The organism is Bacillus sp. SG20033 (genome assembly GCF_044570195.1).
Lineage (GTDB): Bacteria > Bacillota > Bacilli > Bacillales > Bacillaceae > Bacillus > Bacillus subtilis.
This window is the reverse complement of sequence record NZ_CP172606.1, coordinates 2,192,971-2,250,641: the sequence shown is the minus strand read 5'-3', so window position 1 is coordinate 2,250,641 and position 57,671 is coordinate 2,192,971. Positions and strand designations below refer to the sequence as shown.

At 42.7% G+C, this 57,671-nt stretch carries 39 protein-coding genes, 1 tRNA gene, 3 pseudogenes and 1 riboswitch (2 of these 44 only partly in view); of the genes and pseudogenes, 29 read left to right on the top strand and 14 right to left on the bottom strand.

What is annotated here, in order from left to right:
* Positions 1–95, top strand: partial view of an oxalate decarboxylase gene (gene oxdD / locus ACFVP7_RS11600; RefSeq protein ID WP_338734083.1) — the 3' portion only. 1,084 nt of this gene lie to the left of the window's left edge; only the last 95 of its 1,179 coding nucleotides appear in the window; its start codon lies beyond the left edge, outside the window; the stop codon is at positions 93–95.
* Positions 96–310: 215 nt separating this feature from the next.
* Positions 311–616, top strand: coding sequence for a hypothetical protein (locus ACFVP7_RS11595; RefSeq protein ID WP_232566733.1), 306 nt, complete (start codon positions 311–313; stop codon positions 614–616).
* A 333-nt stretch (positions 617–949) separates the two neighbouring features.
* On the opposite strand, the gene ACFVP7_RS11590 is transcribed toward ACFVP7_RS11595, so the two are convergent.
* Positions 950–1,636, bottom strand: a complete 687-nt coding sequence (locus ACFVP7_RS11590; protein ID WP_338734078.1) for an SOS response-associated peptidase — start codon at positions 1,634–1,636, stop codon at positions 950–952.
* Positions 1,637–1,892: 256 nt separating this feature from the next.
* Positions 1,893–2,930, bottom strand: a complete 1,038-nt coding sequence (locus ACFVP7_RS11585; protein WP_046160462.1) for a polysaccharide lyase family 1 protein — start codon at positions 2,928–2,930, stop codon at positions 1,893–1,895.
* Positions 2,931–3,102: 172 nt separating this feature from the next.
* On the opposite strand from ACFVP7_RS11585, the gene ACFVP7_RS11580 reads away from it, so the two are divergent.
* Complete coding sequence (locus ACFVP7_RS11580; RefSeq protein ID WP_004399503.1) at positions 3,103–3,780, top strand: YoaK family protein; 678 nt, start codon at positions 3,103–3,105, stop codon at positions 3,778–3,780.
* Between the two features lie 269 nt (positions 3,781–4,049).
* Complete coding sequence (exlX, locus tag ACFVP7_RS11575; protein WP_338734073.1) at positions 4,050–4,748, top strand: expansin ExlX; 699 nt, start codon at positions 4,050–4,052, stop codon at positions 4,746–4,748.
* Between the two features lie 36 nt (positions 4,749–4,784).
* Here the strand turns inward: exlX and hpaB are convergent, their stop codons facing one another.
* A complete protein-coding gene (hpaB, locus tag ACFVP7_RS11570) occupies positions 4,785–6,236 on the bottom strand; it encodes a 4-hydroxyphenylacetate 3-monooxygenase, oxygenase component (protein WP_338734071.1) in 1,452 nt (483 codons plus the stop codon).
* Positions 6,237–6,562: 326 nt separating this feature from the next.
* On the opposite strand from hpaB, the gene ACFVP7_RS11565 reads away from it, so the two are divergent.
* Complete coding sequence (locus tag ACFVP7_RS11565) at positions 6,563–8,248, top strand: methyl-accepting chemotaxis protein (RefSeq protein ID WP_283934402.1); 1,686 nt, start codon at positions 6,563–6,565, stop codon at positions 8,246–8,248.
* 115 nt (positions 8,249–8,363) lie between these two features.
* Here ACFVP7_RS11565 and ACFVP7_RS11560 read toward each other — a convergent pair whose 3' ends face one another.
* Together ACFVP7_RS11560 and ACFVP7_RS11555 are read right to left on the bottom strand one after the other, a co-directional pair.
* On the bottom strand, positions 8,364–8,657 hold the full coding sequence (locus ACFVP7_RS11560) for a YozQ family protein (RefSeq protein ID WP_014477001.1): 294 nt from the start codon (positions 8,655–8,657) through the stop codon (positions 8,364–8,366).
* A gap of 43 nt (positions 8,658–8,700) precedes the next feature.
* Entirely contained in the window at positions 8,701–8,823 is a 123-nt protein-coding gene (locus tag ACFVP7_RS11555; RefSeq protein ID WP_014477000.1) for a hypothetical protein, read from the bottom strand.
* Between the two features lie 68 nt (positions 8,824–8,891).
* Here ACFVP7_RS11555 and ACFVP7_RS11550 point away from each other — a divergent pair.
* Together ACFVP7_RS11550 and ACFVP7_RS11545 are read left to right on the top strand one after the other, a co-directional pair.
* Positions 8,892–9,009: pseudogene (locus ACFVP7_RS11550) on the top strand (hypothetical protein); the annotation flags it as partial.
* A gap of 90 nt (positions 9,010–9,099) precedes the next feature.
* Positions 9,100–9,504: a UPF0715 family protein gene (locus ACFVP7_RS11545; RefSeq protein WP_128422265.1), complete on the top strand. Its 405-nt coding sequence runs from the start codon at positions 9,100–9,102 to the stop codon at positions 9,502–9,504.
* A gap of 371 nt (positions 9,505–9,875) precedes the next feature.
* Here ACFVP7_RS11545 and ACFVP7_RS11540 read toward each other — a convergent pair.
* Positions 9,876–10,169, bottom strand: a pseudogene (locus ACFVP7_RS11540) (hypothetical protein).
* Positions 10,170–10,236: 67 nt separating this feature from the next.
* Positions 10,237–12,279 carry a molybdopterin oxidoreductase family protein gene (locus ACFVP7_RS11535; protein WP_338734066.1) on the bottom strand — a complete coding sequence of 681 codons (2,043 nt, stop codon included), beginning with the start codon at positions 12,277–12,279 and terminating at the stop codon, positions 10,237–10,239.
* Positions 12,280–12,426: 147 nt separating this feature from the next.
* A riboswitch (SAM riboswitch) is annotated at positions 12,427–12,518 on the top strand.
* A 95-nt stretch (positions 12,519–12,613) separates the two neighbouring features.
* Between ACFVP7_RS11535 and ACFVP7_RS11530 the strand changes: the two genes are divergently transcribed.
* The 7 genes from ACFVP7_RS11530 to ACFVP7_RS11500 all read left to right on the top strand — a co-directional run bounded on the left by ACFVP7_RS11530 (position 12,614) and on the right by ACFVP7_RS11500 (position 20,097).
* A complete protein-coding gene (locus ACFVP7_RS11530; RefSeq protein WP_338734064.1) occupies positions 12,614–13,636 on the top strand; it encodes a 2-hydroxyacid dehydrogenase in 1,023 nt (340 codons plus the stop codon).
* Positions 13,637–13,653: 17 nt separating this feature from the next.
* Positions 13,654–15,117: an FGGY-family carbohydrate kinase gene (locus ACFVP7_RS11525; protein WP_396582147.1), complete on the top strand. Its 1,464-nt coding sequence runs from the start codon at positions 13,654–13,656 to the stop codon at positions 15,115–15,117.
* A 93-nt stretch (positions 15,118–15,210) separates the two neighbouring features.
* Positions 15,211–16,455, top strand: a complete 1,245-nt coding sequence (locus ACFVP7_RS11520) for an MFS transporter (RefSeq protein WP_396582145.1) — start codon at positions 15,211–15,213, stop codon at positions 16,453–16,455.
* A gap of 394 nt (positions 16,456–16,849) precedes the next feature.
* Positions 16,850–17,401: a MarR family winged helix-turn-helix transcriptional regulator gene (locus ACFVP7_RS11515; RefSeq protein WP_014479988.1), complete on the top strand. Its 552-nt coding sequence runs from the start codon at positions 16,850–16,852 to the stop codon at positions 17,399–17,401.
* A 15-nt stretch (positions 17,402–17,416) separates the two neighbouring features.
* A complete protein-coding gene (locus tag ACFVP7_RS11510; protein WP_076457972.1) occupies positions 17,417–18,355 on the top strand; it encodes an ABC transporter ATP-binding protein in 939 nt (312 codons plus the stop codon).
* A gap of 9 nt (positions 18,356–18,364) precedes the next feature.
* Positions 18,365–19,111, top strand: a complete 747-nt coding sequence (locus ACFVP7_RS11505) for an ABC transporter permease (RefSeq protein WP_076457971.1) — start codon at positions 18,365–18,367, stop codon at positions 19,109–19,111.
* Positions 19,105–20,097 carry an ABC transporter permease gene (locus ACFVP7_RS11500; protein ID WP_076457970.1) on the top strand — a complete coding sequence of 331 codons (993 nt, stop codon included), beginning with the start codon at positions 19,105–19,107 and terminating at the stop codon, positions 20,095–20,097. Before ACFVP7_RS11505 ends, ACFVP7_RS11500 begins: the two co-directional genes overlap by 7 nt.
* A 139-nt stretch (positions 20,098–20,236) precedes the next feature.
* Here the strand turns inward: ACFVP7_RS11500 and ACFVP7_RS11495 are convergent, their stop codons facing one another.
* The 3 genes and pseudogenes from ACFVP7_RS11495 to ACFVP7_RS11485 form a co-directional block, all read right to left on the bottom strand.
* Positions 20,237–20,770 (bottom strand): GNAT family N-acetyltransferase, encoded by a 534-nt coding sequence (locus ACFVP7_RS11495; RefSeq protein ID WP_375060407.1) that lies wholly within the window; start codon positions 20,768–20,770, stop codon positions 20,237–20,239.
* A 41-nt stretch (positions 20,771–20,811) separates the two neighbouring features.
* Positions 20,812–21,581 (bottom strand): annotated as a pseudogene (locus tag ACFVP7_RS11490) (hypothetical protein).
* Between the two features lie 69 nt (positions 21,582–21,650).
* Entirely contained in the window at positions 21,651–21,956 is a 306-nt protein-coding gene (locus ACFVP7_RS11485; protein ID WP_014476987.1) for a DUF948 domain-containing protein, read from the bottom strand.
* Between the two features lie 150 nt (positions 21,957–22,106).
* Between ACFVP7_RS11485 and ACFVP7_RS11480 the strand changes: the two genes are divergently transcribed.
* The 4 genes from ACFVP7_RS11480 (at position 22,107) to proB (ending at position 25,636) form a co-directional block, all read left to right on the top strand.
* Positions 22,107–22,823, top strand: coding sequence for a 3-ketoacyl-ACP reductase (locus ACFVP7_RS11480; protein WP_004399223.1), 717 nt, complete (start codon positions 22,107–22,109; stop codon positions 22,821–22,823).
* Between the two features lie 291 nt (positions 22,824–23,114).
* Positions 23,115–23,483: a replication termination protein gene (gene rtp / locus ACFVP7_RS11475; RefSeq protein WP_003220337.1), complete on the top strand. Its 369-nt coding sequence runs from the start codon at positions 23,115–23,117 to the stop codon at positions 23,481–23,483.
* Between the two features lie 147 nt (positions 23,484–23,630).
* Positions 23,631–24,524, top strand: a complete 894-nt coding sequence (proC, locus tag ACFVP7_RS11470; RefSeq protein ID WP_396582141.1) for a pyrroline-5-carboxylate reductase — start codon at positions 23,631–23,633, stop codon at positions 24,522–24,524.
* Positions 24,521–25,636: a glutamate 5-kinase gene (proB, locus tag ACFVP7_RS11465; RefSeq protein WP_024571767.1), complete on the top strand. Its 1,116-nt coding sequence runs from the start codon at positions 24,521–24,523 to the stop codon at positions 25,634–25,636. The genes proC and proB overlap by 4 nt, the downstream gene beginning before the upstream one ends.
* Before the next feature lie 50 nt (positions 25,637–25,686).
* Here the strand turns inward: proB and gltC are convergent, their stop codons facing one another.
* A complete protein-coding gene (gene gltC / locus ACFVP7_RS11460) occupies positions 25,687–26,589 on the bottom strand; it encodes a glutamate biosynthesis transcriptional regulator GltC (protein WP_004399246.1) in 903 nt (300 codons plus the stop codon).
* Between the two features lie 146 nt (positions 26,590–26,735).
* Between gltC and gltB the strand changes: the two genes are divergently transcribed.
* Together gltB and gltD are read left to right on the top strand one after the other, a co-directional pair.
* On the top strand, positions 26,736–31,298 hold the full coding sequence (gene gltB / locus ACFVP7_RS11455) for a glutamate synthase large subunit (protein ID WP_338734052.1): 4,563 nt from the start codon (positions 26,736–26,738) through the stop codon (positions 31,296–31,298).
* A 16-nt stretch (positions 31,299–31,314) separates the two neighbouring features.
* Entirely contained in the window at positions 31,315–32,796 is a 1,482-nt protein-coding gene (gene gltD, locus ACFVP7_RS11450; protein ID WP_014479972.1) for a glutamate synthase small subunit, read from the top strand.
* Positions 32,797–32,852: 56 nt separating this feature from the next.
* On the opposite strand, the gene ACFVP7_RS11445 is transcribed toward gltD, so the two are convergent.
* Positions 32,853–33,842, bottom strand: coding sequence for a zinc-binding dehydrogenase (locus ACFVP7_RS11445; protein WP_338734049.1), 990 nt, complete (start codon positions 33,840–33,842; stop codon positions 32,853–32,855).
* Positions 33,843–33,969: 127 nt separating this feature from the next.
* Here ACFVP7_RS11445 and yofA point away from each other — a divergent pair, with 127 nt between their 5' ends.
* Positions 33,970–34,827 carry a LysR family transcriptional regulator YofA gene (gene yofA / locus ACFVP7_RS11440; RefSeq protein ID WP_125121264.1) on the top strand — a complete coding sequence of 286 codons (858 nt, stop codon included), beginning with the start codon at positions 33,970–33,972 and terminating at the stop codon, positions 34,825–34,827.
* A 161-nt stretch (positions 34,828–34,988) separates the two neighbouring features.
* On the opposite strand, the gene ggt is transcribed toward yofA, so the two are convergent.
* A complete protein-coding gene (gene ggt, locus ACFVP7_RS11435; RefSeq protein WP_338734046.1) occupies positions 34,989–36,752 on the bottom strand; it encodes a gamma-glutamyltransferase in 1,764 nt (587 codons plus the stop codon).
* Between the two features lie 184 nt (positions 36,753–36,936).
* Here ggt and ACFVP7_RS11430 point away from each other — a divergent pair, with 184 nt between their 5' ends.
* The 3 genes from ACFVP7_RS11430 (at position 36,937) to ACFVP7_RS11420 (ending at position 38,153) form a co-directional block, all read left to right on the top strand.
* Complete coding sequence (locus tag ACFVP7_RS11430) at positions 36,937–37,167, top strand: excisionase family DNA-binding protein (RefSeq protein WP_029727237.1); 231 nt, start codon at positions 36,937–36,939, stop codon at positions 37,165–37,167.
* A gap of 315 nt (positions 37,168–37,482) precedes the next feature.
* Positions 37,483–38,028, top strand: a complete 546-nt coding sequence (locus ACFVP7_RS11425; RefSeq protein WP_003231473.1) for a site-specific integrase — start codon at positions 37,483–37,485, stop codon at positions 38,026–38,028.
* A gap of 52 nt (positions 38,029–38,080) precedes the next feature.
* Positions 38,081–38,153: transfer RNA gene (locus ACFVP7_RS11420), tRNA-Arg, on the top strand.
* A 94-nt stretch (positions 38,154–38,247) separates the two neighbouring features.
* Here the strand turns inward: ACFVP7_RS11420 and iseA are convergent.
* Complete coding sequence (iseA, locus tag ACFVP7_RS11415; RefSeq protein ID WP_004399558.1) at positions 38,248–38,793, bottom strand: DL-endopeptidase inhibitor IseA; 546 nt, start codon at positions 38,791–38,793, stop codon at positions 38,248–38,250.
* Positions 38,794–39,078: 285 nt separating this feature from the next.
* On the opposite strand from iseA, the gene ACFVP7_RS11410 reads away from it, so the two are divergent.
* From ACFVP7_RS11410 to ppsB, 5 genes are all read left to right on the top strand, one after another.
* Positions 39,079–40,470, top strand: a complete 1,392-nt coding sequence (locus tag ACFVP7_RS11410; protein ID WP_004399508.1) for an MATE family efflux transporter — start codon at positions 39,079–39,081, stop codon at positions 40,468–40,470.
* A gap of 133 nt (positions 40,471–40,603) precedes the next feature.
* Positions 40,604–41,581, top strand: a complete 978-nt coding sequence (gene galM, locus ACFVP7_RS11405) for an aldose 1-epimerase (RefSeq protein ID WP_338734040.1) — start codon at positions 40,604–40,606, stop codon at positions 41,579–41,581.
* Positions 41,582–41,614: 33 nt separating this feature from the next.
* Entirely contained in the window at positions 41,615–43,090 is a 1,476-nt protein-coding gene (gene dacB / locus ACFVP7_RS11400; protein ID WP_338734038.1) for a D-alanyl-D-alanine carboxypeptidase/D-alanyl-D-alanine-endopeptidase, read from the top strand.
* Between the two features lie 381 nt (positions 43,091–43,471).
* Positions 43,472–51,157 carry a plipastatin non-ribosomal peptide synthetase PpsA gene (ppsA, locus tag ACFVP7_RS11395; RefSeq protein WP_338734036.1) on the top strand — a complete coding sequence of 2,562 codons (7,686 nt, stop codon included), beginning with the start codon at positions 43,472–43,474 and terminating at the stop codon, positions 51,155–51,157.
* Positions 51,158–51,181: 24 nt separating this feature from the next.
* Positions 51,182–57,671, top strand: partial view of a plipastatin non-ribosomal peptide synthetase PpsB gene (ppsB, locus tag ACFVP7_RS11390; protein WP_396582135.1) — the 5' portion only. It continues 1,193 nt past the right edge of the window; 6,490 of the gene's 7,683 nt are visible here — the first part of the coding sequence; the start codon lies at positions 51,182–51,184; its stop codon lies beyond the right edge, outside the window.

The following is a 57,671-nucleotide window of genomic DNA, read 5'->3' as shown; positions in this document are numbered from 1 at the left end:
AAGAATTAGTGCAAAGCAACTTGAATGCTGGATCAGTCATGCTTGATTCTCTGCGTAAGAAGAAAGTGCCTGTTGTGAAATATCCCGGTACGTAAAGACTGAACCGATCACACAGTGGTCTTAAAGTAACTAGAGCTGGGTGTTGGCCTGTGTTTTATCAAATCCCTATATATACGTTATGTAGGGTTTTTCTGCTTGAATCGTATTGTAATGAGCTTTAAAATGTTAATGTGGAAATGATAACCATTCGATAATGGGAATTTAATGGCCGATTTCTACCAGTTTGATTGGCTTTAAAGGAGGACAAGAAATGAAAGCACTCATATTTTTATCCAGTTTGACTGCCATTGGGAGCTCTATATTGGGGCGATGGTTAGGGATGCTGGATGATTCTTATGCTGTTGGCGATGCTTGGTTTATAGGTGTTTTAGCTGGATTGATTTCACTTCTAATATTGATTGATAGTCAAACGATGACAAAGAGTTACATAGTAAGTATAAGTACGATACTAGGCATTCTTGGAGTGGGATTTATTTATTTTCCAGCTGCATTCATCAACATATTATTAAGTATTACACTGGATAAACAAAAGAAAGAAGACCTTCATGTAAGATGAAAGAAATTTCATTTAATTCTTAGGAGGGAAAGTGTATGGATTTACCTCTATGGGCTTATATCATATTTGCAATCACAGGTGCAGCAGGTTTCATAAGTTTAATGTGGTTCAGTTTTTTTGCTGACAAAATAGAAAAGTGAAGCGATTTTATAAAAATGTAAACTATTTTATATGAAAGGGATAACATTGCTTATTTAAGTTTACATAAGAAAATTATTTCAAACTGATGCTAAAAATAACTAATTGATTTATGTACTAAATATTCATAATTACTAGAGGGAATGGCACCTAAGGAACAAAGCTATTTGACAAGTTCTTGCTAGAGAATTTCAATCACAACATATGATTTTCTGCATCAAGAAGCTCAGCTGAATTATTTTTAGGTGAATTTACTAATGATGAAACCTGGTATGCTTCCATGTCATCAGCATCATAAGGCAGCAGCAAGCTTTGCAGATAATCAGGGCTTGTATAATGGGGGTTAAGCCACGCCTTTTCATGATCATGGGCCAATATAACCGGCATTCGGTCGTGTATATCTTTCATGAACTCATTAGGCTCAGTTGTTATGATGGTGCAGGTATAAAGAGGATCTCCTTGATGTGTGCTCCACTTTTCATATAAGCCAGCAAACGCAAAAAGAGCAGATGATTTCAATTTGATCCGCATTGGGATTTTGGTTTTGGAATCAAGCCGTTTCCATTCATAAAAACTGTCTGCTGGTATGATGCAGCGTTTGCTGACAAGCGGTCTTCGAAAGGCCGGTTTCTCGGTAATGGTTTCGGCTCGAGCATTGATCATTTTATAACCGATCTTTTCATCTTTTGCCCAAGGTGGAATAAGTCCCCATCTAAGCTTGCCTAAGCGATTATTTGATCCATCATTGATGATTGCAAGGATGTTTTGTGATGGTGCGACATTATAGCTTGGCTGGTATTCACCTCTAGGAAAAAATTGATCGATGTCAAACTGGTCAATAATATCATCAAATGCAGAGTACAAAGTAAACCTGCCGCACATATCTATCATCCTTTTTAGGGGTTTTTGAATAGTTTGTGGGACGAACGGTCATTTAATACAGGTCCAGAACAATGATTTCTTTTCACTTGCGATAAACTGGTATAATAAGAAAGCCAGTTAAGAAGTTATTGTGGAAAAGAACATATGCTTTTTAGTTTGACCGACGCTGGATCTTGATGGAATTACAAGGATCGCTTAAAAATAGCCTATAGTATAAAAAGAGGCACAGCGTTTTTAACGCAGGGCCTCTTTTATATCAGTAGCCAAATACCAGAGTTGTACTTTGTGATCCGGCATATTTCGTGACAAATTCTTTTGTATATTCCGGCGTTTGGACACGATAGCTATAGTTTGACCCGGGATTCCAAGAAGTCAGCGGAGAGGTTTGCTTGTTGAGTGATGGATAGCTGCCTATGTCTTTGAAATAACCAGTGCCCTTGTCGTCAAGGATGCCGCCTTTTTCACTGCCTTTCCCAAAGTAATTATATTCGGAATATATTTTTGCTTTTGTAGCAATTGTAATCGCCTGGTTAAAATTATTGCTGTAATTGTTTTTAACATGAAAGTAACCGTATCTCATCAGACCTGGGCCTCTAACATACAAATTCTCAAAATAATTATTGGCGATTGTCATGTGGGGGTAGCCGTCATATTGATGCTGAGAATCATCCGGGTATCCTAAAATCAAACCGTATTTATGATTCGCAAATTTTGAGTTGCTGATCGTGATATAATCTGCGGATTTTCCGATATACACGAGTTTGTCCAAATCGCTTCCGCTTGCATTATAGCTATGACCTGAGAATGTGACGTGATCAATCCAATAGTTCATACCGGAATCTAAATAAAGCTGGATATCATTATTTCCGTTAATCTGCGGACTGTGTTCAAACGTTAAATTTTGAAAAATGACATTTCCAGAAGCTGATGAAGTTGTTAAATAAATATTTTTCAGCGTTTTTTTCGCGTAAGAGCCCACGAGTGTTTTATTTGAGCCAATGGTAACTGTTGTTTTCGCAGATGCGGAAAGATCATTTTGAAGCACTAAAATTTTCGGAGTGGATCCTCCTAGATGGGTTTTTAAATCATTTACGCTTTGAATGTAAACAATCTGCCCGTTTTTTCCACCCGTTGTGCCCGTTTTAGCGATGCCTTTTTCATTTTTGGCATTTCCGGCAAAACCTAAAAGGCCATTTGTTGAGGTATTCGGAAAATCGACTGCACCTAATGCTTTTCCAGGCAAGAGAACCAAAAACAAGCTAAAGACGGTGAACCATAAACAAAGTCGTTTCATCACAATATGCTTCCTTTCAAATTTAATAATTTCCTTGCGGGGATTATTATTACAGTTAATGGAAAGGAATGATAGGTTCTATCTTCCTAAATAATGTTGGGTTACTTAAAAAATAGAGATTGCGCCAAAAGACATACTAACAATTGAAATAGAAGAAAGGATTGATACACCGTTGACTGCAGCAGCTTATCGAAACACCTTGCTATCACTTTTATGTTTAACAGCTGGAATCGTGGATGTAATCGGGTATTTAAGCCTGGGACATGTGTTCACAGCTAATATGACTGGAAACATTGTATTATTGGGGTTAGCTATCGGCAAATCCATTCAGGTCACTGTTTTTAATTCCTTGACTGCGCTAATCGGATTTATATGCGGCGTGATCATTGCTACATTGATGGTCGGAAAGGCGGAAAATACCCTTTGGCCTTCTGCTGTGACAAAAGCCCTCGCACTTGAAGCATTCATTTTGTTTGTCTTTGCTTGTCTTTCTTTTTACCGGGCATTTGTTCCTGTGCACATTCTGATTATACTCATGAGCATTTCTATGGGGATTCAAACTACAGCAGCAAAAAAACTGGGGATCGCAGGTATTTCTTCAACTGTGTTGACCGGCACTTTGGCTTCTCTTTTAGAGGATATATCCGGCCGTTTGTTTTTTAAGAAGCAAAAGAAGACTTTCTTAAGAGATACTGTGTTAAGAGCACTAGCTATTATTTTGTATTGTGTGGGGGCTATTATTGTTGCTCTGGCTGAGCCTGATTTTTATCACTTCATTATTTGGGTTCCGATTGTGCTGATCTTTGGCATCATGATGACAGCTAAGTTGAAACTGAGCGGGGAAAAATAGCTTTTCCTGTATAGCTGTTATCAGGCCAACAGCCTGTTTCATTTCGTTATTGAAGTGCGAATTTTGAGAGGGAAAAATAAGACATTCGGCTGAAGTGCACATTCGTTCATTTGTATTGGCTTTTTCATAAGTACCTACATTTGATATATGAATGATAGTGAATTTGCCTTAAAATCATCTATGAATCTATTTCCTCTTTCAAACCAGATGGATTGAGTCTTATAATGATAATGATTCTCATTTGAAGTCTGGTTTGAGGAGGACCAAATATGAAAAAGATCATGAGTGCATTTGTTGGTATGGTTTTGTTGACGATCTTCTGTTTTTCCCCGCAAGCTTCGGCAGCATATGACGACCTGCATGAAGGTTATGCAACGTATACAGGGTCAGGTTATTCAGGAGGAGCTTTCCTGCTGGATCCCATTCCTTCCGATATGGAGATTACTGCAATAAATCCGGCGGATCTCAATTACAGAGGAGTAAAAGCAGCACTTGCCGGCTCTTATTTAGAAGTTGAAGGGCCAAAAGGGAAAACAACCGTATATGTTACTGATCTTTATCCCGAAGGCGCTCGGGGAGCTCTTGATCTGTCACCTAATGCCTTCCGTAAAATCGGCAATATGAAAGACGGAAAAATCAATATTAAATGGCGTGTTGTCAAAGCCCCAATCACCGGCAATTTCACGTACCGGATCAAAGAAGGCAGCAGCAGGTGGTGGGCAGCAATCCAAGTCAGAAATCACAAGTATCCTGTTATGAAAATGGAATATGAAAAGGATGGTAAGTGGATCAACATGGAGAAAATGGACTATAACCATTTTGTGAGTACGAATTTAGGGACAGGCTCTCTCAAAGTCAGAATGACTGACATCCGCGGAAAAGTTGTGAAAGACACCATTCCAAAGCTGCCTGAAAGCGGAACGTCCAAAGCCTATACTGTACCGGGCCATGTTCAGTTTCCTGAATAAAAAATACGAAACAGCGGATCTTTTCCCGCTGTTTTTTCATTGTTCTGCATCTGCATGTAAAAATGTTTTAATCATGTTCAACTGCCCCTGCTTTGGATAACTGGTATACAGCCTGCTTGAAATCCGAATAGGATCTCCGAAAAAATATCTTTCGTAGTGAGTTTGTCTAGTTCCGAATGAACTCATTGTTAAATCCCATGCCAAACGGAAAATTTTCACACGTTCTTCAGCATTTGTATTGGTTGCTTGAAGATATTGGTCAAGATCTTCCCGTATCTCTGAGTCAAATGCATTTTCGGTAGGCAGTGTCACCATTCCGCTAGCTCCAATTAATTGTATGATTTCAGTAAATCGAGGATATAGCTTAGGAATGATCGTACTGATGACTTGAAGAGGAATTAAACAGGGGCGCATATAGCCGAATTCATCTAACTGAGCATCATTTTCCGATTTGTCAATGAGGGCTTTGATTGTTTCCAATCCCACAATGATTTCTGAGAGCTTTTCTTGGATGTGCTGATATTCGGAAACATTAATGGTGTCGACAAGAAGCTGTGCAACACCTAATAGAAATTCAATTTTTATCATTTGCCTAATGACAACCTGGTGAAAGGTAAAGGCATGAAAAGAGCTTTTTGTCATAAAATCTTTAGCTGCTTCCACATTATCGTAAAAAAACACACGATTCCACGGCACTAACACATGATCAAAAACCACAATTGAATCCATTTCTTCATACCTGGAGCTTAAGGGATGATTAAAGGAAGAGTCGCTTAATACAAATGATTCTCTTGTGATGAATTTTACGCCTTTTGTATTAGAAGGGATTGAAAAAGCATAAGCTTCATCTGTTTCAAAGAAAAATTTAGGCGCTGAAAAAACCAAGATTTCATCGGTCAACCCGCCTTGTGTTGCAAGCAGTCGTGCGCCATGGATCATTAAACCTTTTTCGGTTCTATCAATGACTTTAGCAGATATCGGTTTTTCACTTAGCCCAAAATAGGACTGTGACCGGTTCACTTGCGGAGTAATGAATGTATGGGTAAAAGAAAGGTCATGCTTAGCAGCTTGTTCATACATATCTAGTATATGTTCAGGAAAGCAATTCTCTTTATCTTTTAGAAGCTCCGCTGACGAAGCAAAGCTCATCATAACCGTATTCATGTAATCCGGACTTCTCCCCATCATTCCGTGAGTATGTCTAGCCCAATGTTCAATCATGGTCCTTCTTTTTTTCAAATCATTTTTGGTTTTAGGCTGGAGATAGGAAAGGCCGATTCGATCATGATCTCCAGGAAGGCAATAAGTCATTTCATGTATTAACTCATCCTTTGTTTGCAATTCATAAAGTGAGCTTTTTGTTTTGATTATTCCTTTAAATGCAGGATGCTCAGAAATGTTACCCTTTATTTTTTCGCCATCATACCATATTTCGTTTTCTAGTTTATTCAATCGGTCAATGAATTCTTTACCATTGATGATTCCCATTTTAGTGTATCGCTCCTTAAATGTATGCTGCGTATTGTCATTATATTTTCGAGAAAACAGCCGGTTCAGCCAATTTGAGGTGGGAAAAGCCTTTTTTAGAAAAACGAATAAGAGTGACTTACATACCGCAAAAGACTGCAAATTTCACTTAAGGTTTTTCTGCAAGTTCAGAGATGTAAAGACATTTGCTTATTCATATGAATAGCACTATAAAACTTGATAACACGTGTCGATATTATGGACATGAGCGTAAGCGAATTGGATTCAAACGCGCTTGAACATATTTTATTTCATCCATTACATTGTGCGGAAAGGGAAAACGACACATGAAAGTGAAAACAAAATTGCTGGGGATTATATCAATATTAGTTGTTTCAATTATTGGAATTGGAGGCTCCTCAGTATTTATGATTTCTTCTACTGTGAAAAAGAATGAAGAACTTAAAGACAAAATGGAATTCCAAAAAGAGATAAAACACATCCAATATGAATTGACCGGGTTATCAAATGATGAAAGAGGCTTCTTGATTACCGGAGACAAAGAATACGACGAGGGTATGAAGGAAAAAGCAGACGATGTCTTAAAGAGCCTTGACCGGGTTAATGACTTGATTGATGAAGAGAAGTATCAATCCAATATTGAAGACATTAAGACAAGTTTTACTCAGTATAGAGCTTTGAATCAGCAGGTAGTAACAGCCTACTCTTCAAATCCTAAAAAAGCAGAAACCATCCATTTTGGAGAAGAAAGAACATTAAGAAAAGAAGTCGTAGATCCGGCTGTCAATAAGCTGTCTGATCGCCTGGATCAAGAGGTAGAGGATCTAAAGGATGAAATACAGGGCAATGGGAAAATGAGTCAATCGCTCATTATCATTGTCACAGGGATATCAGTAATATTAGGCATTGTTCTAAGCATAATGCTGTTAAAGTCCATTATGGTGCCACTAAGAAGCATAAATAAGCAGCTAGAGGAAATTGCTCATGGCGAGGCTGATTTAACCAAAAAAGTCATAGTGAAAAATAAAGATGAATTTGGCCAGCTTGCCAAATCTTTTAATTCTTTTACTCATTCATTATCTCAAATTGTGAAGCAAATCAGCAGTTCATCTGAACAAGTCGCCGCTTCCTCCGAAGAATTATCGGCAAGCGCGGAAGAATCGAAATCAACATCTGAACATATTTCACGAGCCATGCAGATGGCTGCCGACAGCAATGTGAAGCAAAGCTCGATGACAGAAAAGAGCGCAGAATCCATCACTGAATTATTAGACAGTATATCATCTGTGGCTTCAAATACAGGGAACATAGCGGATCTTTCTTCTTCGATGAGAGATAAGGCTGAAATAGGCTCTAAGTCCGTTAACAAGATGTTAGATCAGATGAAATTTATTGATACATCCGTAGATTCAGCCGGGAATGGATTACAGGCATTGGTAGCGAGCACAGCAGAAATCAGCGATATCTCTTCGCTTATCACGACAATTTCCGAGCAGACCAATTTGCTGGCCCTAAACGCAGCGATCGAGGCGGCCAGAGCCGGAGAGCAAGGAAAAGGATTTGCCGTGGTGGCTGAAGAAGTTCGGAAATTAGCGGATGAAACAAATAAATCAGCAAACCACATCCAATCGGTGGTAGCGACCATCCAAAACGAATCGATAGAAACGGTAAATAATATTAAGGTTGTTCAAGAAAATGTGAGCTCAGGTATTGTTCTTTCTCAAGAGGCAACAGAAAATTTCAATGAAATATTGAACCTGGTAGAACAGGTCACTTCTCAAATACAAGAAGTCGCAGCGGCAACTCAACAGCTTACATCAGGCGTTGAAGTGATTCAGCACACAGTTCATATATTGGCCGCTGGAACAAAAGAAACGTCTGCAAATACAGAAGCGGTTGCAAAATCATCAGAGGAACAGCTACATTCAATGGAGGAAATCTCCTATGCCGCAGAATCTCTATCTCAGTTGGCAGAAGAGCTTCAAACCGTCATTAATCGTTTTAAATATTAAACAGGCTACTTACGTGCAACCCCCATCTTATTCGGTGGGGGTTGGCTACTTTTACTGTGGTTGTTTCTACAAACGGAGCTAACTGACTTCTTTTAAGTTAGCTCCGTTTGTATGGCTAGTCCAAATTTTGATCGATCGTTCCTTCAAAATAGTCATCGCTCACCTGTTCATGAGTTTCAGCCAATCCTTTTTCCAATTGCGTGCTTCCTTTATAATCTGAGGGCTCAAAGTATTTCCCGGCTACATCTGTTGTGTCATTTTTGTTTTCTTTGTTATGAGTTTGTGTTTCAGTGTTTACACTTTCTGTCTCAGTATTGCTGCTTATAGATTGCTGAAAATCATATTCCTTGTCTAATGAAGAAAATCTTTTATAATCATCAGGTCTGTCTGCACCGTTTTTTTGAGTCACTTTACTTCCTCCAGATTATTGATATTTTAGTGGGGGTAAGAACTTATTTCGTTCTTTTAGGATCAGAACCATGTTTTTTAGGATCATCTGCTTTAAAAGCTGTTTCAGTCTCATGGTCATTTCTCATTTGTTCAATACTTGAATTTTGAATTCCCTTTTTACTCATTGGTTTCACTCCTTTACGAAAAGTGTTGAATATCAACTCTTCTTATTTTGTCTGTTGATCAGGTATTCATTCACTTTTTTCATTCGCGCTTTCGCCAATCAGGAGATGCGTTTTCATGCCAGCGTATTATCTAATAAAAGAACGTCATTTTTGAAACCTTTTATTAGCGCATTGCGTATAGCACGTTGGGGAAGACATCTCGATAAAAGAAATACAAAGGTTGTGAATTTATACTAACAGCACTGTGAATAAATCAAACAAGGGGGGGGTGAAAAAATGAAAAAAATCGCATCATATTATTTAATGACATTAGGGCTATCCAGCCTTACATTTGGTTTGTTTTTAGGGTTTTATTCTTTCGTTATGTATGGCGATATGATAATTGCATTGTTTACGGCAGCAATTGCTTTATTATACGGTTTTGTGGTGTATGGCCTTTTTGCTGTTCCGCTCCAAATGAAGTTGCAGAAAAAAGCGAGAACATTCAATGTCATGTACCTCTTGATTTACAGTGTGGTTGCTTTTATCGCAGCTTTCCTGTTTTTTGTTACCAATGAACCTGCGTCAATAGCATGGACATTGCAATCGTACTTTTATTATATGTTAAGTATTGCGGCTGCAGTAATTTACTGGTTATGGGATTCTCTGATCCTTTATAAACGTACAGCTTCCGGTGTATAGGCTAATTTTTACCAATCGGAGAAATATGGAGGTTCAATAAAAATTCAGGATCTAAAAGCTTTAGGTTTCATATTTTTTTAAAAAAATCCTCTGCGGATAAAGGCGCAGTATGGGGGCATAATGAGAGCACACATTCGAACCGAATAGATTTTCTAAGTGTTTTACGATACATACGTTCATCAAGATCATCACGTCATCGGAATATAAAAACTATTGTTGTGGAATGGGCATCTTGAGTTGTTTGAGGAAAGAACATAGATGGTGGTTTATCGTTTTATCAGCGCTTATGGAACAAAGTTTTGGTGGCGGTCAATCCATACAGCTAAACAGAGGAGAGCGTGACAATGAATCTCGCTCTCCTCAGATTTGTTTTATTCACCCTGATATTTTTCAACTAATGTGAATGTCCAATCTTTTAACATATGTTTCTGGACATATTTTTTTCCGTTTATTTCAATGTAAGGCAGGTCTGCCGTATCTTCGGCTAACTGTTTTGCTTCAGTCGTTGTTATTCCTAAAAAAAGTCCGATGTAAAAGTAAATATCCCGTTCTTTAATAAGCAAGATATCATTTTATTCACTACCTTTTGTATGGTTCATCTGCTTTAAGCCTTCACCGATAAAATATCCTGCCAAAGCAATACCAATCCCTAAAAAAACGTCCATGTGTATGCCTCCATTATGTCGATGTTATGTTATACGGGCTTGGCATACTAGCGGTTTCATTATTTTTTCAAACCTTTTCAATCTGTACACGGCCTGAAAAAAAGGTGGCGCCGCCGCCCATATCGGACAATCGGTCTGGGGTTAGCGCGTTTACAAGCTGTTTTTTTCCTTGTTCATCCGCCCATAATCCTTGGCTGACAACGACACCTGGCAGCACTTGTTCTCCAACTGCAGCGGTCAGCTCGCATTCTCCCCGGCTGTTCCAAATTCGTACAGGTGCCCCATCAACGATTCCGTGTTCTTCAGCATCTTTTGTGTTGATAAAGAGCTTTGGCGTCTTTTCAAGCTTGATGTGTTTTTCATTATTGGAAAATGTTGAGTTTAAGAAATTATGGTTTGGCCCCGGAACATACATAAACGGATGTTCATTATCGGTTACAAGAGGTGTATATGTCGGTAAAGCAGGGAAGCCGTCTTGTTTCATTTGTTCTGAATATAATTCTATTTTTCCGCTTGGCGTTGGAAGTTCGCCCGGAAACAGCGGCTTTTCGCGTTTCGCTTTCATAAATGAATGCTTAGCAAGTGCATCGTAATCAATCTCTGCCAAATGCGGATTATCTGGATGGTCAAGCGCCTGGCGGATTAATACTTCATCTGAATCTTTAAGCCCCTGGTCTGTGAATCCCATGGCTTCAGCCAGTAATCGGAAAACCTCAGTGTTAGACTTGCTTTCCCCATATCTCTCAATCACCGGCTGCTGAAGCTGAATGTAATGGTGCCAGTAGGAAGTGTAAAAATCAGTATTTTCAAAAGCGGATGTTGCAGGCAGTACAATGTCCGCATATGCAGCCGTTTCCGTTAAAAACAAATCATGAACCACAGTAAACAAGTCTTCCCGCAGCAAGCCCTGTCTGACTTTGTTTGCTTCGGGCGCGACGACGGCAGGATTCGTTCCATAAATAAATAGAGAGCGAATCGGCGGGTCTGTTTCCAAAAGCACCCTGCCAAGCTGATTCATATTAAACGACCTCGGGGTGCGCCCTTTCAATAAGTCGGGCCGCTGCAAGGCATTTGTGTTATACTCTAAAATTCCGCTGTTATGCTTAATTGCGCCGCCCCCTGTGTGCAGCCATTGGCCGGTGATCGCCGGAAGACAGGCAATCGTCCTTACAATCATCCCGCCGTTATCGTGATGCTGGGGTCCGTTTCCGATTCTGATAAAAGAAGGGGAGGTTTCCCCGTACATTTTTGCCAGTCGGTAAATATCTTCGGTACTGACACCGGTGATCGTCGATACCTTTTTAGGATCATATTGTTTCACGTGTTCACGGAGGTCTTCATAGCCAACCGTGTACTCGGACAGAAATGCTTCATCATGCATATTTTCTTTAAATAAAATGTGCATGATGCCAAGAGCAAGTGCACTGTCGGTTCCCGGCTTTATTGGAATAAACCAATCTGCGAGACGTCCTGTTTGATTTTTATGCACATCGATCACGACAATTTTGGCACCTTGTTTTCGCGCTTTTTGGGCGATCGTAATTTGGTGCATATTTGTGCTGACCGCGTTGATTCCCCAAAAAATAAATAGTTTTGTATGAATGGTTTCCTCAGGATCGATTCCCGCGCTTATGCCCATTGTATATTTATAGCCTTCAGATCCCGCTTTGCTGCAAATCGTCCGTTCAAGCTGGCTTGACCCCATGCGGTAAAAAAAGCGGCGGTCCATTCCTTCAGCTGTCAATTTCCCCATATTTCCGTAAAAGCTGTAAGGAAGTATGCTTTCAGCTCCCTCTTCATTAATCAGCTGTTTCCAGCGGGAGGTGATCGTATCGATTGCCTCTTCCCAAGAAATCGGTTCAAATATCGCTTGGCCTTTCGCACCTGTTCGTTTGAGCGGTGTTGTCAGCCGCTTTTCATCATAGATGCGCTCCGTCATATTCCGGACTTTGTTGCATATGTTTCCGGCTGTGACAGGATGATCAGGGTCTCCTTGCACTTTTACGATTTTCCCGTCTTTTTTATGTATTAACAATCCGCACTGATCCGGGCAGTCCAGCGAGCAAACGGATTTGAAAATGCCGTTTTGTTGTGTGGCAAAAGATTTCATGGCCCATTTCCTCTCTCTAGTTAGATATTTTGTAAGAATTATAACATTTCGGATCATAACGTCAATTCTGAAAAAAGAGATTGACATCAATCTGAGACTTCTTTATGATAAACGTATTCTTTATTCTGAAAATTACATACTCAACATTTTCTATCCAGAGAGGTGGAGGGACTGGCCCTATGAAACCTCGGCAACATTATTGTGCCAATTCCAGCAAGCGTCAGCTTGAAAGATAGGAAAGCAAGGTTTATACCGGCGTCTGCCTGTAACAGAGCGCGCCTATATATGAATCTCTTTCCATCTTCGGAAAGAGATTTTTTTATGAAAAAATACGATGAAAAGGATGTTTTGCACCATGACGGTTTTGGTTACAGCACCGTACAACGAAGAAGGACGAAAAGAGCTAGAAAACTTGTTTGACTCAGTTGCTTATCAATCTTGGAAGGAACAAGGTAGGGCATATCGGGAGGATGAACTCATTCAGCTGCTAAAAGCAACAAATGCGACAGGCTTGATTACTGAACTTGATCAGGTAACAGACAGCGTATTTGCTTCTGTTCCCGAACTTTCATTTGTCGGTGTTTGCAGGGGAATGCCCTCCAATGTGGATGTGGCAGCTGCCTCAAAAAGAGGCATACCTGTTTTTTATACACCAGGGCGGAATGCACAAGCCGTTGCTGAAATGTTTATTGGAAATGTGATTTCCTTTCTGCGCCATACCAGCGCCTCGAATCAATGGCTGAAGGATGGAAAGTGGAACAGTGATTACCTGCAGGCTTATGTCAAATTTAAAGGAAATGAATTAACAGGAAAAACGGTTGGCATGATTGGGTTCGGGGCGGTTGGTCAAAGGATTGCAAAACTGTTGACTGCGTTTGACTGTAAAATAAAGTATTACGATCCATACATTCAAGACGATCATCCGCTGTATGAAAAAGTATCTCTTAAAACGGTGTTTTCAGACAGTGATATCGTTTCTGTCCATCTGCCTCGTACTGAGGAAACACTTGGACTTATTGATCGGAAGTATTTTGATCTGATGAAACAGAGTGCGGTTTTCGTCAATAATTCAAGAGCAGTTGTTGTAAACCGTGAAGATCTTTTATCTGTATTAAAAGAACATAAAATCAGAGGTGCGATATTAGACGTTTTTTATCATGAACCTCCAGAGGAATCAGATTATGAATTGATTTCATTGCCTAATGTTCTGGCAACACCGCATCTCGCTGGGGCAACCTTTGAAGTAGAGGATCATCACGTGACGATACTGAATAAAGCCCTCAAAAAGTGGAAGGGTGAAAAAACTCTTAATATTCCGACAATGTATAACAAGGACGCACTGAAAACAGGGGGATAAGAAAGGAGGATAACAGAATGAAAAAACAAAAAGGCTATCTCGTTTTTGATATCGGCACAGGCAATGCAAGGGTAGCGGTCGTGAGTGTAACTGGCAGTGTTCTAACAGTGGAACGGGAGGACATTGTGTATTCCACAGAGACGCTTTACCCGGACAGCCGTTATTTTTCTCCTCAGGTGCTGTGGAAGCAGGTGATGAATTTGGCAAAACGTGCGCTATCCCGTTCGCATGATATTGACATCATTGGTTTGACATCAACGAGCCAAAGACAGGGGATTGTTTTGATTGATCAAAACGGCGATCCTTTTCTCGGGCTGCCGAACATTGATAACCGCGGCCGAGAGTGGGAGGCGAGCATTCCCGATCGGGAAGAGATATACAGCCGCACAGGCCGCCTGCCAACCGCACTTTTTTCCGCGCTCAAGCTTTATGGATTAAAACAGCGTCAGCCCTCTTTATGGGAAAAGACTGCAAGCTTTACTAGCATTAGTGATTGGGTGACGTACCAACTGAGCGGAATATTAACATATGAACCATCACAGGCAACAGAAACCCTGCTGTTTGATGTGAAGCAAAACACTTGGTCAGAAGAGATGTGCGACATATTCGGCTTTTCTCCATCTATCCTTCCGCCTCTTGTAAGAGCGGGAACAGCAATTGGAACGATAGCAAATGAATATGCATCCGAATTAGGCCTTTCAATAAATGCTAAGGTTATAGCAGGGGGCGGGGATACACAGCTGGCTGTCAAAAGCACCGGAGCTGGACTTGAGGACATTGTCATTGTATCAGGGACAACAACGCCAATAACCAAAATGACTGCGGATCATGGCGACACAAAACATAAAGCCTGGCTGAACTGTCATACAGATCAAGGGCATTGGCTTGTGGAAACGAATCCGGGAATTACCGGATTGAATTATCAAAAATTAAAACAGATTTTTTATCCGAATGAAACGTACGAAGTAATGGAGGAGGAGATTTCTGCACTTGCAAAAGAAGACCATGCATGTGTAGCGGCTCTCGGCTCTTATTTATCGGCTGAAAAGAATGCATTAACGAGAGGCGGTTTTCTTTTTGATGCCCCGCTGTCAGCACATTTAAAGAGGGCACATTTTGTACGTGCAGCGCTAGAAGAGATCGCATTTTCAATCAAATGGAACTTTGACATTTTAACAGAGGTTACTCCGTTTGAACGTGACTATGTTTGGGTGTGCGGAGGGGGATTCCAAAGCAAAGCGCTCACTCAATATATCGCGGATCTTCTTCAAAAAAAGGTCTATGTCCAAGAGGGATATCATCAGGCATCTGTCGTCGGTGCTGCAGTCATTTGCAATGAAACCTTTCAATTAACGGAGGAGATGTCAGCAAATGTCCGGGTGATCGAACCGAAGGACTGTCAGATAGAATTGGCTTTATATGAGGAATGGAAGCAAACACAGCGCTTTTTTTCAGGATCAGAAAGCAAAGTATTAATTTAAGGCGGCATTTCTGCTGTTTTGAGGAATCATTTAATATTCAACTTTAATAAGGTAATACGGTAATGTATATTAGCATCTAAGGAGGAGACAGATATGTTGGATAAAATAGGAATACCGAAGCGGCTTGCCTGGGGATTTTTAGGGGTTGTTTTGTTTATGATGGGAGATGGCCTTGAACAAGGCTGGCTCAGTCCTTTTTTGATCGAAAACGGGCTCACCGTTCAGCAGTCCGCTTCCATTTTTAGTATATACGGAATTGCGCTTGCCATAGCTTCCTGGTTTTCAGGTGTATGTCTCGAAGCATTTGGCGCAAAACGGACGATGTTTATGGGGCTGTTGTTTTATGTGATCGGTACAGCTGCTTTTATCGTATTTGGATTTGAACAGCTGAACCTGCCAGTGATGTATGTGACTTACTTCGTAAAAGGGTTAGGTTACCCGCTTTTTGCTTATTCTTTCTTGACATGGGTCATTTACAGAACACCGCAAAGCAAACTGAGCACTGCTGTCGGCTGGTTTTGGATAGCATATTGCCTCGGCATGTTTGTGTTCGGCGCTTGGTACTCAAGCTACGCGATCAAAGCGTTCGGTTATTTGAATACGCTTTGGAGCTCTATTTTCTGGGTATGTCTCGGTGCATTTTTTGCATTGTTTATCAATAAAGACCGTTTTGAAAAGAAGAAAAGAAAAAGATCAGAAACAGCCGAGGAGCTTTTAAAAGGGGTTACGATTCTATTTACAAATCCGCGCGTGCTTACAGGCGGAATCATCAGAATCATCAACAGCATTGGTACATATGGTTTTCCAGTCTTTTTGCCGATACACATGGCCCAGCATGGAATTTCAACCAATGTGTGGCTGCAAATTTGGGGAACGATTTTTCTGGGGAACATTGTGTTTAACCTTATCTTTGGTATTGTCGGCGATAAATTCGGCTGGAAAAATACTGTTATTTGGTTCGGCGGAGTCGGCTGCGGCATTTTCACCGTCTTATTATACTACGCACCTGTTTTCTCCGGCGGAAGTTTAGCGGTTGTCAGCGTGATCGGCTTTATTTGGGGCGGTTTGCTGGCAGGCTATGTGCCGATTGGTGCAATTGTGCCGACGGTGGCAGGAAAAGATAAAGGGGCAGCCATGTCTGTATTGAATTTGGCTGCAGGTTTATCAGCGTTTGTCGGTCCCGCGCTTGCTTGGTTGTTCATCGGTCTCGTCGGTGCGCAAGGCGTCGTCTGGATCTTTGCGGTCCTTTACGTTGCGAGTGCAATCATGACGAAATGCATTCATATACCTGAAGAAAAAGCAGTAAAGGAGGATACATCTCCTCAATATGCATCTTAATTAGAAAGCGCCCTGTTTGAGGGGCGCTTTTTATCATTTGTTCAGCAATGTAAGGATTTCCGATACGGAATGACGCAAAAATGATTGATCTGGACGGGATTTCACCATCACACTCAGCTGATAAGAAACAGAATATAAGTCTGAGCCGTTTGTTCCACGTTAATTTCACGTCTTAGCTCGCCCGAATGTTCTCTCAAAACAGATTCATAACGCTTTATTCTTCATTGAATTCTCGATGACGAGCCATCAACATTACTCTTTCTGAATCAATCAGAATATTACTATTCTATTAATTATCGAGGGATTCTAAAGAAAAATAGACAACATATTGACAATATAGCGAGAAATGTTAAGATGAATAGACAATAAGTTGTCTATTCAAGGAGGGAACATCGTGGATTATTCTAAGGAACTGAAAGATTTATTTTTAATGCAACAGTCTTACGCTACACTTTTTTCCACATTAAACAAAATCCAATCACGCGGAGACGATTATTATGAAAGCTTAACGTCGAGGCAATTTATGACGATGGTTGCCATACTGCATTTACCGGAAGAGGAAACGACATTCAACAACATTGCAAAAAAATTAGGCACTTCAAAACAAAACATCAACAGACTTGTCAGCGGTATTGAAAAAAGAGGTTATGTCATCACTGTACCAAGTAAACGCGACAAGCGTGCAGTTAATGTGAAGATTACTGATTCAGGAAAGCGTGTCATGGAGGAATGCGGTGAAAAAGCGGTGTATTTTATGGCCGATCTATTTAAAGGCTTTTCGACGGAAGAGCTGGAAACATTGTGGATTTTATTGAAGAAACTGTACAGTTTTGATGGAGAAGAACAGGATGGTTTTGAAGAAGACGCTGCTGATTTTGACATTGAACAAAATCGAGACAATTTGAAAACAAATTTATTGCAGGAATTCGCAAAACGGAGAAAGTAAAAAGGAGAACCAACTATGAACAACGTAGCAATAGTAGAAAACTTGAAAATGCAGTATAAAAACAAAACGGCAGTAGATGGGATTTCGTTCGAAGTGAGAGGGGGGGAAGTGCTTGGCTTACTAGGTCCAAATGGTGCAGGAAAAAGCACAACCATTCATATTTTATCAGGAGTATTGTCGGCCAGTTCCGGAAACGTTTCGATATTGGGCCATAGTGTGAAAAAAGGGTCAAAGGAAATGAAGAAAGGCATCGGGATTGTGCCTCAAGATATCGCGATTTATGAGGAGATTTCAGCTGAGAAAAATGTTCGTTTTTTTGCCAGTCTTTATTCTCTTAAAGGAGAAGAACTGAAAGCCCGAGTCAAAGAGGCTTTGGAGCTCGTACAGCTATATGAACGGAAAGATGACAAGCCAAAGACGTTTTCAGGCGGGATGAAAAGAAGATTAAACATTGCGTGCGCCATTGCCCATCAGCCGAAACTGATTATCATGGATGAGCCCACGGTAGGAATCGATCCGCAATCCCGGCATCACATTTTGGAATCGATAAAAGAGCTGAAAACAAAAGGCGCAAGCATCATTTACTCTACACATTATATGGAAGAAGTCGAGGCGATTTCAGATCGTATTATGATCATGAATGAAGGAAGAATTATTGCCAATGGAACAAAAGAAGAGCTGTACAGAGAAGCCAATAAAGAAATAACATACGCTTTTCAACTGGCGCATGTTCAGCGATTAAATAAAAACTCGATTAGAGAAATCATAGGAGTGACAGGAGTTGATTTCTCTGACCATCAACTAAATGTTACCGTTCAAAAGAACCAAGATCACCTGAGTGAAATCATATTAGAATTGAGTGCCCAAGGTTGCAGCATCCTAAACATGAACAAAAAAGAGGCATCGTTAGAAACGGTATTTTTAGAGCTGACGGGAAGAAATTTAAGAGATTAGGAGAGCAAAATGAGTTTGTTAAAATTGATAACATTTGATTTTATGAATATTTTAAGGAATCCGGTTCTTGTAATAGCCAATACGGCCTTTCCTTTCGTTCTCATTCTGGTCATGGGCTTTGTTACGAAAAGCAGCTTTGGAGCAGGCGGGGTAAGTTCTTATGATTATTACGGAGTGAATATGATGATTTTCACTGCAGCTCTGATTGCTATGACGAGCTCTAATACGTTTATGGAGGAAAAGGTGAAGAAAGCGAACCTTCGTATTGTGTATGCGCCGGTTTCGACAACTAGTATCTATCTTTCTAAATTACTATCAACCTTTATATTCAGTGTCATTATGTACAGCATGAATGTGTTGATAGCCCAAACGATTTTTCATTTGAACTTTGGAGGACAATATCTTACGTATTTCATGCTTTTATTGTATGTATTTTTATTTTTCGGTTGCTGTTTTGGCACAATGTTCTGCAGTTTGTTCAAGAATGAAGAACAGGCGAATGGGATTATGCAAATTCCGATAGCTTTTTTTGTTTTCTTTGGTGGCGTATTTTTCGGAATTCATAGATTTGGAGATACCGTCAATCAGATATCGATTCTTTCTCCGATTAAATGGGTAACAGAATGTTCATTTCGTCTCATTTATGATCATGATTTCAGTATGCTGCAGCCTGTTATGTCAGGACTAATATTGGCTTCAATCATTTGTATTGCCGTTTCTCATGTTGTATTTAAGCCGGAGGGATATATATGCTGAGTTTATTCCAAAACAGGTGGGAGCGAATCCTGACCAAAAAAGCCATTATTATCATTGCATTAATCATTATCCCTCTGATGATTGGCGTTGCGATTATGTTTTCCGGGAAGCCGGTTTTCAAAGAAACAATCGCTTTTGTTACAGAACTGGACGAAGTTCATCATTTGCCGAGTGATTCTGCATTTAGAGTGGTAACGGTAGATCAGAAGCCGAAGTTTTCTGATCTGATGTTAGGGAAATATGCAGCCATTGTAGAAAAAAATCAACTTGATTACAAAGTAACCACGTTGAAAAGTAAAGCGGATCAAAAAATGATTCAGCAATTTTTTGAGACTGGAGAAATGCCAGGCAGCTACCGGGGAGAGGATGAATTAAGGACTGAACGGGGAACGGGAACGAATATATTAGGCTTTATCATGATGCTTGTATTGATGCAAGGTGTGGCATTAGCTGCGTTATATCCAGAAGACCGGATGCTCAAAACCTTCAAAAGGATTTTAGTGTCTCCCGTGCATGTGGGGAAATATTTGTTGGTTCAGTTTATCTTTACTTTTTTATGTTTATACATACCCACTTACTTGGCCATCCTAATTACAAATGTACTCTTTCATGCTGAAATTGGTTTCCGTTTAAATATTCTTGCTGGGTTACTGGGTGTTCTTACAGTGCTTGCAACAGCATTCGCTATCTTTATGGCTTCTGTGATGGATCGAAACATCAGTTTGATGACGAGTGGTATCAGTGTGATCACGTGTGTATTGTCAGGCTGTTTTATTTCTTTTGCTCCACATCATCCAATATTAAATGCCCTTTGTGCGATACTGCCACAAAAAGCGTATATGACTTTCATTCACGGGGTAGAAATGGGGGATTCAATGTGGGAATACAAAACTCAGGTTATTTATATTTTGATGTGGTCGGCTACGTTTTGTTTCCTTGGGGATTTTATCACAAGAAGAAGAACCAATAAAGGGATTTATGAGTAGGGGAAAAAGTTATTAGCATTGTTTTAAGAGATGAAAATTTTGTAGGGATTGATCAAGAATCAAAACGTCACAGCTGATGCAGGTCATGAATCGGACATTTTAAAGGAAAAGGGATGTGGCACAGACCAAGAGAATACCGTCATTCTCTTGGTTTCACAATAGAGTACACATTTGTATCATTTGGAGTCCCATTTTGATACATGTACTGTCTTAAAACGCCTTCTTTTTGAAACCCCATTTTTAGAAGCAGACGATTTGATGCTTCATTATCGGTAAATACAACTGCGCCAATACGCGATAGTCCAAGGGCAGAAAATCCGTAAGATACGACCTTTGAAATGACTTCTGATGCAAATCCGTTTCGCCAATACTCCGGGATGATTTCATAACCGATTTCCGCGCGCCTATGCTTTTGGGCCAGAGCGTGAAAGCCAATTGTTCCGATCAGTTCTTTAGTGTCCCGTCTTTCAATTCCCCACCGTATACCGCGTTTTTCTTGATAGAGGGCAGCAAACGTTTGAATCATTGAAATGGCCTGTTCTATAGATTCCATGTTTTCAAGCCCATAATAGCGTGTCACTTCATCGTTTGAGAAACAAGCAAAAATGGCTTCCGCATCCTGATCTGTGATTTGCCTAAGTATAAGCCGATCCGTTTCTAATATAGGAAACATTCAACCACTCCCCACGTTTGTTTCTGTTTATCATATCCCTTTTATTTCCTCTTTTCTATAGAAAATTCAAAACTGAGGAAGCAAAAGAATGAATTTGTCTTTCTAGTTGCTCTTTGTTTTTGGCGAATTGTTTTAAACGATGGCCGTTTGCGCCTGATGGGTGGGGAAAGCCGCTAAGGCAAATCAAATTCTGGAGTCTGTACTGTCTGATCAAGGTTTCACATACTGTTTCGGCGGCTTTTCCTAACGGAATAAGAAGAGCTGGCCCCACCACATGATGCTCCGCAGGGAAGTGATCAAAAGCATAGGTGCTTAGGATAGGAGAGCGAGTGATGGCCGGTTTGTATCCGGTATAGTTTTTTTGCTGGATAAAGACAGGATATTTAATAACGGAAGTTGTATGGAGCATATGCCGTAATTCTCCAAAAAGCTTTGCGGCGCTTTGAATGCCGAAAGCTTGCGGCAGCCCGCATAAATCCAGCATGGTGATAAGGTTATGTCTCATCGACCCGGAGAAACCCGCTGCTATTTTTGTATCTACCGCCATTTGCTCAAGAGTGCGGCCTTGCCGCAGACTTTCGACTGCTGTTTCGTACGCTGTTTTCATCTGGGAAAAACCCGGCGTGATCCCGGCAATCACAATCGTAGCAGTCCGATTGATATATTCATTATGAGGTGAATAGTAGATGTCAAGTTCATTTTCTTGATGGAGATGAAATGGAGAAATAAGTAAATCCGACTTTGTAAGTGAAGAGGGAAGAGAATGTAGTTTTTCTGCGAACTCCTTTAAGCAGCTGCGGTTTACAATCATGCGAAAGCCTCCTCAAAAAATGATATCCCATTGTCCATTCTGATCGAAACAACGGGATATCATTCATCATTACCTGCTATTTAAATGGCCAGCCTGCCACACCTCTTTAACGGCTTTAGGAACTTCTTTCACTTCAGCTGCGGTCTGCTGAAACGCGGATTTTTTCATTTGGACATCCTGCTGAATCTTCTTTTGTTTTTGCGTCAGCAGCTCTGTTTCTGTTTTTAATCCTTCGATTTGTTTTTGCATAGCCTGCGTAACAGAGGAAAGCTCCTTTAGTGCAGGGTCCATTTTTTTCTTGTTTTGAATCACAGTAACTCCTAAGAAGATAATAGAAACTGCTAATACTGCAAGACTGATATAAACAATAATCATATGTTCACTCCTTTTCTTATGTCATTACCCTGTATCCGTTTTTTTAATCAGAAGAAATGATATTTACACAGTTCGTTTGATTTGCGTATTGGATGTATTGTACTTATAATGTGATATCGTACATATGTAAACAAAGAAAGGGTGCTTCAATTGCAAAGTTTACAACATAAAACTGCACTAATCACAGGCGGAGGCAGAGGAATTGGCCGCGCTACTGCTCTGGCGCTTGCCAAAGAAGGCGTGAATATCGGGTTAATTGGCCGGACTTCCGCTAATGTAGAAAAAGTGGCTGAAGAAGTCAAAGCGCTTGGTGTAAAAGCTGCATTTGCTGCTGCAGATGTAAAAGATGCCGATCAGGTTAACCAAGCTGTAGCTCAAGTGAAGGAACAGCTCGGTGATATCGATATTCTCATTAATAATGCCGGCATCAGCAAATTTGGCGGTTTCTTAGATCTGTCAGCCGATGAATGGGAAAATATTATACAAGTCAACCTAATGGGTGTGTACCATGTGACTCGTGCGGTGCTTCCGGAAATGATCGAACGCAAAGCCGGAGATATCATTAATATTTCGTCTACAGCGGGCCAAAGAGGAGCTGCTGTAACAAGTGCTTATAGCGCTTCTAAATTTGCCGTTCTAGGGTTAACAGAGTCTCTTATGCAAGAAGTGAGAAAACATAATATCAGAGTCAGCGCGTTAACGCCGAGCACTGTCGCTAGTGATATGTCTATCGAATTGAACTTGACAGACGGTAATCCTGAAAAAGTGATGCAGCCTGAGGATCTTGCTGAATACATGGTGGCACAATTGAAATTAGATCCTCGTATTTTCATCAAAACAGCGGGATTATGGTCAACAAATCCGTAAAAATGAAAACCTGTCTTTCGACAGGTTTTTTTATTTGAATGAAATTCATACCGACATATGCAAATCTGACAATCGTTTTAAATTGAAGCTGGCAGTGAATGTAGGTTATAATAGAACTAAGAAAACTATGTACCAAATGTTCAATATCCTATTCATTTTTCCGCTGCACCTACAGTCAGCAGCCATGAGATAACTGGACGATAAGTCTTTAATATTAAGAAGGAAAACAATAAAAGAAAATTGAATATTTAGTACATAGTGTTGTCAGTGACAGAAGAAGGAGTGCATATGATGAAAGAAGAAAAAAGGAGTTCAACAGGCTTTTTAGTGAAACAGCGTGCATTTTTGAAGCTTTATATGATAACGATGACAGAGCAAGAGAGACTCTATGGGTTAAAGCTGCTTGAAGTACTTCGGTCTGAATTTAAAGAGATTGGTTTTAAACCAAATCATACAGAAGTATACCGGTCTTTGCATGAGCTTCTTGATGACGGGATACTAAAACAAATTAAAGTAAAAAAAGAAGGGGCTAAGCTCCAGGAAGTCGTCCTCTATCAATTTAAAGATTACGAAGCTGCCAAGCTATATAAAAAACAGCTGAAGGTAGAGCTGGATCGCTGTAAAAAACTGATTGAAAAAGCTCTCTCAGATAATTTTTAATAGAAACAAACACCCGGCGCAGCAGTGTGAACCGGGTGTTTTCTGCTTTTCATTATACATATTTGTCGAAAAGAAACAATACAAATCAATAATGACCTTCAAACTTGACATCATTTCCTCACGTGGTAACATTTTAAACGTGTGAAAATGCGAACAAAAAAGCGAACAAAGGAGATGTTACCGATCTTTGATCAAAAGAAAGTAGCCTTTATAGGAGCAGGATCTATGGCGGAAGGAATGATATCAGGTATCGTTCGTGCCAACAAAATCCCGAAACAAAACATCTGCGTTACAAACCGCAGCAATACAGAGCGATTAACTGAACTTGAACTTCAATATGGAATCAAAGGCGCCTTGCCGAACCAACTATGTATTGAAGACATGGATGTGCTCATTTTGGCAATGAAGCCAAAAGACGCCGAAAACGCTCTGTCATCACTAAAATCACGTATTCAACCCCATCAATTAATATTGTCGGTCCTTGCCGGCATAACCACCTCTTTTATTGAACAATCATTGCTTAATGAACAGCCGGTTGTCAGAGTGATGCCCAACACTTCCAGTATGATTGGCGCTTCTGCAACAGCTATTGCCCTTGGCAAATATGTGTCGGAAGACCTGAAGAAGCTGACCGAAGCATTGCTCGGATGCATGGGCGAAGTCTATACAATCCAAGAAAATCAAATGGATATATTCACCGGAATTGCAGGCAGCGGCCCCGCGTATTTTTATTATTTAATGGAATTCATTGAAAAGACAGGCGAGGAAGCGGGCCTCGATAAACAGTTATCTCGAAGCATCGGCGCACAGACACTTTTAGGTGCCGCAAAAATGCTCATGGAAACAGGAGAACATCCTGAAATCTTAAGAGATAATATCACGTCACCGAACGGAACGACAGCAGCGGGGCTGCAAGCCTTGAAAAAAAGCGGCGGGGGAGAAGCGATTTCTCAAGCAATAAAGCATGCGGCTAAGCGTTCAAAGGAAATCAGCGAAGATATCGAAAAAACTGCAGCGCTGCTATCAGGAGTGATAAAGTGACGCCTGATACAAGCATGAAAAGAGTCGTTGTGAAGATTGGAAGCAGTTCATTAACAAGCCTTCATGGAGAAATCAGCATTCGAAAATTAGAAGCGTTGGTCGACCAGGTCGTCAAACTCAAAGACGCCGGTTATGAAGTGATTTTGGTTTCCTCAGGCGCAGTGGCGGCGGGATATCGGAAGCTCGGATTTATCCAAAGGCCCGAGAAGCTTCCAGAAAAACAAGCATCAGCTTCAATCGGCCAGGGATTGCTGATGGAGGCTTATTCAAAGCTGTTTTTGGCACACGGCTATGTCGCATCCCAAATTTTAATTACGAGAAGCGATTTTTCTGATGAATATCGATACAACAATGTCAGGAATACAATGAATGTACTGCTCGAGCGCGGCATCATCCCGATCATAAACGAAAATGACACAGTTACCGTCAATCGGCTCAAGTTTGGCGACAATGATACGCTCGCAGCAAAAGTCGCAGGATTGATTGATGCAGATATGCTTGTGATATTATCAGATATAGACGGATTATATGACGGCAATCCGCGCACAAATCCAGAAGCGAAAAGGATACAGCGGGTGAGTGAAATAACACCTGACATCGAAGCATGCGCAGGTGACACTGGAAGCATCGTTGGCACCGGCGGCATGCGCTCTAAGCTTGATGCGTTTAAAATCGTAATGGCGTCTGGCATTAAAGGTTTCCTTGGTCAGGCAGATGCCGGCGATATTTTATATCACGCCGTTCATGAACAGGCGGAAGGCACCTATTTTGAAGCAGAAGGAACGCTTCCGTTGAATCAAAAGGAGAAATGGATCGCTTTTAATTCCGGCCCGGAAGGTGAAATGTTTTTATCAGATGATTGTTCACGAAAAATAACAAACGGCCAATCGAGTTTATACCTGGACGGTGTACAGAAGATTAAAGGGAAATTCAAAAGCGGTTCAGTTGTTCGGCTGATGGATTCAAAAGGGACGGAAATCGGTCTTGGAATCGTCAATTACTCTTCTGTACAGCTTCAAGAACCGGAAAAGAAAAAGGAACTGACAAACAGAGCTCTAATTGATCAAGAAGCATTTGTTTGCCATGTGGATTTTTCTTTACCTGTAAATTAATTTGCAGAAAAAAACCCGAAGCTTCTATATAGAAGCTCGGGTTCATTTTTTTATTGATACTGCTCCAGCTTAGAGAAAAATTGAATGACAAACTCATAAAAATCATTCGCAGAAGGCGCAAGCTCTCTATTTTTCGGTTTAATGATTCCGACAGTCCGTTTTACTTGAGGGAACTCAATTGGAATTTTCACAGTAAAACGAGGTGTTGTTTCAGCAAAAGTACTTTCAGGCAGTAGGGTAACGCCCATCCCTGCGGACACTAACCCTTTGATAGCATCCAAATCCTCACCCTCCGTGGAAACGAGAGGAGCAAAGCCTGCTTGTTTGCAAGTATCGATTGCCATCTCTCTAAGTACAAATCCTTCCGGGAACAATACAAATTGGTCGTTGCGCAAATCGATTAAATGAACCGTTTTTTGTTTAGCAAGCGGATGATTTAATGGAACAAGCGCGTAAATTTTTTCAGTAAATAATATTTTTCCCGTTATGTCAGAGAAATTCGTCGGCACCGGTCCTAATAAGGCCAGATCAATATCGCGGTTTCTGACAGCTTCAATCAGAAACTTATAGGAGCCTTGGCGCAGCAAAAATTCGACGTGCGGATATTCTTCTTTAAACGCTGAAATGACAGTCGGCAAAAGCTGGCTGGCGAGGCTTGTAGGAAAGCCGATCTTTACCGTTCCGCGATGCGGGTCAAGATACTCATCAATTTGCTCTTTCGCATAATCAATGGCTTTCATCGCCGTTTTCACATGAATCAAAAATTCTTTTCCGATTGGCGTGAGTTTGATATTTCTCCCTTCACGCTCAAATAAGGTCACATTTAATTCTTCTTCAAGATTGGCAATTTGTCTGCTGATTGCTGATTGGGCCACATGCAAATGATCAGCGGCTTCTGAAACGTGTTCTCTTTCAGCCACCTCCATGAAATAACGCAGTTGGCGCAGCTCCATGTTTGTCTCACATCCATCTATCTCATTTTGAGATTCTTTTGATCTAAATTATATATTGTTTATATCGTTTTGAAAACCTACAATGATTATAGAGTTGTTAGATTTTATGACCGGTATTATCGGAAATTGATCGGGGGAGAGGAATTATGACGTACAATCAAATGCCAAAAGCTCAAGGTCTCTACCGTCCTGAATTTGAACATGATGCATGCGGAATCGGCCTATATGCACACTTAAAGGGCAAGCAGACTCACGACATTGTCAAACAAGGACTTAAGATGCTTTGCCAGCTAGACCATAGAGGAGGGCAAGGCAGTGATCCGGATACAGGAGACGGAGCCGGCTTACTGGTTCAAATCCCTGATGCTTTCTTTAGAAAAGAGTGCAAAGACATCAATCTGCCAGAAAAAGAACGTTATGGGGTAGGAATGGTCTTTTTCTCACAGAAAGAAGATGAAAGAAAAAAAATTGAAAAGCAAATCAATGCACTGATTGAACAAGAAGGCCAAGTCGTTCTTGGATGGAGAACTGTACCTGTAAATGTCGGAAAAATCGGAACAGTGGCGCAAAAAAGCTGTCCGTTTGTCCGTCAGGTATTTATCGGCGCAAGTTCTGATCTAAAGGACAATTTATCTTTTGAACGAAAATTGTATGTCATTCGTAAACAGGCTGAAAATTGGGGAGTAACGGAAGGTCTTGATTTTTATTTTGCCAGTCTTTCAAGCCAGACCATTGTTTACAAAGGCCTTTTAACACCTGAACAGGTTGATGCATTTTATTCTGATCTGCAAGACGAAGCATTCGTTTCTGCTTTTGCGCTCGTTCATTCACGCTTCAGTACCAATACATTCCCTACATGGGAAAGAGCGCATCCTAACCGCTATTTGGTTCACAACGGTGAAATTAACACCCTTCGTGGAAATATCAACTGGATGAGAGCACGTGAGCAGCAATTTGTATCTGAAAGCTTCGGTGAGGACTTAAATAAGATTTTGCCGATTCTTAATGCTGATGGCAGTGACTCTTCCATTTTGGATAACGCATTTGAGTTTTTTGTGATGGCTGGACGCAAACCGGCACATACGGCAATGATGCTCATTCCAGAGCCTTGGACGGAAAATACGCATATGTCCAAGGAAAAAAGGGCGTTCTACGAGTACCATAGCTCCCTGATGGAGCCTTGGGACGGACCAACAGCCATTTCATTTACTGACGGTAAACAAATCGGGGCGATCCTTGATCGGAATGGTCTCCGTCCGGCCCGTTATTATGTCACAAAAGATGATTATATTATTTTCTCATCTGAAGTAGGCGTTATTGAAGTTGAACAGGAGAACGTTTTATATAAAAACCGCCTTGAGCCTGGGAAAATGCTTTTAATCGACCTGGAAGAAGGCCGTATTATCTCCGATGAAGAAGTCAAAACACAAATTGCAACTGAGTATCCGTATCAAAAATGGCTTGAAGAAGAGCTTGTACAAGTAAATCCTGATCCGGAGTCAAGAGAAGAAGAACAATTTAGTGATCTTCTTACTCGCCAGAAGGCATTCGGATACACATATGAAGATATCCAAAAATATCTAATTCCTGTTATTAAAGAAGGCAAAGATCCCCTTGGTTCAATGGGGAATGACGTTCCGCTTGCTGTACTTTCTGACCGAGCGCAATCACTGTTTAACTACTTTAAACAGCTGTTTGCACAAGTAACGAACCCGCCAATCGACGCGATTCGTGAGCAGCTTGTCACTTCAACGATGACTTGGCTCGGTGCGGAAGGCGATCTTCTTCATCCAAGTGAACGAAATGTTCGCCGGATTAAACTGTATACACCTGTTTTATCCAATGAACAGTTTTACGCATTGAAAACGATTGTTCATCCTGATTTAAAAAGCCAAAAAATTGATGTGCTGTTTTCAGAGGATCTTGAACGCGGATTAAAGGACATGTTCACACAAGCAGAGAAAGCCATCAGCCAAGGCGTAAGTTTGTTAATTTTATCAGACAAAAAGATGAACGAACGACTGACACCAATTCCGCCGCTTCTGGCAGTAAGCGCGCTGCACCAGCACTTAATCCGCAAAGGGCTGCGTACGAAGGTCAGCATTATTGTGGAATCGGGAGAAGCACGTGAAGTGCATCACTTTGCAGCGTTAATCGGTTATGGCGCAGATGCGATTAACCCTTATCTCGCTTATGCGACCTACAAGCAGGAAATTGATGAAGGCCGTTTGGATATCAGCTATGAAGAAGCGGTCAGCAAATATGGAAAAAGCATTACTGAGGGCGTCGTAAAAGTGATGTCCAAAATGGGAATTTCAACTGTGCAAAGCTACAGAGGCGCCCAAATCTTTGAAGCGGTAGGAATCAGCCGCGATGTGATCGACCGCTATTTCACAGGTACTGCATCACAGCTAGGCGGCATCGATTTACAAACAATTGCAGAAGAGGCACAGCGCCGCCACCGGGAAGCGTATCAGGATGATTACAGCAAAACGCTTGAACCGGGAAGTGACTTCCAATGGAGAAATGGCGGAGAGCATCATGCGTTTAATCCGAAAACGATTCATACTTTGCAATGGGCGTGCCGCAGAAATGATTACAATCTGTTTAAACAGTATACAAAAGCGGCTGATGAAGAACGCATCGGATTTTTGCGGAACTTGTTCGCATTTGACGGAAACCGCAAGCCTTTGAAGTTGGAGGAGGTTGAATCCGCTGAATCGATTGTCAAACGTTTTAAAACGGGTGCGATGTCATTCGGGTCCTTGAGTAAGGAAGCGCACGAAGCTTTAGCAATCGCAATGAACCGTCTTGGAGGAAAAAGCAACAGCGGTGAAGGCGGAGAAGATCCCAAACGCTTTGTTCCAGATGAGAACGGCGATGATAGAAGAAGTGCGATCAAACAAATTGCATCCGGACGGTTTGGTGTCAAAAGCCATTACCTCGTCAATGCTGATGAGCTGCAGATTAAAATGGCTCAAGGTGCTAAGCCGGGTGAAGGCGGGCAGCTTCCTGGCAACAAGGTATATCCATGGGTTGCCGATGTCCGCGGGTCAACGCCAGGTGTCGGATTAATCTCACCTCCGCCACACCATGACATTTATTCGATTGAGGATTTAGCCCAGCTGATCCACGATTTGAAAAATGCCAACCGTGACGCAAGAATCAGCGTAAAGCTGGTGTCAAAAGCAGGTGTAGGAACAATCGCTGCAGGTGTTGCCAAAGCGACTGCAGATGTCATTGTGATCAGCGGCTATGACGGAGGTACAGGCGCTTCTCCGAAAACCAGTATTAAACATACAGGGCTTCCGTGGGAGCTTGGCCTTGCAGAAGCACATCAAACACTAATGCTGAACGGACTTCGTGACCGTGTTGTATTAGAAACAGACGGAAAGCTCATGACGGGCCGCGACGTTGTGATGGCTGCCTTGCTCGGCGCCGAAGAATTTGGTTTCGCAACGGCTCCGTTAGTTGTACTCGGCTGTGTCATGATGCGTGCCTGCCATTTGGATACATGCCCTGTCGGTGTAGCCACACAAAATCCAGAGCTTCGCAAAAAGTTCATGGGAGATCCTGACCATATTGTGAACTATATGCTGTTCATTGCCGAAGAAGTTCGTGAGTACATGGCTGCGTTAGGCTTCAAGACATTTGATGAAATGATCGGCCGCACTGATGTACTTCATGTAAGTGAACGGGCAAAGGAGCACTGGAAAGCAAGCCAGCTTGATTTGTCTACCCTTCTTTATCAGCCTGAAGGGGTGCGGACGTTCCAATCGCCGCAAAATCATAAAATTGATCAATCACTTGATATTACAACAATTCTCCCGGCCGTACAAGAAGCCATCGAATCTGGAAAAGAAGCTGATATTTCGATTGAAATCAATAATACAAATCGTGTAGCCGGAACGATAACCGGCAGTGAAATCTCAAAGCGTTACGGAGAAGAAGGTCTTCCTGAAGATACAATCAAGCTGCACTTTACCGGATCAGCCGGCCAAAGCTTTGGAGCTTTCGTTCCTAAAGGGATGACGCTTTATTTGGACGGAGACTCAAATGATTACGTCGGAAAAGGGCTTTCTGGCGGAAAAATCATCGTCAAGTCACCAGAAGGATTCAACTCTGCTTCGGATGACAATGTCATTATCGGCAACGTGGCTTTTTACGGTGCGACAAGCGGAGAAGCATATATTAACGGGCGTGCTGGTGAACGCTTTGCCGTTCGAAACAGCGGTGTGAACGTAGTTGTAGAAGGCATCGGCGACCACGGCTGTGAATACATGACTGGCGGCAGCGTTGTCGTTCTCGGTGATGTAGGCAAAAACTTTGCGGCAGGTATGTCCGGCGGAATCGCTTATGTACTGACCGAAGATGTCAAAGCGTTTAAACGCAAATGCAACCTTGAGATGATTTTATTTGAATCATTAGAGGATGAGAAAGAAATCCAGCAAATCAAAGCAATGCTTGAAAGACATACTGCGTATACAAACAGCCAAAAAGCAGAAGATCTGCTAGATCAATGGGAAGACAGTGTGAAAAAATTCGTCAAAGTCATTCCGAAAAACTATAAACAAATGCTCGCAAGCATCGAAGAGCAAAAAGCTGCAGGTTTATCAGATGAAGAAGCCATCATGTTCGCTTTTGAGGCCAACACGAAGCCAAAGCAGAATACAGCAGCATCGGGACAAAAACAAGCGGTAGTACAGTAAGGAAGGGGAGAGGAACATGGGGAAACCAACTGGATTTATGGAGATCAAACGAGAAAAACCTGCGGAGCGGGACCCTCTCACTCGCTTAAAGGATTGGAAAGAATATTCTGCTCCTTTTTCAGAAGAAGCATCGAAACGGCAAGGGGCGCGGTGTATGGATTGCGGTACACCGTTTTGCCAGATCGGTGCGGACATTAACGGATTTACATCCGGCTGTCCGATTTACAACTTAATTCCTGAATGGAATGATCTTGTCTACCGGGGCAGATGGAAGGAAGCATTGGAACGTCTGTTGAAAACAAACAACTTTCCTGAATTCACAGGGCGGGTATGTCCCGCTCCTTGTGAAGGATCATGCACTTTAGCGATTTCAGACCCGGCCGTATCAATTAAAAACATCGAGCGGACCATTATCGATAAAGGATTTGAGAACGGCTGGATTCAACCTAGAATTCCAAAAAAACGAACAGGCAAAAAAGTTGCTATCGTCGGGTCGGGCCCAGCCGGACTGGCGAGTGCTGACCAGCTGAATCAAGCGGGGCATTCTGTCACTGTTTTTGAGCGCTCAGACAGAGCGGGCGGCCTTTTAACATACGGCATTCCAAACATGAAGCTTGAGAAGGGCATTGTAGAACGCCGAATTAAATTGCTGACGCAAGAGGGAATTGATTTTGTCACGAACACAGAAATCGGTGTTGACATTACAGCTGATGAGCTAAAGGAGCAATTTGATGCTGTGATCTTATGCACAGGCGCTCAAAAACAGCGGGACCTCTTAATTGAAGGACGCGACTCAAAAGGAGTCCATTACGCAATGGACTACCTCACACTTGCAACAAAAAGCTATTTAGATTCTAATTTTAAAGACAAGCAATTCATTGATGCCAAAGGGAAAGATGTCATCGTAATCGGAGGCGGAGATACAGGAGCTGACTGTGTGGCTACCGCTCTGCGTCAAAAAGCCAAAAGCGTGCACCAATTCGGCAAACACCCGAAACTTCCGCCAGCCCGCACGAATGACAATATGTGGCCTGAACAGCCACACGTCTTTACGCTTGAATATGCATACGAGGAAGCAGAAGCAAAATTCGGAAGAGATCCGAGAGAATACTCCATTCAAACGACAAAAATGGTCGCGGATAAAAACGGAAAGCTGAAAGAGCTTCATACCATCCAAATGGAAAAAGTGAAAAATGAGCATGGAAAATACGAGTTCCGCGAGCTGCCTGGAACGGAAAAAGTATGGCCTGCTCAGCTTGTCTTTATCGCTATCGGCTTTGAAGGCACAGAACAGCCGCTGTTGAAACAGTTCGGTGTTGATTCAGTAAATAACAAAATCAGTGCAGCATATGGGGATTATCAAACAAATATCGATGGTGTATTCGCCGCAGGGGATGCAAGAAGAGGGCAAAGCTTAATCGTATGGGCGATTAATGAAGGCCGTGAAGTGGCGCGTGAAGTGGATCGATATTTGATGGGGAGTTCAGTTCTTCCGTAAATAAAGGGGATTATCATATAAGAGAAACCGGTCTGGCTGCCAGCCGGTTTCTTTTTTTATTCCATTACGATCCCGATGTTTCCAAACTGTCTGCCTTCCTGCATTCTTTTATATGCTTCACATGCTTTTTCTAAAGGATATATCCGGTCAATTACAGGCTGCAGCTTATGTTTGTCAATGAAAGCGAGCATAGCTTGAAATTCCTCACCGCTTCCCATCGAGGTTCCCAAAACATTGACCTGAGGAAAGAATAGAGAACGCACCGGAAAACTGAGATTATCCCCTGAGCTTGCCCCAAAGCTGACAATACGGCCATTTGGTTTTACATGGCGGAAGTATTCCGAAAAGAGGGCAGGTCCTATGCTGTCAAGAACAACATCCGCCTTTTTTCCCTGCAACTGCTCATCCCAATTGCTGTAGCTGTCAAATGCGTAATCAGCACCTAATTTCAGCGCCTTTTTTCTTTTCTCCTCACTGCGGGAGGTCACGCTTACTGTTGCCCCAATCGCCTTAGCCATCAATAAAGCATAGGTTGCTACACCGCTGCCGATGCCGGGTATCAATAGATGCTCGCCTTTTTTTAATTGCCCCTTTGTAAACAGAGCCCGATATGCAGTTAAAGCGGATAAAGGTAAAACGCCCGCTTCTTCCCAAGATAAATAAGCAGGTTTTTTGATTGCATTTTGTGAAGGAATGATCACATATTCAGCAAGTGTTCCGTCCGAAGGACCTCCCAGAATCTCAGGTACAGGTGGAACATTTTCTGTCAAATCCCAGTTCAATGTCGGGAAAATGACTACTTCTGTCTGAACAGTAACATTTTTCACGCCTTCACCAATCTCTTCGATGATACCCGCGCCGTCAGAACCCAGTATCATGTGAGGATCTTGTTCAGATTTGTTTTTCATAAGAAACAAGTCACGATGATTCAGGCCTGCAGATTTTAATTTAACCTTTACCTCTCCGTATCCAGGCTTTGTTGATGGAACGTCCTGAACTGATAACCCCAGAAGACCGGCTTTTCCGTTGTGAATTACAGCTTTCATGCTGTCTGCCTCCTCATTAATTGTATTTTCATATCTTTACATATTTTACATAGCGGTTTTCTTCGAGTAAAATGAACAAATATGATAGCCAATATCACTTTTCATCATAGCAAGCAGGTGAGAGCGCGTGGAAAGCGGAGATTTAAAGATTTTTCAGGCTGTTGCTCGCGAAGGAAGCATAACGAAAGCAGCCCAAATGCTGAATTATGTTCAGTCGAATGTGACAGCCAGAGTGCATAACCTTGAGGAAGATTTGAATATCAGGCTTTTTCATCGAACGAATCGGGGGATGAAGCTGACTGCTGCAGGAGAAAATCTTTTGCAATATGCAGATCAAGTATTATCGCTGTTAGACCAAGCTGAAAAATCGACCCGAATGAGCAGGCAACCAAAAGGGCCTTTGCGGATCGGATCACTGGAAACGACGGCGGTAACGCATCTGCCTGAGCATGCAGCATCCTTCCTCAGGCGTTTTCCTGAAGTGGATTTATCAGTGAACACAGCTGATACGCATCATTTGATTCAACAGGTTCTTGATCATAAAGTTGATGGCGCTTTTGTATATGGGCCGGTTGAGCACGCTGCAGTTAGACAACTCCATGTCTCCCATGATGAATTAGTTTTGATTTCATCACGAGAAGGGACGTCAGAAGACATGCTTCAGCAGCCGATGCTCTTTTTTGGGGCTGGCTGTTCTCATCGTGACAGGGTCAAAAGATTACTAGAGGAAGCAGGCATACACAATCAAAAAATCATAGAGTTTGGCACATTGGAGGCTATTATAAAAGGTGTTTCCGCCGGGATGGGTACGGCGCTGCTCCCAAAGTCCGCTGTTAACTGCTCCGAGCATCGTACAAATGTATGGATTCATCAATTGCCACCAGCATATCAAGACTTAGAGATCGTCTTTATATACAGGAAAGACTTTTTTATTACGAGTGCGTTTCAGACATTTCTTGATGAGATAAACGAAATGAAAAGATGAAGATAGACGTGCATTAGCAGAATAAAGATTTTGTCAAAGAAGCAGTCATCATTCTGTCATTTTGGATTGCAATCAGGGATACAGAGCATTACCAATGCCCGTTGTTATAAAGATCTGCATGAAAAAACTGTACTCATTTGAAGCGAGTACAGTTTTTTAATTTATTTACGTTTTAAATTAATGCCGATCGCCGCGCCGTTTCTGCTTGAATCAGCTACGCCTTTAAAGGTGCCGTTTTCATGGTCGATCGATATGCTTTGCACGTTTCCGATATCCACCGGACTTGGGCCGAATTTGTGGCCCATACCGTTCAGCTCGCTGAGGACATCTTTAGGAACTCCGTCTTCGTAACGGTAAGAGCTCATACTGTTTGTGTAAATTCTCGGCTCTTCAACAGCTGCTTTTAATTCCATACCATATTCAATGTGGTAGAGAATGGTTTGCAAAACGGATGAAATAATTGTGGCCCCGCCAGGAGATCCAACCGTGAGGACAGGCTTGTCATCCTTAAATAAAATCGTCGGGGTCATGCTGCTTAAAGGCCGTTTGTTTGGCTGTACTTCGTTAGCTCCGCCTGGTATCGCATCAAAATCCGTTAATTCATTGTTTAAAATAACACCGTAATCAGGGACCATAATACCCGTTCCGAATAGCTGTTCGATTGTTGTTGTATAAGAAACAACATTTCCCCAACGGTCAGCAACTGTAAAGTGGGTTGTTTGGCCTTCTACTTTGTCTTTCGGCTGTTCAACTTGTTTATAGTTTGCTGATCCTTCTTGGTATTTCCAAGGGTCACCGGCTTTCGGTTTTTTATTCACTTGATCTAGGTTGATTAATTGCTGGCGTTCTTTAATATAATCGGGGTGAAGCAGGCCTTTGAGAGGAACATTTACAAATTCGGGATCACCTGCGTAAGACGCACGGTCGGCATATGACAAATGCATCGTTTCAGCAAGCAGCTGATATTTTTCCCATGAGCGGACATCGTATTGTGAAAGGTTAAAATGATCAAGGATTTTCAGCATTTGCAATAAGAAAATACCGCCGGAGCTTGGAGGAGGAGTAGTAGCGATTTGATAGCCTTGATAATCTCCCCAAATCGGTTCATCAATTGTAATGTCGTAATTTTCTAAATCTTTTTCTGTCATTGATCCGCCGAAATCCTGGACAGTGTCAGAAAGCGTCTTGGCGAATTTTCCTTTATAAAAAGCGTCAGTGCCTTTGGAGCGAATAAGCTTAAATGTTTTAGCCAAATCCTTTTGAATAAGGGTATCTCCTTCTTTAAGCGGTTCGCCATTTGGTAAAAATACATCTTTTGCGGCAGTCCGTGAAAGCTTTTCCTGATAATCAGAAATGGCCTCTGCCAACACCGAATCAATCGGAAAGCCTTTTTCAGCGAGTTTAATAGAAGGGGTAATTAATTGCTTCATCGAACGGGTTCCCCATTTATCCAAGGCTTCTTCCAGCCCTTTCAGAGTGCCTGGAACACCAACGGCAGTACCTTTTGTTACACGTTCAGAGAAAGGAATTGCTTTGCCGTTTTCGTCCAGAAACATATCAGGAGTTGCGCCTGCTGGAGCACGCTCGCGGCTGTCGATTATCGTTGTATCCTTCGTTTTTCCGTCATACACCATCATAAAACCGCCGCCGCCAATGCCTGACATCATCGGCTCTGTTACATTGAGTGCAAATTGAATGGCAACCGCTGCGTCAATAGCATTTCCTCCTTTTTTCAGCACATCAGCACCGATTTCAGAAGCAAGAGGATGTGCGGTGGCAACCATGCCGTCTTTTCCAACATCTACTTGTTTGTACTCATCGTAGCTTTTGGGCGGTTTTTTAGCTTCCGCGTGAAAAGGGACACTTCCAGCGACTAACAGAACACTAAGCAGAGCTGTTAAACAGACGTTCCACGTTCTTTTCATGTTCTCCCTCCTATATGAAGCTGTATTGTTACAATCTTAGCGTAAAAAAATTACAGCGTTTTCACAAGTGACAAATGGTATATTATATAGTACATAAAGCCGTTTTTCTGTGCAAAATTGATTATATTGATATGAGCCATGTGCTATATTAGAATCAGCATACGGATTAAGAAGGGACTGCTATATGTATTTAACGATTGAAGAAACAGCAGAATATACAAATCTTTCAGAGGATTATATTAAAAGCTTGGTGCTCGAAGGAAGAATCAGAGCCGTTCATGACGGGGAGCAATTTTTGATTTATAAGGAGCAGTTCAAAACGCATCTCGAACAGCTGGAGAATTACAAAGCACTTGTGCAGGAAATATTAAATGAACCAATCCCGGAAGATATTGATGTAAAGGATGAGGATTAGGACACAATTTGAAATTGTGTCTTTTTTTGTATGTTTTTGCGGAAGCTCCATAAAATTGGGAGCGTCAGATTTTGTTTTAAGAGGTTTTTTGATGATTAGTAGGGGGATAAGTATCCAAGAGGTTAAAAGCTTTAAAATAGGCTTTAAAGCTTATTTAATAGGGTGAAGGTTGGAAGAAGCTTTTTTAAAAGCTTATGTAACACTATGTATATTATGTTACATAAACGCCGCCGCACTTTGACATTCAACGTTTTTCAGCTATAATAGTAACATAGACCTCAAAACGTTACATAACGGTTTTTAAGGAGTTTTTTGATGCATATTGTACAGCCGATTCGCAGTCTAGAGAAAATCCAAGAAGTCAAACAGTATTTGCTTAACAAAAACAAGCGGGATTATTTTCTGTTTATTTTCGGCATCAACAGCGCGCTCCGCATTTCTGATATTCTGCCGCTGCAAGTGAAGGACGTTCAAAATAAAGATCATTTATGGGCGACTGAAAGCAAAACGAAAAAGAAAAGAAAGATTCTTATTTTAGAATCGCTGAAACAGGAAATATACGAGTATACGAAAGACATGAAGGAAAACGAATATCTTTTTAAATCAGTGCGGACCAGGAAGCCGATTTCCCGCATTCAGGCCTACAGAATTTTAAGAGAGGCCGCTGCGGCGTGCGGACTTGAGGAGATAGGGACGCATACACTCCGGAAAACGTTTGGCTATCATTTTTATCAGCGAACGAAAGACATCGCCGAGCTGCAGAGAATACTGAATCACTCATCACCATCAATTACAATGCGGTATATTGGTATTGATGAAGATACAACAAGAGCCGCGTATAAGGTTTTTGGAGGGCTTTAATACAAATCGCTTGAAAATATTGATCATCAGAGCTACTATATAAATACCAAAAGCTCTAGTAGCACAGCGGATAGTGCAGCAGTTTCCTAAACTGCAGGTCGGGAGTTCGAATCTCTCCTAGAGCGTTATATTCACAAAAAGACAACAGGCACTTTTCGCCTGTTGTCTTTCTTTATGCAAACCAAATAGAAAAACGCCCGCTTATACCGGGCGTTTTTCTTATATAACTGCGTCAAATTGATTGACTTTCCATTTTTTATTTTCTTTCACGAATGTAACTTTCCGTTTTGCAGAAGGGGATCCGTCTAATGTAGGGACGGTAAATTCGTATGTGATTGTGCTGCCTTTTTTAGAGATCAGTTTAGCAGTTGATTTTTTCCAATTCAAAAGATTGTCTCCGTCACCGATTGGAACAGCAAGTTTTCCTTTTGAAACAGTGAAATGATAATCTTTAAAGCCTTTTTCGATTGCTGTTTTTGTAAAAATAGGAGTTAAATAATTCACCGCTTTTGCTTTAGTGCCTAGATCACTGCACATGTATACATATTGAAGATTTTGATACTCGAATGTGCCTGATGGGCAAACTGCTTTTTTCACCTTCGGATTGTGGCCGCTCATGGTGTTCCAAAAATGTTCTCTAGCGGATAATGCCAACTGTAATGCTTGTTTTTGTGATAAATCGCCTGATGTATTTTTCGCAAATGCATTTGTGCTTAATGACAGAATAAGTGCAATGGTTGTTAGAAATAGAAGACATTTTTTCATTATCGCTCTCTCCTTCAAAATCTCTTTCTCTTATGTTACAAATGTTACAATAATTACGGATAGATTACAATACTTTTGCATAAATTATTTTTTAATCTTTTACTCACAAAAAATACGCCATTACTTGCTAGTTTATTCTTCATAAGCTAAAAAGATGTGTAAAATTAGAAGAATCGGGAAGGGTTTCATATGTGCAGTGATGAATAATAACATGTTACATATCCTGTTTTTGTCAAAAAATGAGGACATGTTTAAAAACGATTTCAAATAAAGGAGTCCTTTAATATGGAAACATCACAAGAACCTCTTGTAACTCAAAAGAAAAGCAAACCATCAGTTTGGCGGTCGATGTCACTCTTTTTGGTGCCGCTTCTGCTGAGCAATGTGCTGCAATCAGTCGGCCAGCTAGTCGGGATGATGGCTGTAGGCAGATGGCTCGGTGTTGATGCAGTGGCAGCTGTATCATCCTTTTTCCCGTTATTTTTTCTTTTAATCTCATTTACAATTGGGATCGGTTCAGGAAGTTCGATTCTGATCGGACAAGCTTATGGAGCGAAAAATGAGGAACGGCTAAAGGCTGTTGTCGGGACGACGCTCACGTTTACATTTTTATTAGGCGTTGTGTTAGCCGTCATCGGCAGTATTTTCACCCTGGATATCCTTCGTTTAATGGGAACACCTGAAAATGTCATTCATGTCAGCGCTAACTATGCACGTATTTTATTTTATGCTATGCCGTTTATGTTTTTATATTTTGCATATACTACCTTTTTGCGCGGAACAGGAGATTCCAAGACACCGTTTTATACGCTGATTGTGAGCACGGTCATCAACATCGCGCTTTTGCCTGTTTTAATCCTTGGCATGTTTGGTTTTCCGAAACTGGGCATATACGGCTCGGCATATGCAACTGTCATTTCCACGATTGCGACTTTTCTCGTGTTAATGGTGTATTTACGAAAGCGAAAACACCCGCTGCAATTTGATAAAACAGTGCGTCGTTATTTGAAAATGGATAAGGAACTGCTGGTTCTCCTGCTGCGTCTTGGGGTCCCAGCAAGCATCAATATGATTCTTGTCTCATTATCAGAGATAGCGGTTATTTCATTCGTCAATCATTACGGCTCTAATGCAACAGCTGCATACGGAGTGGTCAACCAGGTGGCCAGCTATGTACAGATGCCAGCCGTCAGCCTTGGTATTGCGGTTTCTATTTTCGCTGCGCAATCGATTGGGGCAAACGAGTTTGACCGCTTAAAGCAGGTCATTCGCGTGGGGATTTGGCTGAATTATATCATTGGCGGCGTACTGATCATTCTGATCTATGTTTTTTCACATCAGATTTTATCGTTATTTTTAACCGAGCAAGAGACGCTTTACATTGCACACCGTCTTTTGATGATTACATTGTGGAGCTATTTGCTGTTTGGAAATGCCCAAATTATTTCTGCAACGATGCGGGCAAGCGGAACAGTTTTATGGCCGACCGTCATCAGTATTTTTGCAATCTGGGGAGTAGAGGTGCCTGTCGCTTTCGTCCTTTCTCACTATACAAAGCTTGAAATACTCGGCGTCTGGGTTGGTTATCCGGCTGCGTTTGCCGTCAGCTTGCTGTTGATTTATGGGTATTATCAATTCGTCTGGAAAAAGAAACAAATCACACGTCTCATCCAATAGCCTCCGAATCACACCGTTCATAAGTTTGAACGGTGTTTTTTTATTTGATAGGGGAAAATATAAAATGGAGGAAATATGGCACAGTACATTGAATTCTTATACTAGCAATGAATCAAGGAGAGGTTGAGTAAACATGGCAAACTTTATTGAGAAAATCACGTATTTGGGAACGCCGGCCATCAAAGCGGGCAACGAACATCTAGAAATGATTGTTGTCCCTGAGTGGGGGAGCAACGTCATTTCTCTCGTGGACAAAAAAACAAAAGTCCAGCTTTTGCGTGAACCGGAAACAGCAGAAAGTTTTCACGACACACCAACATTGTATGGCATTCCAATCCTGTTCCCGCCTAACCGCATAGGTGACGGTACATTCAGTTTCCGGGGCAGAACGTATCATTTTGATATCAACGAGAAGGATAAACACAACCATCTTCATGGGTTTCTTTACCATGAAAATTGGAATGTCGTGACCACGAAGCAAACTGATGAAGAAGTGACTGTTGAAACAGAAATTGATCTTTCTGAGCTTCCCCATGTGCAGAAGCAATTTCCTCATCATGCCGTCGTTCGGATGACATACACGATCAAGGGGAATACCCTATTTAAACATGCGACGGTCATGAACAAAGGAAAGGAAGCGTTTCCTTGGGGAATTGGTTATCATACTACATTTGTGTTTCCGGCAGAAAGCTCATTATTTTCCCTGACAGCAGATCAGCAATGGGAGTTGGATGAACGCCTGCTGCCGACCGGGAAGCTGATGGATGTCCCGTATAAAGAAGCTTTGCATGAAGGAATGGATTTGCGCCACAAGCAGCTGGATGATGTCTTTTTATCTTCTTATCAGAAGAGAGGCGGAGAAAATCAGGCTGTCATTTATCATCAGCATGCACATATCAGCATTATTTATAAGGCAGATGAACAGTTTAACCATTGGGTTGTATACAATGCGGACGGAAAACAAGGGTATTTATGCCCTGAGCCTTACACATGGGTGACAAACGCCGTGAATCTTGATTTACCTTCGTCACTCACTGGTTTACAAGTGCTGGAGCCGGGAGAAGAAACGACAGCTAAAAGCAGTATCACCATTGAACTGAATCATCAATAGCCAATGATGAAGCGCAGAGAGGCGGGGAAATGAATGAAAAAAAGCATAAAGCTTTATGTTGCTGTTTTACTGCTTTTCGTTGTTGCTTCGGTGCCTTATATGCATCAGGCTGCGCTTGCCGCTGAAAAACAAGATGCACTTTCCGAGCAGATCGATAAGATTTTAGCTGATCATCCTGCCCTCGAAGGCGCAATGGCCGGCATCACCGTTCGCTCTGCGGAAACAGGTGCTGTTCTATATGAACATTCAGGAGACACCCGAATGAGGCCTGCCTCTTCTCTAAAGCTTTTGACAGCGGCCGCGGCACTTTCTGTCCTTGGCGAGAACTATTCTTTTACAACCGAGGTCCGGACGGATGGAACACTGAAAGGGAAAAAGCTGAATGGTAACCTTTATTTGAAAGGGAAAGGCGATCCGACACTTTTACCATCTGATTTTGACAAAATGGCTGAGAAATTGAAACATTCCGGCGTAAAAGTAATTAAAGGCAATCTGATCGGTGATGATACGTGGCATGATGACATGCGATTATCACCTGATATGCCTTGGAGCGATGAATACACATATTATGGCGCGCCAATCTCCGCTCTAACAGCGTCTCCAAACGAAGACTATGATGCAGGCACTGTGATTGTTGAGGTCACTCCAAATCAAAAAGAAGGGGAAGAGCCTGCCGTGTCTGTCTCTCCGAAAACCGATTATATAACGATAAAGAACGATGCTAAAACGACTGCTGCCGGTTCAGAGAAAGACCTCACAATCGAAAGAGAGCATGGAACAAACACGATTACAATTGAAGGGAGCGTACCGGTTGACGCAAACAAGACAAAGGAATGGATTTCTGTCTGGGAGCCTGCCGGATATGCCTTAGATTTATTTAAGCAGTCACTAAAAAAACAAGGTATTACTGTGAAAGGGGACATCAAGACGGGTGAAGCACCTAGTTCTTCAGATGTGCTGCTCTCTCATCGCTCAATGCCTTTATCGAAACTTTTTGTGCCGTTCATGAAATTAAGTAATAACGGACATGCCGAAGTGCTCGTAAAAGAGATGGGGAAAGTGAAAAAAGGAGAAGGGAGCTGGGAAAAGGGGCTCGAAGTGTTAAACAGTACGCTTCCGGAATTTGGTGTTGATTCTAAATCACTCGTCTTAAGAGACGGATCAGGAATCTCACATATTGATGCTGTATCCTCAGATCAACTTTCACAGCTGTTATATGACATTCAGGATCAGAGTTGGTTCTCGGCTTATCTAAATTCATTACCTGTTGCGGGCAACCCTGACAGAATGGTGGGCGGAACGCTGAGAAACCGCATGAAAGACACTCCTGCACAAGGAAAAGTAAGAGCAAAAACCGGATCGCTCAGTACGGTAAGCTCTCTATCGGGGTACGCAGAAACAAAGAGCGGAAAAAAACTTGTTTTCTCTATTCTTCTAAATGGATTGATTGATGAAGAGGATGGAAAAGATATTGAGGATCAAATCGCTGTCATTTTGGCAAATCAATAATAGCGGCAGACCTGTTTTCCATGAGAAAACAGGTTTTTTTATGTCTGTAATAACGCTTTGTCGAACCTTCCAACAATTAGAAGAATTATGCACAAAAGCAAATTAGTTCGATTAAAAAGTAGTGTATAAGACCTTATGTAAAACAATACTTTTATCACTTTATATCCGGAAATTTGATAAAAAAAGAAACGAAAAATAAAGAAATAATACTATATTCAAAAAAATGTTATAAAAATTTAATGTTTTTTATTGTACTTTAAAAAATATCCGTTAATATAGTGCATATATGGATTATATAGTCATATAATTTCTTTTATTGTCATTTTTCTGCTTTTTTCTACTTTTTCTTATCCTCTTATTATGAGAACTGGAGGGAATCCGTTGAGCGAACATACTTATTCTTTAACCCATGCCCAAAGGAGAGTGTGGTTTACCGAACTGCTGGAGCCAGATACCAGCATTTGCAATCTCACAGCCTGTGTGAAATTCAAAGGCAATATTGAGCTTGATACTCTGGAGGGAGCGCTGAATCATTCCATCTCCCGCAACGACGCCATTAGATTTCAGCTGTTAGAAGGAGAAGAGCTTGAGCCGCGATTGCACCTTACTGAATATAAATATTATCCACTTAGAATAATTGATTTTTCAAATGTTGAAATGATAGAAATAGAGCAATGGATTCAGGATCAAGCGAGCATTCCATTTAAACTGTTCAACTCGCCTCTTTATCAATTTTACCTCCTTAGAATTGACTCTCATGAAGTTTGGCTATTTGCGAAATTCCATCATATCATAATGGATGGAATCTCTTTAAATGTGATGGGAAATCAAATTATAGATCTTTATCAAAAAATGAAAAAGAAAGATCCTTTACCTGATCAGCCGGAACCTTCTTACTTGAGCTACATCGAAAAAGAGAGTCAATATCTACAATCTCCGCGGTTTGCAAAGGACCGTTTATTTTGGACGCAAACCTTTGAGCACCCGTTGGAATACCACTCGTTAGCCGACCAGACGTCCTTACAAAAACAGAGCACTTCTGCATCCAGAGACACCATCATTCTTTCACCTGATCTAGAGCAAACGATTCGAAACTTCTGCGAAGAACACAAGATCAATATCATTTCCTTATTTATGGCTTCATTTTACATATGCATTAGCCGAATCACTTCTAAAAAAGATCTTGCCATTGGCACCTACTATGGCAACAGAGGGTCAAAGGCTGAAAAAGAAATGCTCGGCATGTTCGTTAGTTCTCTTCCAATCAGAATAACGGTTGATCCTGACACAGATTTTCTTTCCTTTGTCCGCACAATAGGCAGGGAACAGCTTTCTGTTATGCGTCATCAACGGTTTCCTTATAATTTGCTTGTAAATGAATTAAGAAATGAACAGAAGGATTTACACAACCTTATCGGTATATCTATGCAGTATCAGCCACTTCAGTGGCATAATGCAGATGATTTTGACTATGAAACAGCGCTTTATTTCAGCGGATACACCGCAAACGAGCTTTCAGTTCAAATACAAGAACGGATAGACAATGGAACCATTCAATTAAATTTCGATTATCAAAATACCTTGTTTTCTCTTGAGGATATTAAACGAATACAATCTCATCTGCTTACCATACTGGAAAACGCCCTTCAACATCCGCACAGCTTTATAAGAGAATTAGATATGACGAATACAAGAGAAAAGCAAAAATTGTTGTATGAGTTTAACAAGACGGAAGCTGTTTCGCCTAAAGCTTTCACCCTGCATGGGCTGTTTGAGCAACAGGTAGCTTCCACACCGGAGCGGCTGGCCATTCGCTTTTCAGGCGGTTCGCTGACATACGCTGAGCTTGACATGTACGCCAGCCGACTGGCTGCGCACCTTGCGGCACGCGGCGTCACAAACGAAAGTATCGTCGGTGTCCTGTCTGAACGCTCACCTGACATGCTGATCGCTGTCCTTGCTGTATTGAAGGCCGGAGGGGCGTATTTGCCGCTTGATCCTGCGTATCCAAAGGAGCGGCTGAGCTACATGCTGAAAGACAGCGGGGCATCGCTCTTGCTGACACAGCCGGGATGCTCCGCACCGAACTTTTCCGGAGACACGCTTGAAATTGACATGACATCTCTTGCGAGCGAAAAAGCAGAAAACCATGAGTTTACTCCTGCTGACGGCGGATCTCTCGCCTATGTCATCTATACATCGGGCTCTACCGGGCAGCCGAAAGGAGTGGCCGTTGAGCACCGTCAGGCTGTTTCCTTTCTGACCGGTATGCAGCACCAGTTTCCGCTTTCGGAAGATGACATTGTCATGGTGAAAACCTCTTTTTCCTTTGATGCGTCTGTGTGGCAGCTGTTTTGGTGGGCTCTTTCCGGTGCTTCGGCGTATCTGCTTCCGCCCGGCTGGGAAAAAGACTCCGCATTGATCGTAAAAGCCATTCATCAGGAAAACGTGACAACGGCTCATTTTATTCCGGCTATGCTGAACAGCTTTCTCGATCAAGCGGAAATGTTAGCGCTCGGTGACGAGACAAGCCTGAAGCGTGTATTCGCCGGAGGTGAACCGCTTGCGCCCCGTACGGCAGCCCGTTTTGCTTCTGTATTGCCGCAGGTATCATTAATCCATGGCTACGGGCCGACAGAAGCAACGGTAGACGCGGCATTTTACGTGTTGGACCCAGAACGGGACAGGGACCGCTTGCGGATTCCGATCGGGAAGCCCGTACCCGGTGCGCGTTTGTATGTTTTAGATCCACATTTAGCCGTACAGCCTTCTGGTGTCGCCGGCGAACTGTACATTGCCGGAGCGGGTGTTGCCAGAGGTTATTTGAATCGGCCGGCATTAACGGAGGAGCGTTTTCTTGAGGACCCGTTTTACCCGGGGGAACGCATGTACAAAACCGGGGATGTGGCGCGCTGGCTCCCTGACGGGAATGTTGAATTCCTCGGGCGCACGGATGATCAGGTGAAAATCCGCGGCTACCGGATTGAACCGGGAGAAATTGAAGCGGCACTAAGAAGCATAGAAGGCGTAAGAGAGGCGGCCGTTACCGTACGGACAGACAGCGACGAGCCGGAATTATGCGCTTATGTAGAAGGGCTCCAAAGAAACGAAGTCCGAGCGCAGCTTGAGAGACTGTTGCCGGGCTACATGGTCCCAGCCTATATGATAGAGATGGAACAGTGGCCGGTTACACCAAGCGGAAAGCTCGACCGAAACGCCCTGCCAGCTCCTGACGGAGCGGCAGATGCGGAGACCTACACAGCGCCGAGAAACGTGACTGAGATGAAGCTTTCTCAGCTGTGGGAGGACGTGCTGAAAAATGGCCCTGTCGGGATTCACGACAACTTTTTTGACCGCGGGGGGCATTCCTTAAAAGCAACGGCGCTTGTCTCACGGATCGCCAAAGAATTCGATGTACAGGTGCCGCTAAAAGATGTGTTTGCCCATCCGACGGTAGAAGGACTGGCTACCGTTATCCGTGAAGGAACGGACAGTCCATATGAAGCGATTAAGCCCGCTGAAAAACAGGAAACCTATCCGGTTTCCTCTGCCCAAAAGCGGATTTATGTCCTTCAGCAGCTGGAGGACGGAGGGACAGGCTACAATATGCCGGCTGTGTTAGAGCTCGAAGGGAAGCTCAATCCTGAAAGGATGGACAGAGCTTTCAAAGAACTGATCAAGCGCCACGAGTCGCTTCGGACCTCCTTCGAACAGGACGCAGGAGGCGATCCGGTGCAGCGCATCCATGACGAGGTGCCGTTTACGTTACAGACTACAGTTCTCGGCGAACGAACCGAACAGGAGGCCGCAGCTGCATTTATCAAACCGTTTGATCTCAGCCAAGCGCCGCTGTTCCGTGCCCAAATCGTAAAGGTATCAGATGAGCGGCACCTGTTGCTGGTTGATATGCATCACATCATTTCAGACGGTGTTTCCGTCAACATTCTGATTCGGGAATTCGGCGAGCTGTACAATAATCGGAAGCTTCCGGCACTGCGTATTCAATATAAAGATTATGCCGTATGGCAAGAAGGATTCAAAACAGGAGACGCGTACAAAACGCAGGGGGCGTACTGGCTGAGGCAGCTCGAGGGCGAGCTGCCTGTGCTGGATCTTCCGGCTGATCATGCCCGCCCGCCTGTGCGAAGCTTCGCGGGTGACAAGGTCTCATTTACGCTGGAACCAGAGGTTGCATCAGGCCTTCACAAGCTGGCACGAGAAAACGGAAGCACACTGTACATGGTGCTCCTTGCGGCTTACACCACGTTCTTGTCACGCTTAAGCGGACAGGAAGATATCATCGTCGGCTCGCCAATTGCCGGCCGGCCGCACAAGGATCTTGAGCCGATACTCGGCATGTTTGTGAACACGCTGGCGCTTCGGACGCGCCCGGAGGGCGGGAAGCCATTCGTACAGTATTTGCAGGAAGTGCGTGAGACAGCATTGGAAGCCTTTGAGCACCAAGATTACCCGTTCGAAGAGCTTGTCGATAAGCTTGAATTGACACGAGATATGAGCCGGAACCCAGTGTTTGATGCGATGTTTATCCTTCAAAATGTGGAAAAACAAGACATAGATCTGAGAGAAATAAAAGTCCGGCCTGCCAATTTCGCACATCACATTTCCTTATTTGATATCACATTAATAGCTACGGAAATAAGTGGATCTATTTGCTGCGAAATGGAATTTAGTACAGAAGTATTCCTGAAAGCTACGATTGAACGCTGGGCCGATCATTTTACCGAATTTCTGCATGCGGCACTTTCAACCCCTGAAACAAGCCTTGCACAAATAAACATACTTAGTGATAAAGAAAAACAAAAAATAGTCTTTGAATTTAACAAAACTCAAGTTGAATTTGCTCAAAAAGATATTCCTTTTCATCGCATATTTGAAGCGAAAGCTGAAGAAAATCCAGAACATATAGCTGTTATTGATAACGAAACAGAGATTAGCTATCGGCTTCTAAATGAAAGAGCCAATCGTCTGGCACGAACATTGCAAAACAGAAAAGGACCGAAGCCAACTGTGGCTGTTTTAGCCAAGCGGTCCATTGATGCAATTGTTGGCGTGCTGGCAGTGATGAAAGCTGGCGGAGTGTATATCCCAATTGATTCACATTATCCAAAAGCTCGTATTGAATACATTCTTCGTGATAGCGGGGCAGATATTCTTCTTTTACAGAGAGAGTTGAAGCATTTGATTTCGAACTCGCCTGAATCTGAGATGTCTCACATCTTCCTTGACGATGAAAGCACTTATGAAGAAAATAGCTGCAACCTTAACTTATCTCCTGCTCCTGAAGAGCCGGTATATATCATTTATACGTCAGGAACGACGGGGGCGCCTAAAGGTGTTATTGTCACCTATCGGAACTTTACTCATGCTGCTCTTGCTTGGCGTCAAATATATGAGCTGGATCGGAAGCCTGTCAGACTGCTTCAAATCGCGAGCTTTTCATTCGATGTCTTCTCAGGAGATTTGGCGAGAACATTGACCAACGGCGGGACTCTAATCGTTTGCCCAGATGAAACACGGCTGGAACCTGCTGAAATATATAAAATCATGAACTCTCAGAGAATCACGGTGATGGAGTCGACACCGGCTCTCATTATCCCGGTGATGGAGTATGTATACCGTAACCAGTTCAAGCTTCATGACTTAGACATACTGATTCTTGGTTCCGACATGGTGAAAGCTCAAGATTTCAAAACATTGACAGATCGCTTTGGCCAAAGCATGCGCATCATTAATAGCTATGGTGTCACAGAGGCAACCATTGATTCGAGCTTCTATGAAACTAGTGTGGGTGGAGAGTGTACGGGAGATAACGTGCCAATCGGCAGCCCGCTGCCGAATGTACACATGTACGTACTCAGCCAGACTGATCAAATTCAGCCGATCGGTGTTGCCGGCGAGCTGTGCATCGGCGGGGCAGGTGTTGCGAAAGGCTATCATCATAAACCTGACTTAACGCAAATGAAATTTACAGGAAATCCATTTGTCTCTGGAGAAAGGCTGTACAGAACCGGTGATCGAGCATGCTGGCTTCCAAACGGGTCGATCCGGCTTCTTGGCCGAATGGATTATCAAGTAAAGATAAATGGATACAGAATTGAAACAGAAGAAATTGAAAGTGTTCTGCTTCAAACAGGGCTTGTCAGAGAAGCTGCTGTTGCCGTTCAGCATGATAAGAATGGACAGGCTGGTTTGGCTGCATATATTGTGCCTTCAGACGTCAATACGAATGCTCTCCGTGCTGCTTTAACAAAGGAGCTGCCAGCGTATATGATTCCTGCACATCTGATTCCTTTAGAAAACATGCCGCTGACCCTAAACGGAAAGCTGGACAGAAATGCCTTGCCGGCTCCAAATAATGTGTTATCGCGTCCATATACCGCACCAGTTAACGACATACAAAAAACGATGGCGTATATATGGGAAGATGTACTGAGCATGCCACGAGTCGGCATTCACGATTCCTTTTTTGAGCTTGGCGGAGACTCAATTAAAGCATTACAAGTGGCAGCACGTCTGGCCGCTGAAGGCTGGAGCATGACAATACGCGACTTATTCCGTTATTCAACGATTCAGGAACTATGCGGACATATCACACCATTGGCATCTCAAGCGGACCAGGGACCTGCGGAAGGTGAAGCTGAACTCACCCCGATTCAGCGAAGATTTTTCGGACAGGTACATGCTTTTCACTATCATTACAACCAGTCCGTCATGCTTTTCAGTGAAAAAGGATTCAATGCTAACGCGCTTCATCTAGCGCTGCGTAAAATAACCGAGCATCATGATGCCATTCGCATGATTTTCCAACGTGACCAAAACGGCCATGTCATTCAGTTTAATCGCGGAATCAATCACAAGGATCATGAACTGTTTGGCCTTTATATTTCAGATTGGACAAAAGCATCGCTGGAAAGGACTCACCTTGATGAAAAACTTGCCGCTGAGGAAACCGTCATTCAAAGCAAAATGAATGTAGAAAAAGGGCCTTTGCTGCAAGCAGGTTTGTTTAAAACGGCAGAAGGGGATCATTTGCTGATTGCACTTCATCATCTAGTGATAGATGGCGTTTCTTGGAGAATTCTGCTTGAAGATTTAGCTGCAGCATATCAACAGGCTTTAGAAAAGAAAGAAATCCAATTACCGCCAAAAACGGATTCTTATTTATCCTACGCCGATGGTCTTACCCAAATAGCTGAAAGTAAACAATTGCTTTCAGAGAAACCGTATTGGCAAACGATTTTAGACGCTCACACTGCTTTTCTTCCTAAGGACATAGAAAATGTGCCGGACAGACTCCAAATGAACAGCGACGCAGCTGCGTTTGTACTATCCGGGGACTGGACTGAAAAATTGCTGTTTGAAACCCAGCAAGCCTATGGTACTGATGCCAACGAACTTTTGCTTACGGCTTTAGGAATGGCGCTTTCTGAATGGACTGGGCATGACCAAATCGTGATCAGCACTGAGGGACACGGTAGAGAAGGGTATGTGCCAAACATTGATATTTCAAGGACCGTTGGATGGTTTACCTCCATTTATCCTATTTTGCTAGACATGGGTATTCCCGAGCCTTTCGAGGATCAGCTCGCATACCGAATTAAGATGACAAAAGATATGCTGAGAAGAGTACCGAACAAAGGAACTGGATACGGATTGTTAACACACATAGGAGAACTGCGGCATAAAGAGCCTGAGGTCAGCTTTAATTATCTCGGTCAATTTAGCGAAGAGAAGGAAGCTGAAACGTTTCAATTATCATATTACCAGCCCCGTTACGAAATAGCGGGTGAGAGAGAACGAGAGTATGAGCTGGACATCAATGCTCTCATTACGGACGGACGGCTTCACGTAAAAGCGGTATACACCCAAGTGTTCAGCAAACACTCAATTGAGTGCTTTATGGATCGTTTTCACAGGCATCTTATCGAGACGATTGAGCATTGTTCGCAGAAAAAAGCACGCGAAAAAACATTGAGCGATTTCAGCAATAAAGAATTAACGTTGTCTGCATTATCTAGCATCGAAGATCTCGTGAAAGATCTTTAACTTTTGAAAAGGTGTGTGGAATTGATGGCACAATCGGCACAAATTCAAGATATTTATCCGTTATCGCACATGCAGGAAGGAATGCTGTTTCATTCACTAATGGATTTCAGCTCGAAAGCATATATCGAACAGACCTCGTTTACGATCAAAGGGAATCTATGCGTCGACTCGTTTCAAAAGAGCTTAAACCTTCTTGTTTCTAGATATGATATTTTCAGAACGATTTTCATTAAAGAAGTACCAGATCTTACAGGTCCGCAGCAGGTAGTCTTATCAAACCGGGAATTGACAGTATATAGAGAAGATATTTCTCGCCTGGCTGATCAAGAACAGCAGACGCTGATTGATGCTTTTATGACTAAGGATCGGGAAAAAGGATTTGATTTGCAAAAAGATCCTTTAATGCGTCTTGCCCTTTTTGATAGAGGAGACAGCCAATATACATGTGTCTGGACACATCACCATATCATCATGGATGGGTGGTGTCTCGGCATTATTCTTAAAGAGTTTTTCAGCATGTATGATTCGCTCAAAAATAACTCACCTGTACAGCTTGGCAGCACGGTGCCGTACAGCCGTTATATTGAATGGCTCGGAGAACAAGATCAAGAAGAGACTGCTGCCTACTGGAGCGAATATTTGAAGGAGTACGGCAATACTGCTTCTATTCCCCGAATAAAGCGCCGCACGGCAGACGGGAATTATAAAGCCGACCAGGTCAGCTTTTCATTAGCGCCGGATATGGTTGAGAAACTGACTGAGGCTGCCCAAAACTGGGGAGTGACATTAAACACGCTGTTTATGAGTATTTGGGGCGTGCTGCTCCATCGATATAATGCTGCAGATGATGCCGTTTTTGGCTCCGTCATTTCGGGACGCCCGTCAGCGATTGACGGGATTGAATCAATGGTCGGCTTGTTTATCAATACTGTTCCAGTGCGAATCCGATCTGCGGAAGGCATAACGTTTTCTTCGCTGGTCAAAGCCGTGCAGGAGGATATTTTATCATCTGAACAGCATGGGTATTATCCGCTTTATGAGATTCAAAACCATAGTCCATTGAAGCAAGGGTTGATCGATCATATTTTTGTTTTTGAAAATTACCCTGTACAGCTTCATCAGGCATTAAGCGTGGAGAGTGAAAATGATGAAGGCGCTCTGAAGCTGAGTGACATTTCTATGTCGGAACAAACCAATTACGACTTTAATATCGTTATCGTTCCGGGAGAATCATTTTATATCAAATTCAGCTACAACGCAGACGTTTACGAGCGGGAGGAGATGCTGAGGATTCAGGGGCATCTAAAGCAAGCACTGGATTGCATTTTGACAAATCCCGATGTTGCCGTCAGTGACATCAATATCGTGCCGCCGGAGGAGCAACAGGTTATCCAATTGTTTAACGAAACTGAGCGTCCTTATGTGAACAAAACGATACCCCAATTGTTCGAGGAACAAGCTCACAAAACACCTGAAGCTTCTGCATTGAAAATGGGAAACGAATGCTGGACCTATCGCCAGTTACAAGTAAGAGCCAATCAGATTGCGCACGCTCTGATAGAAAAAGGCGTTGGATCTGGAGATATCGTTGCTGTAATGATGGGCCGGTCAATGGAAATGCCTGCAGCTCTGCTTGGGATTTGGAAAGCAGGCGGCGCTTATATGCCGCTTGATCCACATTTTCCAGCAGAACGTCTTTCTTTCCTGCTGAAGGACAGTCAAGCGGCTCAATTGCTGATAGAAGAAGACCTTATTTCCTTAATCCCTCCGTCCTATGAAGGAAATACGATAACGATAGAACATACAGAAAGTTACCAAACAGAAGCGCCAAATATGCCGCCAGGTGATCTAGCCTACTTGATCTATACGTCGGGAACGACGGGGCGCCCTAAAGGGGTTTTAGTTGATCATCACGGTATTGCCAATACATTGCAATGGAGACGGGAAGAGTATAGCATGACCGAACAGGATATATCCCTCCATTTGTTTTCGTACGTGTTTGACGGCTGTGTAACGAGCTTATTTACCCCGCTTTTATCTGGTGCGTGCGTACTGCTGACAACAGATGACGAAGCGAAGGATGTGCTGGCCCTTAAGCGAAAAATAGCCCGTTATAAGGTCAGCCACATGATCATTGTTCCTTCCCTGTACAGGGTGTTATTGGAAGTGATGACTGCTGACGATGCAAAAAGTCTTCGTATTGTTACATTTGCGGGTGAAGCGGTCACGCCTGATCTGCTTGAGTTGAGTCAAATGATTTGTCCTTCTACTGAACTGGCAAATGAATACGGGCCCACAGAAAACAGTGTGGCAACAACAATATTGCGGCATCTGAATGAAAAAGAGAGGATCACGATCGGACACCCGATCAGAAACACAAAAGTATTTGTTTTGCACGGAAATCAAATGCAGCCGATCGGCGCGGCGGGTGAACTGTGTATTTCCGGCGCGGGTCTTGCGAGAGGATACTACAAACAGCAAGAGCTGACACAGAAAGCATTCTCCGATCATCCATTCCTTGAAGGGGAGCGTTTATACCGAACAGGTGATGCAGGCCGCTTTTTGCCTGATGGAACGATTGAATATATTGGACGTTTTGATGATCAAGTAAAAATTAGGGGTTACCGTATTGAACTGAGAGAGATTGAAACAGTTCTTCGACAAGCACCGGGGGTAAAGGAAGCCGCGGTACTGGCCCGTGATGTTTCTGCTGAGGAAAAGGAGCTCATTGCTTATATCGTTCCCGAAAAGGGAAACAGCCTCCCAGATTTGTATCAGCATCTTGCCGGGACATTGCCGTCCTATATGATCCCAGCAAGTATTATCAACATCAGCAGGATGCCATTAACATCCAGCGGCAAGCTTGACAGGTTTGCGCTTCCTGAACCAGAAAACAATACGAGTGTCACATATATGGCGCCCCGAACCTTAATCGAAGCTGATCTCGCACATATTTGGGAAGATGTGCTGAATAAACAGCACATCGGCATTCGTGATGATTTCTTTCAGTTAGGCGGACAGTCCTTAAAAGCGGCCGCACTGGTATCAAGAATACATAAAAAGCTTAATGTCGAGCTGCCGCTCAGTGAGGTGTTTTCTTATCCGACGGTTGAAAGCATGGCGGTCAAATTGATGAGCTTAAAAGAACACGCTTTTACACAGATTGAACCTGCGGATCAAAGAGATGTCTATCCGCTGTCTTTCTCGCAAAAACGATTATATGCTCTTCATCAGCTGGCAGATGCCAGCACAGGTTATAACATGCCAGCTGTACTTGAATTACGCGGAAATCTGAATCGCCAGCGGTTGAGAAGCGTTCTCACAGAACTTGTGAATCGGCATGAAGCATTACGTACTGTTTTTGTGCTTGACAGAGACGAGCCTGTGCAGATCATTTATCCAGAGATAGCTTTTGATCTAAAAGAGCTTGAAATGGAATCAGAACAAATGCTTGAGTCTGCAATCGAGACCTTTATCAAACCGTTTGATCTATCATCCGGTCCGCTTTTTAGAGCATGTGTCATTACAATCGGCAATCACCGCGGCTTTTTGCTGCTCGATATGCACCATATTATTGCCGACGGTGTCTCGATGAGCACTCTTGTCCAAGAATTTACTGACTTATATTGCGGAAAAGAGTTGCCAGCTTTAAACCTGCATTATAAGGATTTTGCTGTTTGGCAGCAAGAGAAGTACCCGAAAGAGCTATACAAAAAACAGGAGGCCTACTGGCTCGGTCAGCTTGGCGGGAGTCTTCCTACACTAGAATTACCGCTTGATAAAACAAGGCCGCGTCTCCCTGATTTCAGCGGTGGAACAATTGAAGTCAACATTGATAAAGACACGGCTGATGAGCTGCACCGTTTAATGGCTGAAACGGGAACAACATTGTATATGATTCTTCTGGCTGTCTATTCTATTTTGTTATCTAAGCTAAGCGGGCAAGAGGATATTGTTGTCGGTTCGCCTGCTGCCGGAAGACCGCACGCTGATCTGGAGCGCGTCATCGGGATGTTCGTCAATACATTGGCGATGCGCAGCAAGCCCGAGGGCCACAAAACGTTCAGCTCCTATTTGCAGGACATTCGCCACCTGGCTCTGACCGCTTATGAGCATCAGGATTATCCTTTTGAGGAGCTGGCAGATAAGCTCGATACAAATCGAGATGTAAATCGCAACCCGCTGTTCGATGCGATGCTTGTGCTTCAAAGCAGTGAAGATTTCCGGTTCGAAGTGCCTGGTCTGTCGATTTCGTCTGTCACTCCTAAACATGATATATCCAAATTCGATTTAACATTACACGCTGAGGAGCATCCGAGTGGAATACGCTGCCGTTTTGAATACAGCACTGCTCTTTTTGAAGAAGAAACCATTACGCAGTGGGCATCCTATTTTATTGAATTGGTGAAAGGGGTAACGGCGGATACCGAGATGAGAATTTCGGACATGCAATTGCTTCCTGCTGCAGAGCGTAGGTTGCTCCTTGAAAAAATGGGGCAGTATGCGGCTTATCCGAGAAATGAAAACATAGTAAGCTTATTTGAAAAGCAAGCCACTCAGTATCCGGAGCATATCGCAGTAGTGTGCGGCCATTCTCAGCTTACGTATCGAGACCTGAATGAAAAAGCCGAGCAGGCAGCTGCTATGCTGATCAAACAAGGGGTCAGAACTGGCGATATCGTCGGTCTGATGCTCGATCGGTCACCTGATATGATCATTGGCATTTTATCGATTTTAAAAGCTGGCGGGGCCTATTTGCCGATTGATCCTGAATATCCCAAGGAGCGTATTAGCTTTATGCTCAATGACAGCGGAGCAAAATTGCTGCTGACAGAGCGCGGTCAAAACAAACTTGCAGACTACACCGGGCAAATTTTGTATATCGATGAATGTGAAAACGACTCAATTCCGGCTGATGTAAACATTCAAGAAATAGTAACGGATCAGCCCGCATACGTGATATACACATCTGGAACGACTGGCCAGCCAAAGGGAGTCATTGTCGAGCACCGCAATGTGATCAGTCTCTTGAAGCATCAAAACCTGCCTTTTGAATTTAACCATGAAGACATCTGGACGTTATTTCATTCTTATTGCTTTGATTTCTCTGTATGGGAGATGTTCGGTGCGTTATTGAACGGAGGTACATTAGTCGTGGTCTCTAAAGAAACAGCCCGTGACCCCTATGCATTCCGTTTATTGTTAAAAAAAGAGCGCGTCACTGTACTCAATCAGACCCCGACTGCTTTTTACGGCTTGATGCTTGAAGATCAAAATCATACAGATCATTTAAGCATCCGCTACGTGATTTTTGGCGGCGAAGCCTTACAGCCCGGATTGCTTCAAAGCTGGAATGAAAAATATCCTCACACTGATTTGATTAATATGTACGGTATTACAGAAACAACGGTCCATGTAACATTCAAAAAATTGTCCGCAGCAGACATTGCAAAAAATAAAAGCAATATCGGCCGGCCGCTTTCAACTCTGCAGGCTTATGTGATGGATGCTCATATGAATCTGCAGCCTATCGGAGTTCCAGGGGAGCTGTATATAGGCGGCGAAGGTGTGGCACGGGGATATCTCAACAGAGATGAGCTGACCGCTGACCGTTTTGTATCCAATCCTTATCTTCCGGGAGACAGATTATACCGAACAGGAGATCTTGCTAAGCGCCTGTCAAATGGCGAGCTGGAATATTTAGGCCGCATTGATGAGCAGGTGAAAGTCAGAGGGCACCGTATTGAGTTAGGCGAAATCCAAGCGGCACTTCTTCAGTATCCAATGATTAAAGAGGCGGCTGTCATTACCAGAGCAGACGAGCAAGGGCAAACAGCTATATATGCTTACATGGTGATAAAAGATCAACAGGCTGCGAATATATCAGACATCCGGGCTTACCTAAAAAACGCCTTGCCTGACTTTATGCTGCCTGCCCGTATGATACAAATTGACAGCATCCCGGTGACTGTTAATGGAAAGCTCGATCAGAAAGCCCTGCCAGAACCTGAAAAACACGCTTATACAGCTGATGATATCAATCCTAGAAATGAGATTGAAACGGTCATGGCTGAAATTTGGGAGGAGCTTCTTAATGTGAATGAGTTGGGTGTAGGCGCCAATTTCTTTGAGCTTGGCGGAGACTCTATTAAAGCGCTGCAGGTTTGTGCCAGACTGAAGCAGCGCGGATTTGAAACCACAGTACGTGAGATGTTTGAACATCAGACTCTTGGTGAACTGTCCGCCCGGGTTCGAAAAGACGTACGCGCCATTGACCAAGGCCCGGTCGAAGGCGAGATTACTTGGACACCTATCCAGCAGTGGTTTTTCTCGCAATCTCTGGAAAGCCATTATTTTAACCAGTCCGTTATGATCTACCGGGCTGAACGATTTGATGAGGCTGCGCTTAGAAAAGTACTAAAAAGCCTTGTGACTCATCATGATGCACTGAGAATCGTATGCCGGCATGAAGATGGCAGGCAGGTGCAGATAAACAGAGGGATAGATCTTTCAG

Coding starts and splice junctions, on each gene's coding strand:
- ACFVP7_RS11585 (WP_046160462.1), bottom strand. CDS start 2,930: ATGAAACGACTTTGTTTATGGTTCACCGTCTTTAGCTTGTTTTTGGTT.
- rtp (WP_003220337.1), top strand. CDS start 23,115: ATGAAAGAAGAAAAAAGGAGTTCAACAGGCTTTTTAGTGAAACAGCGT.
- ACFVP7_RS11430 (WP_029727237.1), top strand. CDS start 36,937: ATGTATTTAACGATTGAAGAAACAGCAGAATATACAAATCTTTCAGAG.
- ACFVP7_RS11530 (WP_338734064.1), top strand. CDS start 12,614: ATGAAAAGGATGTTTTGCACCATGACGGTTTTGGTTACAGCACCGTAC.
- galM (WP_338734040.1), top strand. CDS start 40,604: ATGGCAAACTTTATTGAGAAAATCACGTATTTGGGAACGCCGGCCATC.
- ACFVP7_RS11485 (WP_014476987.1), bottom strand. CDS start 21,956: ATGATTATTGTTTATATCAGTCTTGCAGTATTAGCAGTTTCTATTATC.
- ACFVP7_RS11555 (WP_014477000.1), bottom strand. CDS start 8,823: ATGAGTAAAAAGGGAATTCAAAATTCAAGTATTGAACAAATGAGAAAT.
- exlX (WP_338734073.1), top strand. CDS start 4,050: ATGAAAAAGATCATGAGTGCATTTGTTGGTATGGTTTTGTTGACGATC.
- iseA (WP_004399558.1), bottom strand. CDS start 38,793: ATGAAAAAATGTCTTCTATTTCTAACAACCATTGCACTTATTCTGTCA.
- ACFVP7_RS11505 (WP_076457971.1), top strand. CDS start 18,365: ATGAGTTTGTTAAAATTGATAACATTTGATTTTATGAATATTTTAAGG.
- gltB (WP_338734052.1), top strand. CDS start 26,736: ATGACGTACAATCAAATGCCAAAAGCTCAAGGTCTCTACCGTCCTGAA.
- ACFVP7_RS11520 (WP_396582145.1), top strand. CDS start 15,211: ATGTTGGATAAAATAGGAATACCGAAGCGGCTTGCCTGGGGATTTTTA.
- proC (WP_396582141.1), top strand. CDS start 23,631: ATGCGAACAAAAAAGCGAACAAAGGAGATGTTACCGATCTTTGATCAA.
- ACFVP7_RS11525 (WP_396582147.1), top strand. CDS start 13,654: ATGAAAAAACAAAAAGGCTATCTCGTTTTTGATATCGGCACAGGCAAT.
- ggt (WP_338734046.1), bottom strand. CDS start 36,752: ATGAAAAGAACGTGGAACGTCTGTTTAACAGCTCTGCTTAGTGTTCTG.
- ACFVP7_RS11535 (WP_338734066.1), bottom strand. CDS start 12,279: ATGAAATCTTTTGCCACACAACAAAACGGCATTTTCAAATCCGTTTGC.
- ACFVP7_RS11410 (WP_004399508.1), top strand. CDS start 39,079: ATGGAAACATCACAAGAACCTCTTGTAACTCAAAAGAAAAGCAAACCA.
- hpaB (WP_338734071.1), bottom strand. CDS start 6,236: ATGGGAATCATCAATGGTAAAGAATTCATTGACCGATTGAATAAACTA.
- dacB (WP_338734038.1), top strand. CDS start 41,615: ATGAAAAAAAGCATAAAGCTTTATGTTGCTGTTTTACTGCTTTTCGTT.
- ACFVP7_RS11445 (WP_338734049.1), bottom strand. CDS start 33,842: ATGAAAGCTGTAATTCACAACGGAAAAGCCGGTCTTCTGGGGTTATCA.
- gltD (WP_014479972.1), top strand. CDS start 31,315: ATGGGGAAACCAACTGGATTTATGGAGATCAAACGAGAAAAACCTGCG.
- ACFVP7_RS11510 (WP_076457972.1), top strand. CDS start 17,417: ATGAACAACGTAGCAATAGTAGAAAACTTGAAAATGCAGTATAAAAAC.
- ACFVP7_RS11565 (WP_283934402.1), top strand. CDS start 6,563: ATGAAAGTGAAAACAAAATTGCTGGGGATTATATCAATATTAGTTGTT.
- ACFVP7_RS11425 (WP_003231473.1), top strand. CDS start 37,483: ATGCATATTGTACAGCCGATTCGCAGTCTAGAGAAAATCCAAGAAGTC.
- ACFVP7_RS11545 (WP_128422265.1), top strand. CDS start 9,100: ATGAAAAAAATCGCATCATATTATTTAATGACATTAGGGCTATCCAGC.
- ACFVP7_RS11495 (WP_375060407.1), bottom strand. CDS start 20,770: ATGTTTCCTATATTAGAAACGGATCGGCTTATACTTAGGCAAATCACA.
- gltC (WP_004399246.1), bottom strand. CDS start 26,589: ATGGAGCTGCGCCAACTGCGTTATTTCATGGAGGTGGCTGAAAGAGAA.
- ACFVP7_RS11500 (WP_076457970.1), top strand. CDS start 19,105: ATGCTGAGTTTATTCCAAAACAGGTGGGAGCGAATCCTGACCAAAAAA.
- ACFVP7_RS11595 (WP_232566733.1), top strand. CDS start 311: ATGAAAGCACTCATATTTTTATCCAGTTTGACTGCCATTGGGAGCTCT.
- ACFVP7_RS11590 (WP_338734078.1), bottom strand. CDS start 1,636: ATGTGCGGCAGGTTTACTTTGTACTCTGCATTTGATGATATTATTGAC.